The organism is Paenibacillus sp. W2I17, assembly GCF_030815985.1.
Taxonomy (GTDB): Bacteria; Bacillota; Bacilli; order Paenibacillales; family Paenibacillaceae; genus Paenibacillus.
On the sequence record NZ_JAUSXM010000001.1, the window covers coordinates 6916417 to 6974087 of the forward strand.

Here is a 57671-nt window from a genome sequence, read left to right on the forward strand (position 1 = left end):
GTGATAGCAGAGCCTACAAAATTGCGAACAAAGCTGTAATCCAGCTAACTGAGGACCATACACTGGTGAATGAATTGTTCAAAAATGGTCAGATTAGCAAAGAGGATGTGTCCCATCATCCACGTCGCAACGTACTAACTCGTGCGCTTGGAACAGATGCCGAGGTGAAGGTAGATCTGGATACCGTCAAGCTGGAGGAAGGCGAAGTTCTTCTCCTGTGCAGTGATGGTCTCAGTAACCTGGTCAGCAATGAGCAGATTATTCAGGTTGCCGGCAATCTGGAGCTGGCATTGGAAGATCGTGCAGACCGACTGCTTCAGTTGGCTTTACTTGCTGGGGGAGACGACAACATCACGGTTGCCTTGTTCGAGTTGCAGAGGGAAGGTTCCGTGGATACGGAAACGGGGTGTGAGTCATGATTGGGCACCAACTAGGCGGACGCTATGAAGTGATTGAGCGTGTCGGCGGTGGCGGCATGGCTCTTGTGTACAAAGCCCAGGATCTTCTGTTGAACCGGAATGTAGCGATCAAGGTTCTTAGACAACAGTTTGTGCATGACGAAGAGTTTATTCGCCGTTTCCGAAGGGAAGCACAGTCGGCAGCATCGCTGTCTCATCCGAATGTAGTTAGCATTTATGACGTGGGGCAGGAAGATGACGTTCATTATATTGTCATGGAGTACGTGGAAGGCAAAAACCTGAATGAAATTATCAAAGAACGTGCCCCTCTTCAGGTAGACGAATCGGTGCGAATCGCTTCCCAGATTGCAGATGCTCTTGATCATGCACATCATAATCAAATCATTCATCGGGATATCAAACCCCACAATATATTAATTGGCCGGAATGGCCGTGTGAAAGTAACGGATTTCGGGATTGCCCGTGCGGTTACATCTACAACGATTACGCAGACCGGTTCCGTAGTTGGTTCTGTACATTACTTCTCACCGGAGCATGCCAAAGGCATCGTTACTGGTGAAAAATCGGACTTATATTCTCTTGGGATCGTACTTTACCAAATGCTTACCGGGCAACTTCCGTTTCTGGGTGAAAGTCCAATCAGTGTGGCATTGAAGCATTTGCAGGAAGAGTTCGATGAACCACGCAAATTCAATCCATTGATTCCGCAAAGTGTGGAAAATGTCATCTTAAAATCCATGCGTAAGAATCCGCAGGAACGTTATCAGTCGGCCAAAGAAATGCAGACCGATCTGGAAACTTGCCTGATGCCGGAGAGACGTAATGAAACGAAGATTGATTTTCCGGATGAGGATGATATAGACCAGACTCGCGTTATGCCAGCGATCAAGCCTGAACCTCGCGGAGTTACATCGACGGGTGCAGTGCCTGTGATGGAGTCTGATGAAGAAACTGGCAAGGGTAAGGCAAAATCCAAGAGCTGGAAGAAGCCAGCTCTACTCATTTCATTAACCGTGCTTATTCTAATCGCCATGGTGGGCGTTGTATGGTATGTCAAGGGTATGCTGGTTGTACCTGAAGTAACGGTGCCTAACGTGATCACTCAGACAGAAGAAAAGGCTCGGGAAATGCTTGAGGAGAAAGGACTCGTCGTCAGTGATGAGGTCATCCGTCTGTACCAGGAAGGTATCGAACCCGGTATTGTCTTTGACCAGAGCAGAAAAGAAGGCGATGTTGTCAAAGAAGGATCCGAGGTCCAGATCAGTGTTGGTGCAGAAAAAGAACTGGTGAAGATGATTGATGTCAAACAAGAAACTTATGATGAGGCTGTCAAGAAGCTGACTGCTCTTGGCATTAAGGAAGATCAGATTCAGCGGAAAGATGACTTTTCCAATGATGTGGCTTCAGGTTCTGTTATTTCCCAGACACCGGGTGTCAATGAGGAATTCGATCCAGAGACAGTTCAGATTGAGTTAACCGTAAGTAAAGGCACTGAAACGGTCAAAATGCCTGATCTGAAAAATCTTACCCGCAGTGAAGCCGAAGAAAAACTTAAATCTGCTGGACTTGTGCTTGCGCAGGTGCAGGAAGAATCAAGTTATACGGTGGACCAGGGCAAAGTGACGCAGCAATGGCCTGTGGAAGCGGGCGCCGATGTGAGTCCTGGCGATAAGATTACAATCTTTATCAGTACAGGGTATCCGCCCGAAGCGCTGGAGTATCCTTTTAATATCAATGTTTCACCCAAAGAAGAGGGCAAAAACAGTAAAATCCGTATCACATATGAAGACGCACGTGGCAAGAATCAGGAATGGGGAACTCGCACTGTAAATTCAACCCAGACCTTGACCATTCCACTTGTGCTCGCTCCAAATGAAAATGGGGCTGTGTCCGTATATCGTGATGGACAGTTCCTGGATACGTATCTTGTCTCCTACAGTGAAGCCAAAAACGGAACAGTGAATGTACCTTCCATTGACCCGGAACAAAGCACTGAGACGCCGCCAGAAAATGAGCCTGATCCAGGTGAAGGTAGCGTTGATGAGGGAAGTGTTGATCCCAATCAGGAAGGTGAACCTGAGTCCACACCGGCAGACGGTGAAGGTGAGAGCGTAGATGAGGACACTTCTGCCATGAATAATGGTAAGGGCGGCAAGGAAAAAGAGAAGAAAAAGGAAGACATTAACGCATCAAGCCGTCCATAAGGGCGGCTTATGCTGGCGTCTGGAGTAAATGTACCACCATTTAAAGGAGGGCGACGGAGCTATGCCAGAAGGTATCATCGTTAAAGCGCTAAGCGGTTACTATTATGTCATGCCAGTGGAAGACAACGGGGTTCCTTCGGTTGAAGGTTCCGCCGTTCAATGTCGAGCCAGAGGTATCTTCAGAAAGCGGGGAACATCACCGCTTGTAGGTGATCGCGTCAGCTACATGTTGACTGAGAACGGAGAAGGAACGGTTGATGAAATTCGGAAGCGTGAGACGGAACTTATCCGTCCTCCTGTAGCCAATGTAAGTTTGGCTGTTCTCGTGTTCTCTGTGAAGGAACCGGATATGAACCTGAACCTGTTGGACAAGTTCCTTGTTCACATCGAGCAGGCGGGGCTGGATGCACTCATTGTGTTGACCAAACTGGATTTGGCTGATCCAGCCAAAGACACTGTTGCTGAAGTGAAAGCATTGTATGAACAGGTTGGTTATGAAGTGATCTCCACAAGTTCACGTACCGGTGAAGGCAGTGAATTGCTCAGAGACCGTCTGGCTGGTAAGATCAGCGTATTCTCCGGACAATCCGGTGTAGGCAAGTCTTCGATGTTAAATGCATTGATGCCGGGCCTGACGCTGGAGACAAATGCGATCAGCATGCGTCTAGGACGAGGGAAACATACCACCAGGCACGTGGAGCTTATTCCGTTGGATAATGGTGGATTTGTTGCGGATACGCCAGGATTCAGCCAACTGGACTTTTTGGAGATTGGTGTGGAGGAACTCTCCACTTGTTTCCGGGAATTCGCCCAGTTTGCAGATCAGTGCAAATTCCGAGGTTGTACCCATACACATGAACCGGGCTGTCGTGTGCTTGCGGCCAAGGAGGAAGGTCTGATCTCCGAAAGCCGATATCAGCACTATGTGCTGTTCCTGAATGAAATGAAAGATAAGAAGCGGAGGTATTAACATGATTAAAATTGCCCCATCGATATTATCAGCTGATTTTGCCCGTCTTGGTGCGGAAGTTGCAGAAGCTCAAGCTGCAGGAGGAGACTGGATTCATGTTGACGTTATGGACGGTCATTTCGTCCCTAATATTACACTTGGACCTGCGATTGTGAAGGCGATCGCTCCACATACAAGCTTGCCGCTCGATGTGCATTTGATGATTGAGAATCCGGAGCGTTATGTTGAGGAATTTGCCAAAGCTGGTGCAGCAGTAATTACCGTTCATGCTGAGGCTTGTGTGCATTTGCACCGGGTTATTCATCTAATTAAGGAGCAAGGAGTGAAGGCAGGAGTTGCCCTTAATCCAGGAACGCCAGCGTCTGCCATTCTTGAAGTTCTGGATGATGTGGACATGGTTCTTGTAATGACGGTCAATCCGGGCTTTGGCGGACAGGCATTTATCTCGGGTACCATGAACAAAATCAAGCAGATTCGTACCTGGTTGAACGAAAAGGGACGCCATGATGTACATATCGAAGTAGATGGCGGGATAGCAGCCGATACAGCTCCACTTGTAGTGGAAGCTGGAGCAGATGTGCTCGTTGCCGGGAGTGCCGTATTTGGACGTGAGGATCGCGCTGCAGCGATTACTGAAATTCGCCGTAGCTACGGAGGCTGATCTATGACCCTCAAGGAGACACTGTGGACGATGGCTGCGAGTCTCGTGACGGGACTTGTGCTTGCTTTGTTTGCGGTTATTCAATCCCCGTTTAATGCCATTACGTCATTAATCGGGGTAGGCGTTGTTATTATGTATTTCCGCAAATTTGATCGTACCGGACATCGGGTTACTTTTGTCATATTCAGCATACTGTATTATGTACTGAGTGTTTTCATGATCGCCGTCTATCAATATATTCCTTCCCAAACGTAAATGAACTGATCTTCGGGCTTGTCATTGTGGAATAGGGATCGAAGGTTCCGCATAAATATGGTTACATGAGCAGGTTTCTCATGTAGCCTTTTTTGTCGTGTTTGAGGTAAAGAAGGCCTGAAGCATAGGATACGGCGGACGCATGAGCATGATGGGGAGGGTGAATTATGAAATTTTACACATTCAAACTGCCGAAGTTTTTGGGAGGGTTTGTAAAGGCGATACTTAATACGTTTCAAAAGAACTGATTCGATTGATAAGGTAACAGGGAATACCGCCGCTTTGGCTCAGGCTTATCTGGAATTCGTACCTGCGAAGCGCCATGCGGCGGCCATTCACATGTTAATGAGCGTATTCAAGAATCCCTTTTTTGAATACCAAAAAAGCACCTGCAAGGAACAAGGTGCTTTTTGCTTACCCGATTTATAGTAGCTTTGCGTGATTATACGCGAGTCACTTTACCGGCTTTCAGTGCACGGGTGCTTACGTATACACGTTTTGGTTTGCCGTCAACGAGAATGCGGACCTTCTGAACGTTTACGCCCCAAGTACGACGGTTACGGTTGTTAGCGTGGGATACGTGGTTACCGGTGCCCGGTTTCTTACCTGTCACATAACATTTGCGAGACATAGATTACACCTCCTATCCTAAAATAACCAGTTGCCTTCAGAAACGAAAAGTCATTCCATAAGGACTAAATTGTTCTTCCTGATCATAAAGATCAGGTTTCAGTAGCTAATGGCGTTGTTTAAGCCGGCATGAACCGGATCATTTCCATTACTTAACCTGCATAAAACAATACTTGAATATAATATCATAATTAAAAAAGCTTCGTCAACTGATCCAAAAACTTTATTTATTTCTCCTGTCTAATATAGTACAATGTTGAGTAGTCCATAATACAGTGGTGAACAGGCTGTTGCCGCGAGGAAGTCGGAGAATATACCGTACTTAGAGGTCGGTGGTCTGCTTTTTGGCAACGCTGTGAGCTGCGGCATTCCATCATTGGCACCAGTCTCCATGCGGCATTCATGCCGGCTCTTGATACGGTGCATATCCGTATGCCCCGAAGTTAGGGGTGCAGAGAGTGCAGGATATTGGTAGCCCGGCCGCCCAGACCGTTAATCCGGCTGACATGTTGTATTGTATGCCTGTGCCGGACAAGGTATGGACGAAGAATAACGCAGTCCGCGTTAGCGCATGAACAGACCAGACACATCTTGGTGCAAGGTGTTCGTGTATCAAGCTAGGAAGGGGAATTCTCACTTGAGTATACGTTCTTTAAATGGAACAGATTTCACCGCAATGGTACTTGCCGGAGCGGAACAACTTGGACAGCATGCAGAGCACGTCAATTCCCTGAATGTTTTCCCTGTGCCGGATGGTGACACGGGAACGAACATGAATTTGACAATGAGTGCAGGAGTTGCAGAGATTAAAAGAAAAAGTTCTGCCTCCATCGGCGAAGCTGCCGGTATTCTATCGAAAGGCCTGCTTATGGGCGCACGGGGGAATTCAGGAGTTATTCTGTCGCAATTGTTCCGTGGTTTTAGTCGTTCAGCTGCTCCCTATGAGGAACTGAATACGCTCCAATTTGCAGCAGCCCTGCAGAACGGTGTTGACGCAGCTTACAAAGCAGTCGTAAAGCCCGTTGAAGGGACCATTCTTACCGTAGCCAAGGAAGCGGCGAAACATGCCAACTACTACGCAAGACGGACGAATGATATTACTGAATTAATGAATGAAGTTTTGTTAAAAGCAAAAGAAGCACTGGCAATGACTCCGGAATTACTGCCTGTACTGAAACAGGTTGGTGTTGTGGATTCAGGTGGTCAGGGGCTTGTATATATCTACGAGGGCTTTATGGAAGTATTGCTGCAAAGTGACGGAGGGAGTCGTACTTCGCTGAACAAAGAAGTAACCTCATCCGTGGCAGCATCTGCTTTGAAACCGGCTGCACCAACAGAAGTGGATATCAAGAAGCCTGCACAGCAGCAGGTGATTGCACCGGAGATGCCATTGTCTGCTCAGGCGAGACTGGAAACGGAAGATATTGAATTCCTGTATGATATGGAATTCTTCATTAACCGTGAGCTTGGAGAGAACGCAGGAGTGGCATTTGATGACGAAGCATTCCGGAAAGCGTTGTCAGTTAATGGAGATTCGATCATTATCATTGCCGATGATGAAGTCATCAAAGTTCATGTCCATTCCAAGACACCAGGCGATGTATTAAACCTGGCGCTGCATTATGGTGAGATTACACAGATTCATATTCTCAATATGCGTGAACAGCATCGGGATCTCCTCACAGCAGGCATGGACATTGCTCCATCACCTGAATTGTTTGCAGAGATTCCACCTGAGGCAGCGCGCAGTATGGAAGAGGCTGTGCTTCCTGCAGATGAGATGGCACCGTATGGTTTTATTGCGGTATCCTCCGGTGACGGTATTGCAGAGATTTTCCAAAGTCTTGGCGTTGATGTGGTTCTGTCCGGTGGACAGACGATGAATCCGAGTACTGAGGATTTTGTAAAAGCCGTTCGTTCCATTGCTGCGGAGCAGGTATTTATACTCCCGAATAACTCGAATATTGTACTGGCTGCGGAGCAGGCTCGTGAATTGCTTGAAGATGAGCGCCGGATTACGGTTATTCCAAGCAAAACCATTCCACAGGGGATGGCTGCTGCTTTTGCTTTCCAGGAAGATGAGTCTGCGGAAACAAACCGTGACCAAATGTTGGAGGCCATTAGCCGGGTACAGTCCGGTCAAGTGACTCATGCGGTTCGTGATACGCAATACGATGAATTAGATATTAAGGCGGGGCACTATATCGGTATTCATAACTCCAAAATTGTAGCGACGGATGAAACCATGCTTCAAGCATGTGAAGGTCTGCTCAAACAGATGATGGAGAGTGGAGATGAAGTGGTGACAATCCTTGAAGGGGACGAAGCTGACCCTGAGGTTACTGCTGCCCTCGCTGCATGGCTTGAAGTACAGTATCCTGATGCTGAGGTAGAGGTACATCTTGGAGGACAGCCTGTGTATTATTATTTGTTCTCCGTAGAGTCCTAATAAAGGTTGTTCAAAAAGTCTCTAGTTGACTTTTTGAACACTTATAGCGCTCTAGCGAATAGGAGGAGAGTCATGAGCCACAAGGTTGCGATAGTAACAGACAGTACGGCAGATATTCCCGAAGAACTCATTCGCAAATACGGAATTCACATTGTTCCGCTGCGTGTTCTTTTCGGTGAAGAAACATATGCAGATGGTATTGATCTGACTTCTGAACAGTTCTACGAAAAATTGAAGAAGGTATCTGTGTTGCCTACAACTTCACAGCCATCTCCAACTGACTTCATGAATGTGTACCAAGCATTGCTTGATGAGAACCCGGAACGCCCGATTGTATCGATCCACCTGTCATCCGGCATGAGTGGTACCTACCAATCGGCCATGCTTGGCAAGTCTTTGCTGGAGCGTGAGGGTGACATCACCGTGCTGGATTCGAAGTCAGCATCGTATGGATACGGTCTAATGGTAGTACAGGCTGCTGAACTTGCCGAACAGGGCAAGTCAGCAGTCGAAATCACTGCTGCCATTGAAGGGATGCAACAATCTCGCAAATTGTTCTTTCTCGTGGATACCCTTGAGTATCTGCAAAAAGGCGGTCGGATTGGCAAAGCTTCAGCCATTTTGGGAACGTTGCTTAACATTAAGCCGATCCTGTCTATTGATGAAGAAGGCGTTATCTACGCAGTTGAGAAAGTCAGAGGTCATAAAAAAGCAATGGCACGCATTATTGAGCTGTTCCAGAAGGATCTTGCAGGCAAACGGGTTAACCTGGCGGTAGGTCATACCGCTGACCCGGGATCAGCGATCGCTTGTGCAGAGCAGCTGCGGGGTCATTTTACACTGAATGAAGTGATCTATACCAATATTGGAGCTGTAATAGGCAGTCATGTTGGACCTGGTGTCATTGCGATCTTTATGTGGCCTGTTCCGGAATGAGGGATTAGACATGAAATTGGAAGAAATATCAGTTAAGCAAATTAACGGCGTGAGTGCTCTCAAAGAGGGAGAGCTTCACGCCTTTGGCATCTCTACTGTTAAAGACCTGCTTGAGTACTATCCGTTTCGTTACGAGGATTATCGTCTGCGTTCCCTTAGTGAAGTGAAGGATGGGGACAAGATCACGGTCCAGGGACAGGTGATGGGTATCCCTGTATTACAACGATACGGTAAAAAGTCCCGTCTCACCTGTAAGATCATGACGAAAGAGTGGATGATTACAGCAACGTGGTTCAATCGCCATTTCCTCAAAGAGCAGCTTACGCCCAATCGGGAGATTGTGATCACAGGGAAATGGGAACAAAAACGTATGCAGATGACGGTCACTGACTCGGAGTTCCCCGATAAAGGGGATGGGCGTTCAGGTACACTGCAACCTGTATACTCGGTAACCGGCAAGTTGACGCAACAATGGATGAGGAAAACGATCAATCAGGGATTAATCCAATTCGGAGATATGATTCCTGAGATTCTGCCTCAGCCCTTGATGAAGAAATACAGCTTGATGCCTCGTAAACAGGCGATTGCTGGAATCCATCGTCCTCAGGACAACCGGGAAGGTCAGCAGGCCAGACAGCGGATGGTGTATGAAGAGCTGTTTCTGTTCCAGTTGAAGATGCAGGCGTATCGTGCGCTCAACCGGAATCGCATGGATGGTGTGGTGCATACCACGGACAATACGACAATTCGTGAGTTTGTTCGCAGTTTACCTTTTGAATTAACAGATGCTCAGAAAAAGGTGGAGCTTGAAATTCTGCATGATATGCGTTCGCCCTATGCAATGAATCGGTTATTGCAGGGTGATGTAGGATCGGGTAAAACGGTTATTGCGGCAATTGCACTATACACGACTGTTCGATCTGGGTTCCAAGGGGCTCTGATGGTGCCTACGGAGATTTTGGCGGAGCAGCATATGCGCTCACTGCAAAAGCTGTTTGAACCGTTTGGGGTAACTGTAGGGCTGTTAACGGGCAGTGTAAATGGGCGTAAACGTAAAGATCTGATCGCCTCGTTGCAAATGGGCATGATTGATATCGTGGTGGGTACACACGCCCTGATTCAGGAAGATGTTTTCTTCCGTGATCTGGGTCTTGTGGTGACGGACGAGCAGCATCGCTTCGGTGTGAATCAGCGCAGCGTTTTACGACGCAAAGGATATAATCCAGATGTGTTGACGATGACGGCTACGCCAATTCCACGGACACTTGCGATTACGGCTTTTGGGGATATTGAAGTATCCACGATCTCGGAGCGTCCGAAAGGACGGATTCCGATCTCTACGTATTGGGTCAAACACGATATGATGGAGCGAGTGCTTGGGTTTATATCCAGAGAAGTGGATCAGGGGCGTCAGGCTTATCTGATCTGTCCGCTCATTGAAGAGTCGGAGAAGCTGGATGTGCAGAATGCCATTGATCTGCATGTGCAGATGCAGCAGAACTTTCCAAAATATCGTGTAGGTCTGTTGCATGGCCGGATGACGGCTGCGGAGAAAGAAGAGATGATGCGCGACTTCTACAGCAATGATATTCAGTTGCTCGTCTCCACCACCGTTGTGGAGGTTGGGGTCGATGTGCCAAATGCCACGTTGATGGTCATTATGGACGCGGACCGCTTCGGTCTCTCCCAGCTGCATCAGCTTCGTGGTCGGGTCGGTCGTGGTGCGCATGCTTCCTATTGTGTACTCATTGCTGATCCTAAGACGGAGGTTGGACAAGAACGTATGAAGGTCATGACGGAAACCGAGGATGGATTCGAGGTATCTCGTCGGGATCTGGATCTCCGGGGTCCGGGTGATTTCTTTGGTACCAAACAGAGCGGATTGCCCGAGTTCCGTCTTGCCGATATGGTTGCCGATTTTGCTGTGCTGGAACAAGCCAGAGATGACGTGACCCACTTAATTGAGGATGCGACCTTCTGGACCTCTATGGACTATGCACCTCTGCGTGATTTCCTACAGCAACAGCAAGTATTCAAGGGTGATCTGATTGACTAAAGCTTGCCATAATAACGGTTTTTTCGTATTACCTTTGTAAAAAAAGACAAGTGTACAAGCCCTCCCGACATATGAATAAGAAGTGAGTTCATTCTTATGGGAGGTGCTATACGTTTTGGGTTATCAACAATATGGAATTAGTCCGCAGCTGGTGGAGCGGATCAAATTAAAGATGAAAAATCCCGCTGTCAAAGAGCGTATCAAAAAGTTGATTGATGGCGTAACCAAGTCTGATCTGCAAGATAAAGCCAAGGTCAGAAGGTTGGTCAAGTCTTCAGCTGTCATTATGAATGAGAATTTCTCTCCGGCGCAGGAGGAGCAGTTTGTTGCTTTTGTGCTCGCGCAGAAGATTGATCCGAACAATACGTTTCATTTGATTAAGCTGTGGGGGATGTTTAGGTAGGGATTTGATGTCATGTTGGGTGGGTTAAAGAGCTTTGTTTACACGGGGGCACTACGAGTGCAGTACCATCTTTCGATCGCTGTTATCCCCGGATTTTTTTGATTCCCTTTTCTAAAGGGTAAAATCCGGGGATAAAGGCGCACGCTTCGCTTCTTCAGATTGGTTCTGCCCTCTCCGTTGTTGTGTAAACGAAAGTACTTTAGAAAAGCCAAATTACACTCAAGTTGGTGTGGTAATGTAAAGAAGGGTGTTCCATTAAGTCATCTGACTAATGGAACACCCTTTTTTTGGTGGAGGTAGGGATGAAGAAGGTTTTAGTTGGGCTTTAAATTGTGTTTATGTATTTTCATCCGCTGCACTTTTACTTTTATCTTGGAAAGAGCTGATGAATATTAAAGTTATGAGTAGAACTACAATTATAGTGCTATTATAAGGATCTTCTTTTAAAATGTAGTCCTGTACAATTAAAGTCAGGATTGAAATAAACAAAATAATTTGCAGTACAACCTTTGTTGACCGATCAGGATTATTGGATCGTCTGGAGACAACATATAGGGTAAGCCATATTAGACTAAAAAGCAGAAGCAAACCTAGGAGTAGAATTGGCAAGCATGCATGAACACCTTTCTGTATTAATTTCATTGTATAATTGGAATAACATGACAACTAATTATAACATAGGTTTTTCTGGAATCGCAGATTTTCATAGAAGTTAAGGGAAGAACTATGGTGTGAATGGTGCAATATAGTTGATTTATTTTCACAGGATGGACTTTGCTTTCCTCCGGGGGGAGCGGTAAACTGTTGCATACGAGCATACGAGCATACGAGCATACGAGCATACGAGCATACGAGCATACGAGCATACGAGCATACGAGCATACGAGTGGATTAACGTCCTGGATTTTACTCTAAAAAGGTGTGGCTGTGTCGGTATGCATTTTATTTTTCAAACAGATGTGGAGGAAGTACGATTGGAAATGTTTACGATGCTGCTGGGTTTATTTGAACGGGCGGCGCTGTTGATTATATTTTTATTCTTTCTGTCGAGGGTGCCAAGGTTTAGGCAGATTCTGCAAAAGGGGAAATTAAGGTGGCAGGAGTCTATTGCGGTTACCTTGTTATTCTGTGCTTTTGCCATCTTCGGGACATATACGGGCATTAATGTTGAAGGTTCACTGGTAAACGTGCGGATCATCGCCGTGTTATCGGGTGGTATTTTGTTCGGAGCGCCTGTGGGTATTATTACGGGTATTGTCTCCGGGGTGCATCGGTATTTGATTGATATGGATGGAGTCACAGCTATACCGTGTCTAATCACGAGTATCCTGGCAGGTCTGGTCTCCGGATATATACATAAGTACACGCCCAAACCCAAGCGATGGATTATCGGTATTGGTGCCGGAATGATCTGTGAAGCGCTGACGATGTTATTAATCCTGTTATTTTCCTATCCCGATCCACTGGGTGCCGACATTGTTTCGAAGATTGCGCTGCCTATGATTCTGGGTGAAGTCAACATTGGGCTTATTGTGCTCTTGGTGCAGAGTGTTGAAGGGGAAAAGGAAATGATTGCAGCTCGTCAGGCGAAGCTGGCGCTTGAGATTGCAAACAAAACCTTGCCGTATTTCCGTTCGATTGATGAGGATTCTCTGCGCAAAATTTGCCGGATTATTCAGGAGGATATTCAGGCCGATGCGGTTGCAATTACAGATACCCGGAATGTACTGGCTTATGTAGGATTTGGCGAGGAACGATATCATATCGGTAATGAAATTATAAGTGAGATGACCAAGAAGACGATATCTAGCGGGGAGATTACGATCAGTAATGATGTCATTGATGAAAAAACACCCGATATCCACTCGCTGTTAATCATTCCGCTCAAAGAACGAGGAGACATTACAGGTGCGCTCAAAATCTATTATCGCAAAGCGTACAAAATTACGTATCCATTACAAACGATGGCTGTAGGTCTGTCGCAGATCATCTCAACCCAGATGGAGGTATCGCGGGTAGAGGAGATCAAGGCTGCTGCCAACAAAGCAGAGCTGCGTGCGTTACAGACAACTATTCATCCTCATTTTCTGTTTAATGCGTTAAATGCGATTGCATCATCCATCCGAACCAAACCGGATCGAGCGCGAGAGCTGATTGTGAACCTATCCGGGTACATGCGTTACAATCTGGAGCTGTCGGATGAGTTAATTGATATTCATAAGGAACTGGAGCAGGTCCGTAATTATGTAGAAATTGAGAAAGCCCGCTTCGGCAGCCGACTGAATGTGATCTATGAGATTGATGAGGTCGCGGTGCATATTCCGAGTCTTGTCATCCAGCCGCTCGTCGAAAATGCAATTATTCATGGCATTCTCAAGGTCAAAGGACCCGGGACTGTTCGAATTCGGGTACAGGATTATCCGGAGTTTGTGCGAATCAGTGTCAGTGATACAGGTGCAGGTATCAGTGCAGATATAATTGAACGTGTTTTACCATGACCGTATGCCTGGTAACCAGATCGGGCTATATAATGTACATCGCCGGGTTAAGCTTATCTATGGACAAGGTGTAACCATTACAAGGCTGGAACAAGGAACCGATATTTTATTTGATGTGCCCAAAGGAGATGTCGTAACAAGGTGATGATGGATCAATGAGAGCTCTTATTGTGGAAGACGAGATTCTGGCAAGTGAGGAATTGAATTATTTAATCCAGGAACATAGTCGGATTGAAGTGGTGGATCGCCTTGAAGATGGGCTGGATGTACTAAAGTTTTTGCAGGAACAAGAAGTAGATGTTATTTTTCTCGATATCAATATTCCCTCGCTGGACGGCATGATGCTGGCCCATCATATTGGGAAGTTTGCAACGAAACCCTACATTGTATTTACTACGGCGTATAAGGAACATGCAGCAGAAGCCTTTGAGTTGGAGGCGTTTGATTATATTCTGAAGCCGTATGACGAGAAGCGAATCGCTGCGATGCTCCATAAGCTGGAGATGGCTTTCAAGCGTGATCATACGCCGGTGGAGCAACATGTTGAGGATGGACCAGTTACTATGGTGGACGGATCTGCTGCACAGGGAGATCTGTTACGAGAACGAGATACGAATTCCCATACGGACAGAAGAATTAATCTGCTGCGGAATGACAATATTATTGTTACGGATACGGCAGACATCTACTATGCGGAAGCGCAAGAGAAGGTGACGAAGGTATATACCAAAAATGGTGAGTTCACCATGCCAGTGAGCATATCGGATTTTCACAGCCGACTGCCACAGGACACGTTCTTTCGCTGCCACCGTTCGTACGTCGTAAATCTGTCGCAGATCCGTGAAATTGTACCTTGGTTCAACAATACGTATCTGCTCCGCCTGCGCGATCTGGAGGCTGAAGTACCTGTAAGTCGCGGTAAGGTCAAAGAATTCAGGCAACTCATGCGCATCTAGAAGCATTTCATTCCGCATCTGATGCAACTCATGCTCAAAACGGTGTAGTGAATCCCCTTTCATGTATGATTAGCTTGTGAACGCATTCATGTATATGACATCGGCAAAGGGGAGATCACGATGAAAGCAGCAATTTCATCAGCACCTACATCAACATTTACACCTACAAAAATGAACCGCTGGCTTATTGTTTTGGGGACCATCATTGTACAAATGGGTCTTGGAACCATCTATACTTGGAGTTTATTTAATCAACCGTTGTCTGATCGTTTCGGATGGGACGTCAGCTCGGTCGCGATAACTTTTTCAATTACCAGTTTTGCTTTGGCTTTTGCTACATTGTTTGCAGGACGGTTGCAGGAACGTTGGGGTCTTCAGCGCCTGATCCGTGTAGCCGGGGTTGTACTTGGACTGGGTCTTATTCTGAGTTCCCAAGTTACTTCGCTAACACTGCTGTACATTTTGGCTGGATTTGTCGTTGGTTTTGCAGACGGTACGGCGTATATTACGTCGCTGTCTAATCTGATCAAATGGTTCCCGGAGCGTAAAGGTCTGATCTCGGGGATCTCGGTCGGAGCTTTTGGTACCGGTAGTTTATTGTTCAAATATGTGAATTCGGCATTGATTGGTGCCGTTGGTCCTGCTCAGGCATTTATGTACTGGGGCATTATCGTTCTGGTTCTGGTTGTTGCGGGATCATTCCTGATCCGCGAAGCGGTTGTTCGTGAACAGGCTCCGGCAAGCAAGGAAGGATCCAAACAAGTCGTGGCACGTCATGACTACACGGTGAAAGAGATGCTGCGTACAAAAGAAGCGTACATGCTGTTTGTTATTTTCTTCACGGCGTGTATGAGCGGTTTGTATCTGATCGGTATTGTCAAAGATATCGGTGTACAGCTCGCAGGTCTTGATGTAGCTACAGCTGCAAACGCAGTGGCCATGGTTGCAATCTTTAACACGGCAGGACGTATTATTCTCGGTGCGCTGTCGGATAAAGTAGGACGAATGAAAGTCATCGCTGGTGCGCTGCTGGTTACAGCCGTAGCTGTCATGACACTTAGTCTGGTTCCACTGACCTTCGGGATCTTCTTCGCCTGTGTGGCGGCCGTTGCATTCTGCTTTGGCGGTAACATTACGGTATTCCCGGCGATTGTGGCCGATTACTTCGGATTGAAAAATCAGAGCAAAAACTATGGTGTGATCTATCAGGGATTTGGATTTGGTGCTTTGGCTGGATCATTCATCAGCGCCCTGCTGGGCGGATTCCATCTAACCTTCATTGTGATTGCTGTACTCTGCGCTGTCTCGCTGTTGCTCGCACTGATCATTACCCCTCCAGGTGAAGGTCGTCGTGCACGTCAACGTGAAAAACAGATGAACCTTAACCCTTCATCACGGGCAAGCTAACAACAATCCCATCTTAAAAAGCAAATTAAAAATAAAGTAAACAAAGCGGTCTCCAGATGAGGCCGCTTTTTGGTATCTACAGTTGTCAGATTGCTAACTTGTTGACCTATCGGACCATCTGGCTGCCTGCAAGCGTGGTGCCTTGTGTGCATTCCATCATTCGCATCTGTTATACTCTAGGTGAATTCAACAAGACCAAGATAAGTTATGTACCCCAGAGGAGGCATATCATGAAGTTCATTAAATACACACAACCTGATTTTGATGATTATTATGCATTGGTTTCCAATATGGAAGTAATGAAACAGATTACAGAACGTGCAATACCTGAGCAAGAGGCGAGAACGCAATTTGAGTCCATGCTGGAGTTTAATGAGCGTTCCACTTGCGGACATTACCGAGTATATAGTGAAGATGGTGCCGGTGTGGCGTATGCCAAATTGATTCCGGATCAGGAGGACCCGACCAAGGCTGAGATAGGTTACATGATCCTGCCTGAACATTGGGGCAAAGGTCAAGGCACATCCATAGCGTCACGGTTGATTATTCAGGCACAAGCTGCGGGGATTGGATCACTCTATGCAGTTATCGATCCGGGTAACGCTGCTTCCCGCCGGATCTTGACCAGACAGAACTTTGTATCCACCTGGACAGGCGATTACGATGGTCTTCCCGGCGAGATTTTGGAGTTGAATCTTCAAATGAAGCGGTAAAGGAACTGTTCTGAGGGTAATCAGATAACATAGGGCATCTTGCATGAGAGGGCTAGAACTCATTATCATCATGTACATGGGTTCACCATGCACATTTCATGCAAGATGCTTTCTTATATAGAGATGTGGAGGAGATGACATATGAGCAATTCAACCATGGAACGTCTGAATGCATTGCTGCCGGAGTGGCTGGAGACCAGTCGTCTGCACACAGGGCAGGGTAAGGTGGCTTCTTATATCCCGGAGCTTGTCAAAGCCTCTCAGGATGAGCTTGGTATACATATCATGGACGCCGAAGGGAACTATGTGTCGGCAGGGGATTGCGGTGTCCCATTTACGATGCAAAGTATCTCCAAAGTATTTACCCTTATTCTGGCCTTAATGGACCATGGTGAAGAAGCAGTCTTCTTTAATGTAGGAAAAGAACCCACAGGCGACGATTACGATTCGATGATCAAGCTTGAACTAGTCGAACCCGGTATTCCGTTTAATCCATTAATCAATGCGGGTGCGATTACGGTGTCCTCGCTTGTTGGAGGAGACTGTAAGGAAGAGAAATCACGCCGCATTCTGGAGTTTTTCCGCAAACTGGCGAATAATGATCAGCTGGGCTATAACGAAGAGGTATTCCAGTCCGAATCGGAGAGTGGTCATATGAATCGTTCACTTGGCTACTTTTTGAAGCACAACGGGGTCATTAAGGATGACGTTGAGGACGTGCTTGCCGTGTATTTCCGTCATTGCTCCATTGAAGTGACGTGTGCAGATCTGTCTCGAATGTCACTCGTTCTGGCCTATAATGGAACAGATCCAATTACGGGAGAAGAACTCATCCCTCGTCGCTATGTTCAGATTGCCAAAACCTTCATGACCACCTGTGGTATGTATAATGCATCAGGCGAATTTGCCATCGAGGTTGGATTGCCCGCCAAAAGTGGAGTATCCGGTGGAATTCTGACCCTTGTACCGGGACAATTCGGCATTGGTCTTGTGGGCCCGGCTCTGAATCGCAAAGGCAATAGCATTGCCGGCGTGCATCTGCTCGAGCGTCTGTCCAAGGAATTCGACTGGAGCTTTTTCTAAAAAGTTTTCGAAAAAAGTCATACCCTTATATGTAGCCGATGAATCACGTATCTGATATTTTGCTTCTTTAGAACGAAGTGAATGGTCTGGATATGTCTCGTCGGCTACTTTGGGTATTCACCTGGAAGTGTAGGAAGACAGTCCTGCATGGCAACGGGTATGCTGCATCTATCATGGAATATCCACAACATCGGGGTGGGTATATCTCCCTTCAGTCATCGGATAGGGCCACATCTGTAATGAGGTTCATCTGAATATCCCGGGACCCATCTTCCATCAGTAGTCTGAGGGTCCGGGCAGGACGGTCCAGCCGAAGCACCTGCCCCGTGTAACGGATATCGTCATGTTCGTGAAACAACGTAATGGTAACGATATCTCCAAGCATCATCGAGTTGCTGAGCAAACGGGACATTTCTTCCGCGGCCTGGGCATCCAGGGATGGGCGGGTACGAGGAGCAAGTTGTTCCTGATGAAGAATGTAGGCTTCCCGGTGTTCGGGGAGCATCATGCGTGAGGACTCGAAGATACCGTTTTGCTGCAATTTTTTACTCATTTATAATGACCTCCAATTTTATGAGAACGTTCATGGGCTTGCGCGGACGAGCAGAGGGAGGATGCCCGCATGATGGCGGTTTCTCCGTACCTGCGCTTGATATCATCCGTGGCACGTTCCAATTCTCTTTTACGTTCACGATCATCGAACCAGGACAGCTGCACTTCAGAATCGGGTACAAGTCCGGTCAATGACACGCTGATGCGGCGGATGGGTAATCCGTCCCAATGGCGCAGGAACAGAGCTGCTGCCGCATCGTATACTTCATCCGTAATGTTGGTGGGTTCATTCACCTTCATCTGGCGGGAGAAACCGGTTGGCCGATCATAATCCTGTCCGCGACAACCAACCGAGACTACATGGCCCATGAGCGATTTGTCCCGGGAACGTCGACTGACGAGTTCCGCCAGTTCAAGCAGTACCACTTTGATATCTTCCCAGGAGTCATAGTCCCGGGGCAGCGTCATCTGATGTCCAATTCCCTGCTGCTGATGAGAATACGTCCCAGGTTTGACCGGGGAATCATCAATACCGCGGGCGATACGCCACAGTACCTCGCCATTCACACCCCAACGTTCTCTCAGTCGGGACAGTGGGGTCTGGGCCAGATCACCGATCGTATGCACGCCCATCTTGTAGAGATGCTGCGCCATGCGGGAACCTACCATGAACATGTCTCGCACAGGCTTCTCCCAGATGGTTGAAGGCAGATCTTTGCGAGGCAGCGTGCAGATGCCACTAGGGACTTTTTTGGCATATAGATCACAGGCCATCTTGCTAACGACCTTGGTATCACTGATGCCGATTCGAATGTACACACCCGTCTCATCCATCACCCTCGATTGAATGCTGCGCGCAATCGTCTCGGGGCTGCCGAACAGATCCAGGCTTCCGGTGACATCGAGGAACTGTTCATCAATACTATAGGGTTCCACCAGATCGGTGTAAGACTGAAGGATACGCGTAATATGAAGGGACACCCGAATGTATTCGGCCATCCGGGGGCGAACAACCACAACATCCGGACATTTGGCGAGCGCTTCGCCCAGTCGTTCTGCTGTCGTAATTCCATAGGACTTGGCGAGTGGACAGGCCGCAAGAATAATACCCGAACGGCGCGCCGGATCTCCCGCAACAACGAGGGGGCGGTCCTTGTATTCGGGATGTGCAGACTTCTCCACACTGGCATAGAATGACTGGCAGTCTGCCAGCATGATGACACGTCTGTCTTGGCGGGGCATAAGACTTCTCTCCTTATCCGTGATGCTAAGCTCTTCTGTTAAGCATCCATTATCTTCATTTGAACATCGATAATTAACAGTTTATTTACAGTATGGAACAAGTGTTCTTGTTTTATAAGCATATCTGACAATTCGAAATGCGGCAACCGGAATTATTTTGCAAATTGGACACAATTATGGATTAGCTATATTAGAGGCAGAAATTAGGAAATAAGATGTGCTTTTTTACATTTAATGTGAGAGATCTGTGACCTCTGGGTGATGACCAGGCGTTCATTTAGGTTTTTGTAAAAGGTTTATAAATGGGTACAGTCCTATAGAGGGGGACTGACGTCCTTTTTTGGTTTTCTGCATTTTTCAGAAAACCTTGATGTGACGCGGAATATCGCTGATGCGTTATCGGACTATAGTATCAATTTTGTAATCTTTATGGTTAATACTGTAAAAAGGTCCGCAACTTTAACATATGACTCGCGTTTAATGGGGTATGTGTTCAAACGGAAAACGATGCCTGTACCCGCGTTGCACATAACAATAAAGGTTCCAGAAGTGCAAGATCAGCAGGCATCTAATCCATGCAATTCGAGCAAATATTAGTGTTTGGGAATCAGAGGTATCCCAGAGGCTTCCGAGTGGTAGTTGATGGACCTTTTTACGAATCATGGGCAGAATGTTCCATTTCATGTTTGCTTCCATCAGCCTAGTTACAAATGCAGAGTCTTAGCGCTATAGTGAGAACTACACCGCTGACATCTCTACCAAGCGGACATCCGAAGCGGAATGATTCCTATGCTTCATGTTGGACCATTCGGTGTTGAAGCAGGATGCATAATAGAGAGGTGAGCAATCTAAAGACATGAGCAGACAAAGACGAAGACGCTGGTTATTAACGGTGTTGACAGGAGCAGTGGTGGTGACTGGCGGGATATTTGCCGGGTGGCACTATATGCAACCCAAGCTCGTTACGTACACAGCGGAGAACGGCACGGAGATGAAATTCAAGACCGATGGAGACCGGTTCATGGAATACGGGCCAGATGGAACGTGGAGGGAGATGTTCGTCAAAGGTGTCAACCTGGGCGCAACTTCACCGGGGCATTACCCGGGAGAATTCCCGCTGACCAAAGAGGATTACTTGCGGTGGTTCCAGCAGATCGAGGATCTGGGAGCCAATGTAATCCGGGTATACACGGTTCACGAACCGATTTTCTACTCTGCATTAGTCGAATATAACCGCGGCCGGGAGCAACCGTTATATTTTATACAGGGCATATGGTCACCTGAAGAAGAGTTAATTGAGAAACAGGATGCCTATGCGGCGCATATTGAGCAGACGTTCAAGCAGGAGATTGAAAAGGCCGTATCTGCTGTCTATGGCGATGCGGACATTCCTGCCAAGCAGGGAGAGTCTAGCGGCAAATACAAAACGAATGCAGGAAAATACCTGATGGCCTGGCATGTAGGGACGGAATGGGACCCGGCGATGGTAGACAACACAAACGCAAAACATGCGGACGTGCCGCAGTACAAGGGAGTTCATTTCTCGGCGAGTCCAGAAGCGTCACCGTTCGAGAACTGGCTCGCAGAGCTGCTGGATCATACGGCGGTCCTGGAGAAGAAGTATGGATGGGAACATCCGATGACCTTCACCAACTGGGTAACCACCGATGTGCTGGATCATCCCGGCGAGCCGCTGTATGAAGAGGATCTCGTCAGTGTGGATGCCCGACATATTCAGCCGGAGGCGTGGCAGGGAGGTTATTTTGCAGCCTACCATGTGTACCCGTATTACCCGGATCTGTTCCATATCGATAAAACACTCCAAACCATCAAGGATGAGAACGGTGAATACAACACGTACAAAAGTTATCTGCGCAAGCTGAAAGCCGAGTTTTCCGATATGCCTGTAATGATTACAGAGTATGGCGTACCTTCTTCTCTTGGTATTTCCCATCTGGGTATGGGAGGACGGAATCAGGGTGGACATAGCGAGGTGGAGCAGGGAGATATTGACGCGTCATTGACGCAGGATATCTATGATGAAGGGTACTCGGGAGCAATTGTGTTCATGTGGCAGGATGAGTGGTTCAAAAAAACATGGAACACGATGCCACTGGAAATCCCGGCTGATCGCCGTGCATATTGGCTGAACGTACTGACAAACGAGAAGATGTTTGGCCTGCTTGCCATGGACCCCGGTAAACAGGAACAGTTGACCATCGACGGATCACTGGATGACTGGGATGATCTGAAGGATGAAGAGGTCACGACCTGGCAGGGCCAAGTGGACGGCATTCAGGAAATGAAGATGACCCATGATGAAGCCTATCTGTATATTGGGCTGACCTTGGATCAACCGTTTGACCCGGCTAAGACAGTGCTGCGAATTGGGACCGATACACTTGCTGGAGGCAGTCAGCCTGACAAGTTACTACCGGGCCGGACGCTCAGTGATGGTCTTGAGACGGTGATTACACTGGGGCAGGATGAAGAATCTCAGGTGGAGATCGCCAAGGATTATGACTTTAATCAGCGTCTGTATGGCAAGGATGGATACGACATGCTACCAGATCAGCAGTCAGACTCCGCAGATCCGTTCCATCCATGGAATCTGGCAGTCAGCCTGAGAATGACACCGCCGGATACCCGATCTGCTCATCCATTCATGAATGAAAAGGTCGGAACATTGAAGCGGGGAACGACGGCTCCCGGTCAGCCCGATACGGATTCATTAACGGCATGGCAGTATAACGGCAATCAGGTGGAGATGCGAATTCCCTGGATGCTGCTCGGATTCGGTGATCCGAGTTCGCTGCAAGCGATCGACTATGGACCGCTCAAGAATGGACGTGAGTTCTCTACAGTTGCTGTGGAAGGCGTTGCACTCATTCCGTGGTTAACGGACCGCGCCACGAAGAAAGTATCTTGGCCTGGGGGTGAACAGACGACCCTGGATCTGAAGACATTGCCGGTATATAGCTGGCAGCCTTGGGAGCAGGTGCAGTATAGTGAACGCCTGAAGCTAAGCTACGAAAAAATGAAGAAGAGTTATGGAAAAATTCCTAGTTTTCAGATCGAATAAATGAGTATAAAGGAGGACCTTTTCACATGTTTCCAAGTTTGGCTTTGGCCTATCTGTTTTTGTACATCTGTATCGCACTTGTTGTTGTAGGCGTCATCGTATTGTTTGCCATGAAAATGTCCCACAATGGCAAACGACGCAAGACGGCGTTTTATGAATTGAAGCAGCGTGACTACTTCACCTATCTGCAAACAGCCTTGACCGAGAATAGTCCACTCAAATTGCCACCAGGCAAGCTGGCTCCGCTGGAACGCAGAGTCATTCAGGACAGGCTGATTGAATGGATCGACCAGTTCAAGGGTGAGTATCGCGACAAATTAATCGCACTCTGCCGCGAAGCAGGATTCGTAGAGCATGATCTGAAGGAACTGGGCCGTCTGCGTTACGGTCGCCAGATCGATGCAGCGTATCGCTTGGGCGGCATGCGTTGTCCCGAAGCCGTTCCGGGTTTGATGGAATTGCTGAAGGATGAGAAACCGGGCCCGATGGCCATTATGATTGGTCGTTCCATCTCCAGATGTACGACTCGGCAAGGTGAACTGAAAGACATGCTGGCGTTGCTGTTAACCAAAGGTAAGTCCATTCACCATCTGGCAGCAGATATTCTGCTCGAAACGAGTCTGGATACGAGCAGAATTCTAATCGAATTGCTGGAAGACCGGAATCCTGATTTTGTCAAAGTCGGACTGGTTGCCATGTGGGGGCAGGCTGTACCTGAAGTGATGCCTGCACTCGACAGACTGGTAGGCGCAGAACATCAGGATGTACGTGCTGAAGCAGTGAAGCTGTATCTTAGCGCAAGTCCGGCGCTCCGGGATGAGACAATTCTGAAGCTGATCCAGGATCCCGATCCGGAAGTTCGCGCCGAAGTGGTACAAGCGCTTGGTTCCAAGCATGCATCTGGCAGTATTCCATTGCTGCGCAAAGCGCTGCGGGATGAGGACTGGAGAGTTCGCTATAACAGTGCGGAGAGTCTGAGCAAGCTCGGTGAACCGGGATTCGAAGCGCTGTGTCAGGCTGCGGTGCAAGGTACAGTTGCTGAGCGCGAGATTGCGATGCAGCAGATTGAGAGTACCATGCAGCATACGAGAACCGATGACAGAGCTGTAGAGCAGATGATTGCACATAACAAAAAAAGACTGCTGTACGATCGCTATTTTGGCCCTGTCCGAGAGAACAGAACCAGCAAGAAGCGCACAGGTGTCGCTACGGTAGGAGGGGATTACACTGCTTAGGGATCTACTATTAATCTACGGCATGGTCGCAATCTACTATGTTGTTTTTGTAAATACGCTCTACTTTTCCATTTTGGCCTTATCGTTCCGTAACATCTGGACGATCTTCCGGCGGTCGCATTATTCCAAATACAATACATTGTCAGGCTCGGAACTGGTGCCTTCCGTTTCTCTGCTGGTACCGGCATACAACGAGGAACTGACGATTATTGAAAATGTGAACTGCCTGATGACGCTGAATTATCCAACGTATGAAGTCATTGTTGTGAATGATGGCTCCAGTGATGCCACGCTGAATATCCTGTTGGAGGAATATCGGCTGAAGCCAGTACCCAATACGAAGATTCGGGGCAAGATCGCCTGTCAGAAAATTCGTGGGATCTATCATAACCCGGAGTTCCCGGATCTGTATGTCATTGACAAGGAAAACGGCGGTAAGGCCGATTCCCTCAATGCCGGGATCAACCTGTCCCATTATCCGTTGATCTCTTCCATCGATGCCGATTCGTTGCTGGAGAAGGATGCCCTGATCCGCATGGCACGCATGTATATGGAGAATCCGGAAGAGACGGTAGCTATCGGTGGAGATGTAAGAATCGCCAATGGCTGCAAAATTGAAAACGGGGCAGTGCAAGATGTATCGCTGCCACGCAAAATCTGGCCCATGTTCCAGTCGATTGAATATCTCAAAGCCTTCCTGGGCGGACGGATTGGCTGGAGTCACATGAACGGTCTGATCATTGTCTCCGGTGCCTTCGGCATGTTCCGTAAGGACGCTGTAATCGCCGTTGGTGGATACCGGGATGGTTATCCTGGGGAAGACATGAACATCATCATCAAGCTTCACCGTTACATGCTGGAGAACAAATTGAAGTATCGCATTGCCTTCTGCCCTGAGGCGGTGTGCTGGACGCAGGCACCGGATTCCTACCGGATCTTGTCCAGTCAGCGCAAGCGCTGGGGCCGCGGGAATCTGAAGAACATGATCGAGAATCGCGGCATGTTGTTCAATCCGAAATATAAGGTTATGGGTATGGTGACCATGCCATATAACGTCCTTTTTGAAGCGCTGAACCCGTATTTCCGGATTACCGGACTTCTGGCTCTCGCTGGATATGTCCTTCTGGATATGACGCAATGGCCGATTCTGGTTCTGTTCGGACTGCTGAACTTCGTGAGTGGTTACCTGCTGAGTGTGGGCGCACTTGTCCTGGAGGAGATTGCATTCAAACGTTACAACAAACTCTCCGATCTGGTCAAAATGCTGGTCTACTCCGCGCTGAAATTCGTGGGTTACCATCAGCTCGGCGTACTGTGGAGATTGCAGGGACATGTGCAGTTCATGCAAAACAACAACTCATGGGGTACCATGACACGTCAAAGCTGGTCCGAGGATGAGAAGAAAACAAGCGAAGCCGCTTAAGTAAAGAATAATCAAAGCAATTATATGTCCAACTAGACATTTACACGATAACGGAGAGGGCAGAAAAAGCCTGAAGAAGCGAAGCGTGCACCTTTATCCCCGGATTTCCCCTTGTATAAAGGAATCAAAAAATCTGGGGATAACAGTGATCGAAAGGTTGTTCTGTCATCGGAGTGTCAGTGTAAATAACATTTTTGGGACTTATATAGATAATCGAGGAGAAGGGTGGAAAAGAACATGCCAAATACGGCGACATTGCAGCGTGAGGCTGCCGTTAATGTGTACCGAAGTGTAGAACAGGGATTGAAGGAAACGGGTGCCGAAACATGCGGCTTAATGTTCATCCATTGTGCAGGAAACTCTCAACCTGAGCAGCAGGTCAGGACACATCTGGAGCAAACGAGCGGGACAGCATTCCAGGTGTGGAAGGATGGTGCCACTCAGGCGATTGCCGTCCTGCTGCCAGGGTTGTCACTGGATGAAGTTCATTATGAAGGACTTCGGATCAAGCATGAACTGCAAGAGACCGTGCCCGGTGCCGATCCACAGATTACACTGGCCAGTTTTCCGGAAGGGGAGCGCCCTTCGAAGGCAACTATTCAGCATATGGCTGAGTCCTCGAAGCTCGTAGATTCGTCGGAGATTCATATCTACACGCTGGACAATACGGCGGACGAGCCGGAACGAATTTTGATTGTGGACAACGATCCTACGGTACGCGAATTCCTGCAATTGCGGTTGAAGATGCAGGGCTACGAAACCTATGAAGCCGTCGATGGACTGGCTGCACTGGAATTGATCGAGAAAGTCACACCAGACCTGGTGCTCACCGAGCTGAATCTGTATGGCATCGACGGTCTGCCGTTCATCCATCATATTCAGAACCTGGAGATGGAGCATCCGCCCAAAATTGTCGTGTTGACCGAGCAACGTGTCGAGCAGACGATCAGCCAATGCTTCCGCAGCGGCGTGGATGATTACATGACCAAACCGTTCTCACCTGTAGAGCTGGATGCCCGAATCAGACGCTGCCTGCATTAAAAGACGGCTTAAATAAGCTGATTGTGTGAAGTACCAAGTAAGAGCTTTTTTACACTATGAATCAGATAGATTAGAGCAACATTTAGAGCACAGACACTCATCTATTTATATGGATTTTAAGCACCACCAAATACACTGCCCGGAGGGAATATCATGGAGAATCAACAATTCCACACATTACTGAATGCGATTGAAAATAAAGAAGCTGTACTCGGCGTCGTCGGGCTCGGTTACGTAGGACTTCCACTTGCCGTGGAAATGGTCAATCAAGGTTTCACGGTAATCGGAATTGATCTGGATGCGTCGAAAGTAGAAAGTATCTATCAAGGAGATTCCTATATTCACGATATTTCGTCCGATGAGTTGAAAAAAGTAATGCAAAGCGGCCGTTTCCAGCCAACGACAGATTACAGTATGCTGCGCGTGATCGACGCACTCAGTATCTGTGTACCGACACCGCTTAGTGAGAATCAGGACCCGGATACGTCTTACATCGAGACCGTTGTGGATCAGATCAAACTGCACATGAAACCAGGCATGCTGATTACGCTGGAGAGCACCACTTATCCAGGTACCACCGAAGAACTGATCCAGCAGCAGCTGGACAAGATCGGACAAGAAGCAGGTAAAGACTATTTCCTCTGCTTCTCGCCTGAGCGTGTGGACCCGTCGAACGGACGTTTCACAACATTTAATACGCCGAAAGTAATCGGGGGCACGACTGAAGCCTGCCTGAAACTCGGAACAGCATTATATAGCAAGTATGTAGAAACCGTAGTACCGGTATCTTCGCCGAAAGTGGCTGAGATGTCCAAACTGCTGGAGAACACATTCCGCAGCGTGAACATTGCCTTTGTAAATGAAATGGCGATGATGTGTGACCGCATGGGCATTGATATCTGGGAAGTTATTGACGCGGCAGCGACGAAACCATTTGGTTTCATGCCATTCTATCCAGGCCCAGGCATCGGTGGACACTGCATTCCGCTTGATCCGATGTACCTGTCATGGAAGGCCAAAGGCTTCCGTTTCTATAGCAAATTCATTGAGCTCGCGCAATCCACCAATGACAACATGCCATATTATGTATTGAACAAAACGTCAACGATTCTGAACGAATACGCTAAATCCGTACGTAAATCCAATATTCTGCTCCTCGGCATGTCGTACAAGCCTAATATTGCCGACCTGCGTGAATCACCAGGACTGGAAGTATATGAACTGTTCAAGGAAAGTGGAGCTAACGTTAGCTACTACGATCCACATGCGGATTCCTTCCAGGACAAGCATGGGGAGACCGTACACAGCGAAGCGTTCAATCTGGAGCAGTTCAAGAAGTACGATTGCATCGTGCTGATCACCAACCACAGCGATTTGCCTTACTTTGATATTGCCGAGATGGGTGTACCGATTCTGGATACACGTAATGCGTTCCGTTCATACACACATCCGCATATCTACAAGATTGGTCACTCGGTACAGCATCCTGTGCTTGAGCCAAGTGAAGCGTTGCTCGTCTGAGGAAATATATGAGGCAACGGGGCAAACTGGTGGGTATGGCGAAATGGGCCATTCTGGCTGTGGTGTTGTGCCTGCTGCTTCTTTCCTGGATGTTCAAATGGTTCTCGGCAGAGGAACACAAAGCGACCTGGCTGTGGGACGCGTCCATTATTGCAGAGCAGACACCTGAGATTATTGCTTTCTCCAAAGAACAGGGCGTCGATACCATCTTCCTTCAAATCCAGGATGAGTTGCCTGACGCAACATACCGCAAATTCATTGCGGCTGCCCGACAGGCTGAGATTGAAGTGCATGGACTTAACGGTCATGCAGACTGGGCCTATGAGGAGAAGCGGGATGAAGGACTTGCTTTTATCGAGCGAGTACGAGCATACAATGCAGCTTCGGCCAAGAATGAACGTTTCGAAGGCATTCAACTGGATGTGGAGCCGTATCAGCTGAAGCGCTGGGAGAACGAGGAGAGCAGCGTCATTGCAGAGTGGCAGAACAACATGAAGGCCTGGACAAAAGCCGGCGAGGATGCCGGACTGTACATGAGCGCTGCCATTCCGTTCTGGCTTGATGCCCGTCAGTCGGCTGAAGGTGAGGGTACATTCAGTCGCTGGGTCATTTCCCACTTCGATGCGGTAGCTATTATGGCTTACCGGGATAGCGGACAGCAGATGTATGATCTGTCCAAGGAAGAACTGGACGAAGCGGATGATCTCGGCAAGAAAGTCTGGATCGGAGCGGAACTCGCGGATACACACGAGGGGGATCACCTGACCTTTTTCCGTAAACCGGTTAGCAATATGAATGAAGAAATGGCGAAGGTGTTCGATCTGGGTACCTCTCATTCTTCTTTTGCAGGTGTGGCTGTGCATCATTATGAAGCATGGTATGCCAAGAAGAATGGTATTCCGCTTGCGCGCAAGGATGAAAAGAAGGAATAGCGTTAGGTCAACGTAAAAAAGTTCCTAGTTTCAGGTAGTACGTGTAGTCAAGACTATAGTATAGAAAGAAGGCAAGTCCCGGGTAGATGGGGCTTGCCTTTTTTGGTGACGGATTTCGTAATGGTTTTGCAGCATTAGGATGTGCAGGATATGAAGCACAGGAGTCCATTGCAATTTGGTAGAGGCGACATCTTGCACAACCGTACACAAGGCGTGGTGCATGAGGCATGGATTATAGGCTGGGGAGCGAAAGGTCGCTCCCTCACTCTTTCGTGCTCTCCGCTGTGCGATAACGATTGGGCGGCAAACCGACTTGCTTTTTGAACGCTTTGGAGAAGGAGAACAAGTCCGGGTAACCTACGGAATGAGCCACTTCAGTTAAGCTTAGCGGCGTCTGCACCAGCAGGCGTTTGGCCTGATTCATTTTCAATTGTTGGATATATTGCACGGGGGACAGACCATAGGCTTTGCGGAACTGTTTGGCAAAATGGGTTCGATCCACACCCGCATGAGCGGACACACCTTCCACGGAGATGCCGCCTGCAAAATGAATGTCCATGTATTCCTTGCCTTTCTGGAGCCAAGGTGTGGCTGAATCCGGTTGCAATCCTTTGGTTGCAGGGGACCGGGCAATTCGGTCGAAGAGGTTTAGAAATCGGGTGAGTCGTCCCAGATCACTCGCTCCGTCCTGCGGTTTGCGAACATCCTCCATGAACGAGCGCATGGCACTTGCAGTCTCCGGCGTCAGTACACCTGAACGATACGGTGAGTCGGGTGTAAGTCCAATTCGGGAAAGCAGTTCGGCTGCATGTGCACCATCAAAAGCAATAAATATTTTCTGCAACGTGTTCTCTGGATCAGTCCAGTACTCATGGGGAACATGTGGAAACAGACAGAATGCATCCCTGGCTCGAAGGGCATGACGCTGTCCGTTTTGTATGAATGTACCTTCCCCCTCCAGCACAAATAGCAAATAATAATAAGGTGTAGTGCGCGGGCCAATATGATAGTTGGTCTTGGCTATATTACGGCCGATGCGAATCGGCCAGGCGCCACCAGCTTTCTCGAATTCAGATGGAGTGAAGAAAATAAGTTCCAAAAACTCATGGTGGTCCTCCTTCATGCTCTCGGTCATCAGGAACACCTCTTTATTATATAAGTATCGTTTGTACATTCTAAAATTTTCGCTTATAACCTATTATACAGGTGGGTTTTATATATATTCAAGATCACGAAGACCTAAATCTGAGAAAAGACCACAAAATGACAAAATAAAATTGCCGCGAAATGACATTGCTCACAGACAAATCAATTGTTATGATGTCGATACCTATTAAACCAAGTTAATTAATCGGTATTTGGAGCTTTCATACGAATAAAATGATCAGAAATTAGGCGCACTTTAAAAATAAGTTTCAAGAGATGCCAACGTAGTGGAGGGGACGAAATCGATTCTGAAGAAGCGAAGCGGTCGCCTTTATCCTAGAATTTTTACCTTTAAAAAAGGAGAATCAAAAAAATTCAAGGATAACAGTGATCGGAAGAACGATTCGTACCCGGAACGTCAAGGAGGCGTAACAGTAACTTTTTTTAACATGAGACTTTATTTATTCATAGAAGGGATTGACTTTTGTGAGCGAACAGGAAGATATGAAGTTTGGATGGTTTTTGCCTACAGCAGGGGATGGCAAGTATGTGGGGGTTGCCCCGGAGCGGGAGCCGAGTCTGGATTATCTGATCGATGTGGCACAGACGGCGGAGAAGGCAGGATTCGAATTTGTACTGATTCCGACTGGGGGAGCCTGTCTGGACGCATGGGTGGTCGGCTCAGCTGTGATGAGTCACACGAAGGCATTGCGTCCCCTTGTCGCCATTCGCCCGGGATTGGTTACACCCGTACTCGCTGCACGCATGGGAGCCGCACTGGATCAGCTATCGGGTGGTCGCGCCATGATCAATGTGGTGACAGGCAGTTCTGTTCGCGATCTGGAGGAACTCGGCGATCCGCTGGCACATGCGCATGATGAACGATATGTGCGGGCGAGCGAATATATGGAAGTCATGAAGCGTTCATGGACCCAATCGACGGGACTGAATCTGACGGAGTTTGCTGGAAGTGGTTCAAAATCTGGCGCAGATGCACCCAGCGATCCCAATCCTGAATTCAACGGCCAGTATTACAATTTCAAAGGACCGGTAGGCATGCCGGAGACGGTGCAAAATCCGCATCCACCATTTTATCTGGGAGGAAGTTCTCCAATTGCCAAGAAGGTCGCTGTTGAACATGCGGATACGTTCCTGATGTGGGGCGAGCCTCATGACTGGATTCAGGAGCAGATCGAAGAGATTGAGGTCATTCGTCAGCAGGTGAAAGAGGAAACGGGACAAGATCGTCAACTCCGTTACGGCATGCGTGCTCAGGTACTCATTCGGGATACCGAAGAAGAAGCATGGGCAGCAGCTTGGGAGATTATTAGCAAAGTACCACCAGAAGCAATCGAGAAAGCCAAAGCCGCTTTTGCCGAGACGGATGCAACCAACCAACGCAGACAAAACGAGCTACGGGAACTGTCCGAGAAGCAGCAGTTTGTCGTAGGTCCCAACCTGTGGACAGGCTTGTCCGTTGTGCGTTCCGGCGGTGCGATCCTCATTGTGGGTACAGCCGAACAAGTCGCAGAACGTTTGATGGAATATGGAGATCTTGGCGTGACAACCTTCATTCTGTCCGGTTACCCGCATCTGGAAGAAGCCGAGATCTTCGGCCGGACCGTGATGCCCATCATTCGCGAGAAATGGAAAACAAGACAGAAGCAGCATTCCGTTACTACCAATTAAGTAAGTTAACTTTTTTTACACTTTAACGGAGAGGGCAGAACCGATCTGAAGAAGCGAAGCGTTCGCCTTTATCCCCGGATTTTAACCATTGAGAAAAATGATTCAAAAAATCCGGGGATAACAGCGATCGGAAGATGGTACTGCACTCGGAGTGCCCCGTGTAAAAACATTCGTGCTACTTACATCAATCATCTTTCAGGAGGTCACCTTTTCATGAAAAAAAATAAAAAATTGATCCTGCCGCTTGTCAGTATGCTGGTCATGTCCATCCTGCTGTCAGCTTGCGGCGGCGGGGATAACGCGTCATCTGGAGAGAACGGCTCCTCGGGTTCAGGTAAAGTTACGATCAGCTTCATGCACTGGCGTGGAGAAGATGTGGAAGCACTGAATAAGAGCATTGACGCATTTGAAACAGCAAACCCGAACATCAAAGTGGAGATGCAGACGCTGCCCTCCGATCAATATCAGTCCACCGTACAATCCAAAATCAGTGACGGTTCGGTAGGGGATGTATTTGCTTCCTTCCCGGGTGCACAGTTCGAAGCTTTCACCAAAGCCGGCTTGTTCACGGATCTGACCGGATCATCGTTTCTGTCGGCCTACAATTCCAAGCTGATTGAATCAGGACAGCACGATGGCAAACAATATGCAATTCCGTATCAACTCGTATATAACGATCCAATCTATAACGTAAAACTGTTTGAACAATACGGCTTGACGCCACCAACCGATTGGGAAGGCTTCCTGGCACTTTGCCAGAAGCTGAAAGACAATGGCATCATTCCGATTGCCTTTGCCGGAGCGGACATTGGTCCAGGACAATTCATGAATACGATGGTGATGAACAATGCACCGAGTGACGACATTTTTACCAAAGTAGAAGCGGGCGAAGCCAAACTGACAGATGAGTTTTGGGTGAAAACATTGACTCAATTCAAGGAACTGAACGATAAAGGTTACTTCCAGCAGGATGCACTGGGTACGAAAGACCCTGCGGCTGGAGCGCTGTTTATTCAAGAGAAAGCAGCGATGCTGGCAAGTGGATCATATCAATTGGCTCAGAACAAGCAGCAGAATCCGAACCTGGAGCAAAAACTGCTTGCACCGATTACAGTAAGTGCAGATCAAGCGAAGTATGAAGGAGTGCATACCACTACGTTCATGCTTGCGGTGAACAGCAAGTCGAAACATCCGGAAGAAGCGAAGAAGTTCCTCGAATTCCTGAGTAATCCCGATGTAGCGAGTGACTACGCCAACCAGACAGGACAGAATGTAACGGTGAGTGATGTGAAGTACGATACGCCTGAGCTTCAGGTAGCCGGAGAATGGGCTAGCAAAAAGACTGTGTTCCAGCCACGGTTCACCATCCTGAACGGAGATAATCAAAAAGCCGTAACCAACTCCATCCAGGCTGTACTGAGCGGCACTTCTCCGGAAGAAGCAGCACAGCAGGCACAAGCGATCATTGATCAGCATATCGGGAAATAAAGGATGAAAAACCGTCTTCAGCTATCCCTGTTTCTGATCCCCGGATTGCTGCTGTACGTTGGATTGTTCGTATTTCCTACATTGACGGGGCTGTTCTATTCCTTTACGGACTGGGATGGGGTATCCCCGTCGTATGCATTTGTAGGGCTGGATAATTACAAGGACAGTCTCAGCAGCATCGTATTCCGCAAAGCCTTTGGCAACAACGTGGAGTTCATGTTAACGGTTGTTATTGCACAAACCTTTATTTCACTTGTCCTGGCCCTGCTCCTGGTACGCAATACCAAGACACGCATTGTGCTTCGGGCGTTGTATTTCCTGCCTGCGATTCTCTCCTCCGTATCGGTAGGACTGATCTGGGCCTTCATGTATGATCCATCTATCGGACTAATCAACTATGGACTGAATGAAGCGGGGATGAGCAGCATCGCTCGTAACTGGATTGGTGATCCCAAGATCGCCATCTATTCCATCGCTGCGGTACAGGTCTGGGCCCATGCTGGCCAGATGATGATTGTATTTATCGCGGGTCTGCAAGGCATTCCGGCAGAACTGTATGAAGCGGCTCGCATGGACGGCGGCAGCAAATGGCAGGTATTCCGTACCGTGACCTGGCCACTGCTGGCACCTTCGGCGACGATTGTTGTGGCCTATACGACGATTCAGTCGTTCAAGGCATTTGACCTCATTTTCACCATGACGGACGGAGGCCCGAACTATGCAACTGAAATTTTGACAACATATATCTATCATACCGCCTTTGGCAGCTATTCATTTGGTCTGGCTTCTGCCGGTTCCATGATCTTCCTGGTGTTGCTCGCGCTCTTGACTCTGTTGCAGTTCAAGGCGCTACGAGCTGACCGGGTAAGCTATTGAGGTTAATGCTGGAGCATTCATCCTGCAACCGAGGCAGAGGGGAGTTCACATGTTTTTAAAATGGTTCAATCGCCTGATCCTATTGGTGTACGCGCTGCTGATTCTTGTGCCGCTGTACTTTGTATTTGTATCCTCGTTCAAAACAAGCAGCAACTTCTTCACCAGTCCATTCAGCTGGCCGGACCCGTTTACGTGGGATAACATCACTGGCATGTTCCGCAATCAGCCGATGTGGCAATATTTCGGAAACAGTCTGGTCGTGACGCTTGGTACGGTTGCAATTGAGTTATTGCTGAGTAGCATGATTGCTTACGCCATTGTCCGCTGGGGCGGGAGTGTAGGCAAAATCGTGTTTGCTCTGTTCGTAGCAGGGTTGATCGTTCCTTCCCAAGTGAGTATGCTGCCGATCTATTCTCTCACGCGTACACTCGGGTGGTCGGACAGTTTCACGGGATTGATTGTGGTATCTGCCGCGATGCTGATGCCTGTATCTGTATTTATGCTGACAGGTTTCATGCGCATGCTCAATTCGGAGATTCTGGAAGCGGGCAGTATGGATGGAGCCAGCGAATGGAGACTCTATACCCGGATTGCACTGCCACTGGCTGCACCTTCGCTGGCGGCAACGGCTACGTTCCTGCTCGTCATGGTATGGAATGACTTGCTTATTCCGATGCTGATGCTCAGCAGTAAGTCCAAGCTCACTTTACCTCTCGCGCTTATGCAGTTCCGCGGGGAATATGTGACGAACTATCCGATGATGCTTACGGGTGTGCTGGTAACGGCCATTCCGATGATTGCATTGTTCCTTCTGCTCCAGCGTTACTTTGTTGCAGGTCTGACAGCGGGTTCACTCAAGGGGTAAGGTATCGCAGAAATCGGAAGGAAAAGCTTATTTTGCATTGATTTCTGGAGCATTCTGCATAATAATGATTTAGTGTCAGAATGACTACATAGAGATCAAGGGAGCTATAAGTGATGAGCAAACTGGAAGTATTGCGGAATCCCAAGCAGCGCAAGCTGCTGTTCAGTGCCGGCATGAGCTGGCTGTTTGATGCGATGGAAGTTGGCATGATCTCCTTTATCGTGGCTGCACTCGCCAAGGAATGGAGTCTCAGTCCCGGACAAGTTGGCGTGCTTACGAGTATTAACTCCATTGGTATGGCACTAGGTGCTTTGCTTGCAGGTGCACTTGCGGACCGTTTTGGACGGAAGGCCATACTGATGTGGACCTTGTTAATCTTTACGATTGCAAGCGGTCTGTCTGCATTGGCGACTGGATTTGCCGTATTGTGTGCACTGCGTCTGGTTGCAGGCATTGGACTCGGCGGAGAGCTGCCCGTGGCATCCACACTGGTATCGGAGTCGATGCCTACAGCAGAACGTGGACGTGCCGTTGTATTATTGGAAAGTTTCTGGGCAGGAGGCTGGATTGTATCGGCGCTCATTGCCAACTTTGTCATTCCGGAGTACGGATGGAGAATTGCTTTTGCCATTGGTGCACTTCCGGCGTTCTATGCATTATATCTGCGTCGTGCCATTCAGGACCCGCCGCGGTACAAGAATCATACCAAGCTTCATAAAATCACGTTCCGCGAGAAAGTGGCTACCGTCTGGTCAGCACCACATCGCCGTACAACGTTGATGCTCTGGATTTTGTGGTTTACCGTCATTTTCTCTTATTATGGAATGTTCCTGTGGCTGCCTTCGGTCGTGATGGCAAAAGGATTCACGTTGGTTAAAAGTTTCCAATACGTGCTGATCATGACGATCGCACAGTTGCCAGGTTACTTCACCGCGGCGTACTTCATTGAACGTTACGGTCGCAAGTTCGTACTTGTAGTGTATCTTACTTTGACTGCATTTAGTGCGATTGCGTTTGGATTGGCTACAACGGAAGCCACAATCCTGACCGCAGGAATCTGTCTATCCTTCTTCAATCTGGGAGCTTGGGGTGGTCTGTACGCCTACAGCCCGGAATTGTATCCGACTTCCGTTCGTTCGACAGGTGTTGGACTTGCCACATCGGTTGGCCGAATCGGTGGTGTACTTGCCCCATTAATGGTCGGTATGCTGGTTCAACGTGAAGTTGCGATCAGCCTGATTTTCACGATTTTCTTCGTGACAATCCTCATTGGCGCAGCGGCTGTACTGTTCTGGGGCCGGGAAACAAAGGGTCAGGAACTGGCCGAGTAATTGTCAATAAATACAACGCAACTTTTGTACGGGTCTGCCTGCCTACGGAAATAACGGGTTGGACAAGCGGTATATGGTTGATACAAGAAGGGGCATGACCATGGTGTGACCATGGGCTCATGCCTCTTTTTGTTATGTTCAGCATCGGTTTTTCACTGCGTCATCAGTCCGATAGACTTCATTTTTTCTATATCCTATAATGACACTCGGGATGTCCAACCGTGAGGATTCAGTAGAAAGATGTGGGATCTGGATTCAGAAAAGTGGAGGTTAATGGAATGATGAAGAACAATATTGGAATGGATCAACCGAATGAAATGAATGAAAAGAATATGATAATCGAATTAGATAGCGTGAGTGAGATGAAAGAGATGAAGGTGGTAAGCCATATGAACAGTAATGAACGGACTACAGTTGATAGCACAAATGAGGGGCTGGATCTATTAACGTTTGCTGACAACATGGAGCCTATCACTGTCAGTCGGAAAGTCACTCATGGGAAGGGGAACACGGCTGGCAAAAGAGCAGGGCGGGTCAGCTTGCTTCTCGGTGCCTGCGCATTGACTCTGGGATTGACCGTGGCAGCTCCTTCTGCGGGAGCACAGAAGTTGGAACAGGGCGTTCGTAGCGAGCATGTGCTGCAATTGCAGGAGCAATTAAGCGATCTGGGCTACTTCGATGCTGGAATGACTGGATATTACGGTACCATCACCAAAGGTGCTGTCCGCAAGTTCCAGCAGGCGCAGGGACTGAGTGCAGACGGCGTTGCAGGTCCAGCGACGCTGAACAGGCTGAACAAAAAGGCCAAAGCAGAGGGCGAAACGCTGCGCCAGTTGGCGAAGCTGATCCATGGTGAAGCGCGCGGAGAATCTTTTGAAGGGCAAGTCGCTGTAGGAGCGGTTGTGTTGAATCGGGTACATTCGAGTGAATTCCCGTCGTCTATTTCGAAGGTTATTTTCCAGAAAGGGCAATTCACGGCTATAGACGATGGCCAGTTTAATACCAAGCCAACCCAGACCTCTTACAGGGCTGCTCGCAAGGCTTTGAATGGCGCTGATCCGACGAACGGAGCGCTCTATTATTACAATCCGAAGATTGCCACGTCGGTGTGGAGTAAGAGCAGGCCGACGCTGCTGACCATTGGGCAGCATGATTTTACGAGATGAGATAGTTTGAGTTTATAGATAGAACAAATGTATTTTCTTAATACAACAAGCAACCCCGGCTGTATGCTGCTCATCTGCAGGTACATGGCCGGGGTTTAATAATTATTATATCGTGGAAAAATGGTATCTTAAAATTGAAGAAAATATAAGTTTAATATTACTTCTGGACCGTGAAAGGGATATTCAATGAAGTAGGCTCTACAATGGTTTCTCCAGTATCATAGTCATAGATTCTATTGAAAACCAATTCAATGGATTCCAGCTTGTCGGGGTCATCTGTGTATACTAAACCATAGCCCATATTATCCATGACCACGCCGTCATATTGATGATAAACATAGGGTTTTCTCATGAAATTACGATCCGCTGAGATGGGTTTGCCAGTGTTCGGATGGATGGAATTCAAACCGTAAAATCCGATATTTTGATCCGTTGTATTTTCCACACTGTAGATGATTTTGATATAAGTTATATTAGGACCGATATCTTCTTGATTCAGAATAGAAATGTTTTTACGAGTATCATCTGGAATATCACTAGCCTCTAATAATTGAGCATCCATCATATGAATAGTTAAAGGGCCGAATTCAATACTTTGCTTCAGAGGGACAGTTTTTAACAATTTTAATTGTCCGCCGTAATCAAATGTACCTGTATCTCCGGATTTGGATAGAAGCGGTGGTAGTGCGCTTTCCAAAAGCTTGTCCTGAAGAATTTTAGCGGCCTGCTCAAATTGATTATAGTCTGGTTCAAGTCCTTTGTATGTTAGTTCAGAACGGAAAGGCTTTAAACCGGATTCCAAGACAAGTTCAGAATAAGCAGGGTGAGGCTGTAACGGATTGACTTCCAGTTGTGTAGATGTGGCATCATTGGAGCTGTCTGAACCGCCCAAAAGTGCGAGAGCGAGCAGTAGTTGAACAATAAACATAAGAAGCGGCACCCTTTCTCTTAGACCCTATTAATTTAAATGCATTTTATTTATAATCATAACAAAACAGATCATGGTGACTCATGAGAATATCGACCCAACTTCAGGTAATAGCATATTGACAAGTTTTGATCTGATATAGTAGCAAGGGCCTATTCCTAATAAGCGGGTTCAATCAGTTTGGTGAATTTCGGATCATTAGAATATAAATTAAAGTTAGGGTGAGTAAAATGAAGTTGCTAAAGACCTCATTAGTTATAATGGTAGTAGTGGTCATTGCTTCTTTTTCATGGTATGGCTCTTATAAGAGTGACATGAAGAAGCTGGAGGATGAATTGAGAACATATTTAACCGTCGAAAAAGGAATAGATGAGAATACGATTATAAGCATCACCGCTCGTCGAAGCAAAATGCCGATGTATCCTGTTGTCGTCAAATTCAAGGACAATCCCCAGGAATATATCTACAACTATACAGATGAATGGATTCAGCTGACGCCTGATCCGAATGAATAAAGCAATCATACTTACTAAGACAAAGAGGATAATATGCTTCACCATTGGATTCGCCTGTCCAATCCTGTACAATGGATAACGACAAAAACAACGGTAGATTAAGGATGGATCAGCACGATGAGAATTATCATATCACCAGCTAAAAAGATGAAGATCGATACCGATCTTATGGCTATCGCGCAGATGCCGCAGTTTATAAACGAATCAGAACAGCTATTGAGTCTGCTTCAAGAGTTATCCTATGAGGAACTCAAAGCGATGTGGAAGTGTAACGATGTAATCGCCGAACAGAACGTGGAGCGGATTCAGAATATGAATATTAAAGCAAATCTGACACCAGCAATCTATGCCTATGAGGGCATTCAGTATCAGTATATGGCTCCGGGTGTTTTTCAAGATGAGGAACTGGCGTATCTTCAGCAGCATTTACGTATTTTATCCGGTTTTTATGGCATGTTACGGCCTTTGGATGGGGTTAACCCTTATCGGTTGGAGATGCAGGGCAAGTTGCAAGGTCCAGGTTTCAAAACGCTCTATCAATTCTGGGGTAGCAAACTCGCAGATCAGCTTCAATCTGAAAGCAACTACATCCTAAATCTGGCTTCCAAAGAGTATAGCAAAAACATCACGCCTTTTCTGAGCGAGGAAACTCGCTTTATCACTTGTGTTTTTGGACAAATGGTTGATGGGAAGCTTGTTGAAAAGGCAACCCGGGCCAAAATGGCTAGAGGTGAGATGGTACGTTATATGGCAGAGCGTAAAATTACAGATGTGAAGGACGTAAGAAACTTTGATCGGTTAGAGTTTGTTTTTTCAGAAGAGAAATCGGATGAGAGTACGTATGTGTTTATATATACAGAGGAAAAGTAGTTTGTATTATGTGAGCAGATTATAATGATAAGTGCTTTTTACTAAAAAGTCGCCATCCGGCGGCTTTTGTTGTATGCAGCAACCTTTTGGAGGATGCTCTTACGAGCATCACTTACTACCGAAAATTGATTATTTAATCAGATTGATTCCAAATGTCATCGAAGTATAAAAGAAACAGTCCTTATCATTGAGGACTAAATTACTATTACCGCTTTATCATTTTTCTGCTCCTATGGTTTGCGCTTGGAACCATGATGCCGACCAGCGGTTACGCACTTTCGGATCCATCAACTTCCATAATAATGAACGAGAGTAGCCGTAGCGGTCTCAATACTTCTACGGGGGAGAGCGTAAAATATATTGTGTAAATAGAAAAAGGAAGACCCTTTCACAGCTTTCCCAAACCGATCTGGAGAAGCCTGTATCCGACGCACTTGATCGAATCGTTTAACAAGCAAATCAAGAAATACACGAACCGGAAAGAGCAATGTAATACTACTCTTACCAAAATAAATAAAAAATGCTCATGGCCAAATTCAATTAGAATGAAAGTTATCAAAACATTTCACACCAGAAGAATTCACCATGAGCTAAACAAACCTAGTATAATCGAACGTAGCAGCTAGAAAAATGCTCTATAAGCAGAGCAATATCAGTGTGGAACTCCTCAGATATGCCATTATTCACAGCGTGTTGTCCTTACATTTTTAAAGCAAATGTCCGCCAGACACTTCAATGTCCTGAGCTGTAACCCAGCCGAAATCATCGGACAATACATTCACAATGACCTTCGCAATATCTTCGGGTTGGCCTATTCTGCCAAATAAAGATTGCTCAGCCAGCGGCTTGACGAATTCAGGATGCTTATCGAATACTCCATCCCCAAAATTGCTATGCGTAGGGCCGGGAGAAACCGCGTTGACCCGAATTTTTTCGAGGTGCAAGTTCTTTGGCGATATAGCGAGTCCAAGTTGAGAATGCTGCTTTTAACGAGCCGTAGGCGGAGTATCCTGGAAATGATTGATTCTTGGATGAACTCGTGGTATTTACGATGGCTCCAGCATCACTCATGAATTGGACGAGGTGTTGTGTTAGAAAAACCGGTCCTTTAAAGTTCGTATTAATAATTTTGTCGAAGTACTCTTCGCTCATCTCAGTGAACATCATTGGCCCGCCAATACCGCCATTATTAACTAAGTAATCAAAAGTCGTGCTGTCCCAAATTTCTTTGAGGCTCTTTTTTACTTCTAGAACGAAACCTTCGAATGTTGATATTTGAGTCAGATCCAACTTCAGTGCTACAGCCCGAACTCCGTTGTTCTTCTCAATTTCCTTAACGACAGCTTCCGCCCGGTCCTTATAGGAATTGTACGTGAGAATGACGCTAATTCCGCGCTTACCAAGCTCAAGAGCCGTCGCTTTTCCAATGCCATTACTTCCACCTGTTACAATCGCAATTTTCATAAAATCCTCCTTGTTTTGTGTTTGATCTGTCTTCAATTTTAGTCGCATCTATTGAAATAATATAGATCTAATAATGCCTATTGGTTGCCTAAAAACACCATGTATGATTTCGATAAACCGAGAATATCCCTTCTCTTTATTATAAGATGATCCTAAAAATGCCGATGTGTGTCTGAGTTGTATTGAGGGATAATGTGATAAAATAAGTGCATGAATAAAATTGTAGATGAAATTATTGATCTAATGAAAAGTGCAGGAACTCGACCAATTGAAACCGGAGTGCCGGGGCTATGGATGATTAAGGGAGACATTCCCGCACATCAACTCGCAGCGCTCTACGAGCCGATGATTGGATTTACGGTTCAAGGAACAAAGATTCTATCCATCGGGGGGCGTAGCACTACACTAGAAGGGCCCTCGTATTACGTCGTACCGGTACATGTTCCCGCAACGGCGAGTGTACATCCAGACCGTGATGGCCGTCCTTACATGTCCCTTGGTCTTGAGTTGAATCAGAATGTTCTTCAGAGTTTATTAAGAGATCTTCCTGAAAATCTAATACCAACTGCTTCTGAGCATTTCGCAGCTTGTGAAATAGACATTGAGTTTATGGAGGCATGGCTACGCTTATTGCGATTAACGAATAAACCAAGAGATATTCCAGCTCTTGCACCAGCCTATGAACGCGAAATCCTTTATCGTGTTCTGATGGGATCACAAGGATGGTACCTGAGACAACTTGGTTTGTCGGAAAGTAATTTCTCTAAGATTTCTCAAATTGTAAAATGGTTACGCGATAATTTTATGAGGCCAATAGACATCGGTGAGATGGCATCAAAATCTGGTATGGCTATAAACACCTTTCACCGTCAGTTTAAACGTGCAACGGGTTTAAGTCCTATTCAATTTCAAAAGCAATTAAGGCTGTTGGAGGCTAGAAACCTCATTGCATATGAGGGCTATGCAGTAACCAGTGCAGCATATCAAGTTGGCTACCAGAGTCCTTCACAGTTTAATCGAGAGTACTCCCGCTTCTTCGGTTCATCTCCGGCTCGGGATACTAAGAAACTAAGACTAATCGAAAGCTCGAGGGATTAGTTAGCTGGAATCTTTTTGGTACAATCAAGGTATGTGGAGCGCGAGTATGGGGAAGTGTCCAGTCGATACCTAGAAGTCTATAATTATTAGTGCTCGGCGAAGTATTTCTCCTTTGCATAAGACGACAGCGACTATAAAAACAAGGTGTTGAGAGATTCGATTAAAGTATCGGTTGTATTGGATTTGAAGTAGGTAGATAAGCTGATGAAATAAAAAATAATCCTTGTCACTATTCTGTAGCAGGAGGCTGTATAGAAGGAAAAGCCTCTTTTAACTTGATGGTAGTGGGGAAGCATATGGTGTACGAGAAAAGACGCAGGGATGTATATCCCTGCGCTTGATCAAGAATCAAATCCGTGTCCATCAATCCAGATAGGATAAGGGATTGAAGCCACTACTTGTTTCCTCTGCTTTGTTCCACGCATCCTGGACTTCTTGAGATGCATTCTTCAAGGCGCCTGAACAAATGTACTAACATAATTGTTAGAAGAAGAGTGAGCTGCCATATCCAATTCAGGTGCGATTGAATTCGTATTTGGAGTTGATGGGTTTTTGGGCTTACTTCCCGTATTCCTCATGATAGAACCAGGATAGCCAATTCCTCCAATATTCATATTACATCCTTCCTGTTAACGAACATTAATCCAAGCGGTCCACTGTGTTGGAATATTAATGGAATAGACCGTACCTACAAATTGTCCGCCTGTACTAGGCGCTTCATAAACCCAAGAATGGGCAAAAGCATCTACGACACGATCACCGTCCAGATCAATAGCTTCAGACCAGTTGTTTGTCATTGTATTGCCGGCGAGTGTGCCGTAGTGACTGCTGTCATAACCGATCTGGAAAGTAATACACTGAATCCAAGCCCCGCCATGATCATTGGTCGTGGAGAGCGGGTTGTTGTTGAAGCCGTAAATTTCTTGACCACCATTAGGAGATACGACACCATATACATTAATGTGAGATACTTTCGGAGCAGGCGCAAACAGAACTGGACCACCCGCATTATCAGCCTTCTGCAATTCAAATTCAGCCTTAGCCGTTTTCACAGCTTCACGGAATTCTTTGGAATTAATAATTTCTTCCTTTGTCAACGGTTTGGCTTGAGTCACGTCACCGTCTGCATAGGCAGCTACATTAAATGAAAGCACTAGAACAAGAATAAGAGCTAAACTAATCAACTTTCTCATAGCAATAAATTCCACCTTTCTTGTTATGGGTATTCTTTTACAAAAACATGCGGTTACGACAAATAGACCTGCTTGCAGCTTAAAGCCTCTTGCCCTCCTCTCTTTTAAAGATGGTTCTTCCCCTTTTTTCTTTACTGAAAAAGAAATTAAGGAGGTAGAACTCTACAGGCTAGAAAACTCTATGAAGTAGGAATGTATATGTAAAATGAATGCCTGCCAATGATTAGGTGTTGCAGACAAAAAGTAAAACTCGTTTGTACGTATTAATATCTTAGCTAGTAGTAGTTCCTAATATCGGTTGAAAATGAGATCTTAAAATAAATATTAAAATTTGTAATATATTCCATTTATATAAACATATAGTACTCCTGAGCATCGGTACAAGTCAAGTTTATTCATTAATGCCATGAATAGTTAAAGTCTTTTGCTCGTCGCAGTAAAAATGCCACAGTATCCTGTAGTCGTCAAATTGAAGGACAACCCTCAGGAACATGTATACACATGCAGAGAAATGTAATGGGGCTGAAGGACGGATAAATCATTCTGAGCGTAGATTCATGCAGTGAAATCAGGAGGTTAGGCGGATGTATTGTACTAGTACTTCTGCTAACATAGGTTAAATCATATATTAGATGAGCGTGAAAACGGATGAGTACAATTAAGGTGACTCCTGAGCAACTACATCATGTATCCAATCAGGTGGATCAGGCCAGACAACAGTTGGAGCATATCGCAGTGAACTGACGAGACAGATCATGTTCTTTCAGATGATGTGGATGGGGGCGACGCAGGAGCGATTCTACTATGAGTTTGAACAGTCGCGCCCTATATTGGATAAAGCACTGGAGAGTATGGTGGGCATCTCCAAGGAACTCAAGGAGATCGTTACGCGATTTGAGAATGTCGATGCTGAAAAGGTGAGTCTTGGAAGTGCTGTTGGCGCTGCGGGTGCGGGAACGAGCAACGGTTATGTTGATTTAGGAAAATTAAAGAAAGTACAGTCAACTAAATTGAAATAGTGGGAGGAAATATTTTGATTGCTCAAATGAATGAGGAGATTTTTTTAACAAATTTATCTAAAGCAGTTCATGAGATAAAACAGGCTAGAAACATTTCGAGCGATATAGTTAAATTTGTCATAGAGCCTGTCGAGGAACGTGGGAAAATGTTAGATGGTGGTGATGAAATGATGAAACGTCTTGTGTTATCTAAAGAGAATATTGGTGGTAAAAAACTATTGTTAGAAGATGTTGTTGGGGTTTTAGGAGGGCTTTTTCCAAAAGCCCCCATATGGATTAATGTATCTTTTGTGGAAATTGAAGGAGATACCGCTATATTCAAATTGGAAACTAGTTTACGTTTTAGAAAACCAACCTTATTAAGGAATGCTGAAACAGGTCATGCACCTTTTAACGTGATTGTATAAGGTATGTAAAGATTGTTGTGTAATCTCTTTACAGAAACTCAATGGGGCTACCCAGTACGGAATGAGTCCATCATTCAACGAATAACAGCAGGTTGATCATGGTCAGATACCACCATTATTGACCTGTTCTTTTGTTATTTTCGTTTTCTTCCGGTTTATCAAAAGAATCGCAACTATTTAAGTATCTACAACGATAGGGAGGGGGCGGCATATGAAAAGGATAACGGTATCCATCGACCACATAGTCATTGACTGTACAGACGTATATTGGAGCTTCTTCAATGAGTTCCTTAAACGAATCTATCACTATTGCGGGGTAATCTTCGCCATCTGGAATTGGAATTATACGATTACGTAATGTTTAAACAAATTCTTTAGTACGTACAACACCTCTAAAACGTAAGTCCTATCTACTCTTTTATTTTGTTAAGCAAATAGCCATAATATTAATATCATCATATGCTACCATTTCTTCGAGATACGAACATGATTAAATATAGGTATACCGTTGTTGTTTAATCAAATTAAGGATGCAGGTTATAACGGGATAAAAAATATGATTGGAACTAGAGAAGAAACGCTCTTTTTGGACTTTAAAGCAAAAACAGACCCTCGCACTGTTGGCTTAAAGAAGGAGGATAAAAGAGTAATGCTAAAGCGTTATCTGGATTTTCTAATTCCAGTGGTGGGGTTATCGTATGGGGAATAGACGCAAGAAAAGATGGAAATACGGGACCGGACATAGCTCGCGAAGAAAAGCCAATAGTTTATTTAAAAAGATTTTTGACTAATCTAAATAGTTTGATAAGCGACGCTTGGTCCCAGTAAATACAGGAGTAATAAACGCAGAAATTTACCTCAATGATAATCCAGAGTGTGATGAAGGGTTTATTGTGACTTATGTACCTGTAAGCGATCTTCCACCGCATCGTGCAATGTGTACAGAAAATGTTTATTACACGAGAGCTGGTGATAATTTTGTTACGATGGAACATTATATGCTGGAAGATGCTTTTGGAAGAAGACAAAAGCCTAAATTAAAGATTTATTATGAGCTTCGGGAAGGTGCAAGCAAAGGTAACGAACGATCTTTATATGTACTGATAGGCATAGAGAACGTTGGGAAATACTTAGCTGCTCGTCCAGCTATTAGAATAAAGCCGGGAAAAGATTTAGGAATTACATTTAGCAGCACCAAATTTATAGAATGTTACAATCTGGAACCAATTACACAATCCACTGAAAGAAATTTAAATTCTGACTATTTCTTCGCAGGAGGCATCAATGATACTGTTCATCCATATACATGCCTAGACGTCACTTCTATGACCCCTACTGTTGATTGGGTGAGAAGAGATGAGTTAATTAGAAAGGCAGCTACTGATTCAATTTTGTCCTTCGAATATGAAGTATATGCTGAGGGTTGCACGCCAGAGAATGGTGAAGTAAAGATAACTGCTGAAGATATTATGGATCTTTTAAGAATTTTGAAACGAAAAGCGGCAGACTAAGATGTGAATCCAGGTCTTAGTTTGCCGCTTATTAAAAATAATGCTGGAATGTTTCAGTTGGATTAAATGAGGACTCTACGTTTCGTAATATTGGCTCTGGTATTTTACTATATATTAGAAACTATATAATTCTCCAAAACCTTTAAATGTTGTTATGATACTCTTACTATTTTCAATAGTAAATTTGATGTAGCAATTAGTCGCTTTTAGCGTTTTTCCAAAAATCTCAACTTTAAAACCAGTTCCTTTTTTTTCTCCATATACATCAGCGTATCCCCAAAGATTATCTCCAAAAAACTTGCTCTCAAAGATTTCGTACTTTATAAGAGGCTCAATTTTATCTTTATGATCATTATACTGCTGTAGATTTAAAGTTGCTCTATAGTCAGTAGTGGACAAATTAAATTTACTGCATAGAGATGTGAATGTCCGCCCATCTACTCTCTCTGAGAAGCTCCAAGTACATTTAGTACTAGGTTGTGGAACAGCTAGTGATTGGTTGTCTTGAATTATTACGTTATCATCAGCCTGCTCAATTATTCTATAACCTTGTTGTTCATTAACTGGCTGAGTTGTAATAATTACTTTCCAACTTCCGTTTAAATATTTCATGTGTATAGGAAGACTTATCGTTTCTTTATCTGGAAACTCCAATTCCACAGTATAATTATATTCCTCGTCACTAACCTTTTGTTGATCAATTACTTTGAATGAAAGAGGAATATCTGAAGGGTTTTCGAGAGAAGACTTATATTCTTGTTTCTTCTCTTCTAGACTTGTATAACGTTGATCCTCTGTTAACTGACTAAGTTTGTCATAGTCACTGTTTACTGAAGCTTCAAAGTATTCATTCAATACAGAGTCTGGAGTTTGGTTTGAAGAGATATCCGCATATGCTGAATCATAGTACATTATCCCCAGAAACAGTACACATGCTAAACTGAAAATTTTCATAACTCGCAAGTGTAATTCTCCTCTCAGATTATCTACTAATTTGTTTTAACATTTCTCTGGTTTCAAAAAGGCAGGCCTCAACCTTTTTATTAGTGATTATTCCGCACTTATCCATGGATCCATAATATTCAATTGCGCTATCAAATAAATGGTGGAGAAATTTACTCTCCTCTACATGAAAACGCTGAATGACCTTTTCTTCGTTCATATAGTCATAGTCAATTCTCAGAATAATTTCCATTGTCCCCATAGTATCTTTCTTAAAACAAATAAGTATAGGCTCCGATCCATACAGTGATTCCCCATATATGCAATTACTCTTTAGATACTTGTGCATGACAGATAGGTAGCTTCCCCATAAGTCTAGACCCCAGTTTTCAAATCCTATCAATTGCTCCTGACCTCTCTGAATAACAACAGCCATATTAATATCATTACTTTTCAAAGGGCCTACAGTATCAAGGGAGTATTGTTTTGTAAACTGTTCAAGAGTAATAAACAATTTTGTAAACTGTTCTGTTCCATTAGCGGCATAAACTTGTGGAAGAGATTGTTTTGGTGAAATAAGATATGTACGAATGGATGTCATATACCCTCCTGCAATTAAGTTTGTCTCGAGTTAAATTATTCTGATTCAGCGATATTCCAGCCATATGGGTAAAGAGTAACCACTTCATAGTCGCTGTTTACAACCAGTCTATATTTTTTACCATCATAGTATCCATCAACTGCAACAGGCCCGCTGGTATTGGCTCGGATTGCTTTTTTATTAGATTCACTATAATTTGCTACAGTTGCAATAATAGTTACAATATCTCTCATGCTGGTAGTCTCATAGAAAAAGGAATTTTGCTGGACTGCTTTGTAACCCAATCCAGTCCAATATTTAGGATGATGTTTAGACATTATATGTTCCATTCCGCCATCTTGAGTTCCAAATTTCAATTCAATATAATCACTTGTTCCAATCAGCCATATTTCCTTAATTAGCGAATATCTTGTAACCAAAAATGGAAGCTCGGCCTCAAACTCATTTTCTATCGCTTTCTCAACATAAGCTTCTGTAACTTTGGCATATGTTTTCGAAGTACCATAGAGTAATTTAGCTGCTTGCATAATAATTCTAAAGATATTTGCTGGACGGATTTCGTTTTGAGGTTGAACATTATTTGACTCGCGGGAATTTTCAAGTATTTCCAACGTATCATTCTTTATTTCTTCTGTCACTATTCTTTCTTTTTTGAGGTTTTGATCCTCAGCACCGCTAGCAAATGCTTGTGGAACAGAAACTGTGAACAATGTAACACAAAGCAGTACTGACAAGATTTTTTTTCTAAACAAGTTATTCTCCTCCTATATGTCTTTTATTTGGGTTGTTTACTAAATATCCCTTTGAATATATTACCATCTATAACAAAAATGTAAATATGTTAATAAATAAATATATATACAGTAAATTACATATTAATCTATTTACATATTGTATGACTTCAATTTTTGTGCTTCAGTAAAATGGTCTTGTTCTTCCTCTATAGTTACATAGACGTATACATTTAAAGCAAAGAGCGCAGCGTTTTTGCTGCGGGCGGTACGGACGCCAATCTTTTAAAAGCGTCACACGAATCACCAAAAGCGTCATTTTATACTCCATTAACGTATTTTGATTAACCATTATTGTACATATAACACCCAAAGTCGATCCTTCACTGGATCGGCTTTTTTCATTGGAGGAATTGAAGTGATCAGTAGAAGACGGAAGAAGATACACATTCGCCCTAACAAGCAGCCAGAGAAGTGCAAAGGTTGTGTATGGGGTAGATGGGATGGAGTGAAACAGTTTTGTAGTAGACGACCTTGTGTTAGAAAGGGAAATCTTCCCCGATGTCGAATTATAAGAGACTGGGGGGAGTGCTTTGAAAATTAGTGATGTTATAGATTATTCATTAGAATCTATAGCCGGCAGGATCAAGAATGCACCAAGTCAAAAAATCGCTGAACTTGCAAGTAACAATGTCCTAAGAAGTACGTTTGCGATCACAAGTACATTTGCCATTTTAACTGAGGAGTTAAAGAAAGAATTAATATACTTAATTCAGGAAATTTCTCAGACCGAAGTTAGAAAAAAAGATATATCTGCTCTTCGGGTCAAACTCAATGAGTTTATTCTGTCTGAATTTAAGGAGCATGAGAGACATTTGACAAGTTTGAACATCTTCACTAAATTCGCAAGTCCGGAGATCATCAAATTTATTAATAAAGAAATTGATGACACTAAGTCATCAGTGGAACTGAAGCTGTTGATTCTCGAACGGAAGCTCAGTGAACGACAGTGGCAAATTTATTGGGATTTAACTAAAATAGCACTTTCCGCAATAATAGGCGGTGTTATAGGAGCATATATCAAAAGTGCAATCGGATCCTAGGCGAAGGGAGGTGCAAGAGTCATGGTAAAAGTTAATGCAAATCTTCAAGAAGCAGATGGAAGTTTTGATGAGTACAGCAGTAGAACGTATGATTTGAATGAAGCTCAAGTAACAACTTTGCTAAACTCAGATATTGTTACATATCCACGTAGTCATGGGAGTAACAGCAGGAGTTCAGTTAAGACACGAATTGTACAAAAGAATTTTTCATTGTTCGACCCAGAAAAACCAGTTTGGGAAATAGTCTTCCAGGTGATTGAATAGGCATCCTTTGGGGTGCTTTTTCTTTATCTCAACCAAATACAAATAGTTCGCAACCAAAATTTCCTAATGTTCTTGTGAAGAATGGTTTGGTCAATATAAAAATATTAGTACGCTAACATTAATCTTAAAGATTTTGATCTTGTGGTTGATGTTTCTTATGGATGAACGCCTATAGCAAATTTGAAAGCTGAATGCATTACTAGGGACTATTTTGGCTTTGCTTCCAGCATGAAAGAACTGAGCCGCGGATTTGTAAAACTCAAGCCGAATCACTTTGATGGATATGGTCTCCTTACATCTGTCCGGTTCAAAAGAAAATCTGTGCTGGTCTGATGATAATCAGCAAGCTTAATCAATATAGCGGTTGGAATGTCCAACTCGCCACGTTCATAGTTACTATAGACACGTTGACTACAGCCAAGATAGGTGGCCATTTGTGTTTGGGATAAGTCTTTGTCTTCACGCAAATTGCGTATACGAGCGTACATTATCATCACCTCACCAATATCATACTTTAGCGTGTTATCCGCTATTGATTTTTAGCGGAAAATCCGCTAAAGTATAGTGAGAATAGTTGGTAAAAAGACTAGGTGGGGATAACATGTCAAACCTGATCGAAGATTTGTTTCACGGGAACCTGCGGTTGGACGAGTCGATTCATCCTGAGCAAGCTGAGTATCAGGAGATCAATCGCCAGATATCGGACCTGATGCAGGACTACAAAACACAGCTTACCGAGAACGAATATGATGCTTTGGAGCAACTGATAGACTTGATCGGACAGTCCACGTCGATGTATGTGGAAGCGGCATTTGAGCAAGGTTTTCGCACAGGCGGCAGACTGATGATTGAGGTTTTAGCCAAACCGTGAGTATCTATCTACCTTATAAGCCAGCAGACAATACACAGCAATTCAAAAATCCCCTTCTCCATTACCACCGATCAGGCTGGAATGGAGAAGGGGATTTTGCTTTTAAATTATTCCTTAATCTCAATAACTTTCACTTACCGTGCACCAATATTCGTACCCGCTGGCGTACCCGAGCCAATCAAATCACTGCCGTTCGCAAGCTTGAGGAAATTGCCCAGGACAGGTGTTCCGTCCGCGCTACGCGTTACCGAAGGCACGAGGGAGACAAAATCGGCTGCGCTGGCGAGCAGGCCTTTGGCGTTCTCGCTTTTTTTGTTCTTCCACCAGACGTTGGTGCTGCTGACGTCGGTTCCGCTTGTTTTGTCACTGGCGCCGCCTTGGAAGGACAGGTTGTTGGTGAAGATATGGGTGCCTACATCAAAGGCAAAGTTGCTTTGCCCATTGTTCCAGGAGGTGTTGTTTTTCATCTGGATCGAACCGGGATTGCTGTTGTAAGTGAAACCGTGCTTTTTGTTATTAAACGCAATGCTGTTCTCAACGATATGATTCACCGCGATTTTCTCGCCGCCAAGCTTGAAGCCGTTACCGTCGCTATCGGAGGTGGATGTACCATCCGAAGTTTGACCGTTGTGATGTGCAATGCTGTTACGAATGGTTACTGCGCCAATGGCACCTGTGTCCGTTTTACTATAGAGATCCCAGCCATCGTCGACGTTATAGGCCGCAATGCAACCGTCGAAGACGTTGCCCGGGCCAACGGTCAGTTTGGCTGCAAAACCGTCAGCATCCTCGCCATTATCCGGGTCATAGTTATCATGGGAATACGAACGAATCACTTCATTATATGCAGGCCATTCACTCTTGGCGGCTGTGGAAGCATAACGTCCCATTTGAATACCCGTATCACGGTTGTGATGGGCCTCGATCTGCTCCAAGCGGTTGTAGCTGCCCCCGATGAAGATGCCGTTATCGCCTGCACCCTTCACCTCAAGCCCTTTGACGAACCAGTAGTCTCCGAACATTTGCAGTCCACGATTGGTGGAAGCGAAGGCTTGGGCCGAGAAATCAAAGACCGGTTTCTCCGATCCATACGCCACCAGGTTTTTACGTTGTCCCGATGTGCCGCTGTTGCCACGTTCAATGGTAATGGTCTGGGAGAAGCTGTAGTTACCGCCGCGTAGATAGATGGTCTTGCCTGGGGCGATCTGGGTTAATGCGTTAGCCAGTGACGTTGGACTGTTGATCGTACCCGGATTGCTGGCTGAGCCGTTAGGGGAAACATAGAGATCACCCGCAGCAAGCGTCATACTTGAGGTGGTGGCTGCTTCTGATGGGTTATTTTGGAAGCTACTCTCGATCAGTTCCGCCGCCCCAACCGACCCACCACCAATCAATAATAGAGGGAACGCGGCACTCAGACAGATCTGGGCCATTTTTGATTTGAGGGAGCTTTCCTTCTGAGAACGTGCAGATCGTGCAGATACATGAGTAGATGTGGATGGAAATAATTTCATTACGTAGACCTCCTTGGTTAATTGGGAATAGAATGAGTGAGCTGTTGCTGTATGCCGGACAGGTGAATGAATGGGGTGAATCATTGTGGTTGGATGGAACCCATCTGTACAGCACAGCTTCATGGTAAATGTTGTAAACGCTATCATCAATAATCATTTACTCAGATGAGTGTACAGGTTGGTGTAACAGGCTTCTCCGGTTCGAACGCCATGCATTGCACAGGTAGTACATAATCCTGCCATCGGTTCATCGCCCTCATTTAACAGTCCATCCTCCCAAATGAATGTAAAAAGGCTCTCTTTTGTCCATAGATGACACCCAAACACACCCTTAATCCACCAAAATCAACCTCGCCATCCTGCGATGACGGTGGGGAAAAGGAGATTTGTGACTGCAAAAACACGCCCTTCATTCATCGTGTCAAAAAAATGTTGTCATTCACGTCATGACGTGAGATAATTAACTTTTGCCCAGCGGCCTTTTTGGAACGGAAAATTGAAATTGGACCGCTTTGTCTAAGAATGGAGGCTGACCTAGGATTGTCTACACAACGTTATCCTTTTGCATATGATCCGGCTGAACCTTTTGTATCCCGTCTCGGGGAGTGGGTTGCCGATGTTTTTTACGATATTTTGCCAGAGTTCGGCTTCGAGGTACGGGATGAACAGATTTTTATGGCGTACCAGCTCGAACGGGCCTATGGAGATAAAAAGACCATTATGGCGGAGGCTGGTGTCGGAACAGGCAAGACGTTAGTCTATCTGCTCTACGCGGTCTGTTATGCACGTTATACGGGCAAACCGGCAGTGATTGCCTGTGCCGATGAGTCCTTGATTGAACAGCTTGTGAAGCCCGGCGGAGATATTGCCAAGCTGGCTGCACATCTGGACTTGGAAGTGGACGCACGTCTGGGCAAATCACCGGACCAATACGTTTGCTTGAACAAATTAAGTGCGATGCGATTTGCGGATGAAGATGCGCCTGTCATTGAAGAAGTACATGAGAGTCTGCCGGATTTTGTGAATACGCCGGGTACACTTCAGGCCTTCCATCCGTATGGTGACCGCAAACAGTATCCACATTTGAATGATCGTCAGTGGAATAAAATCAACTGGGACCCGTTCCAGGATTGTTTTGTTTGTCCTAAAAGACAACGCTGCGGCCTGACGCTGTCACGTGACCATTACCGTCGATCCAAAGACATCATCATCTGTTCCCATGATTACTACATGGAGCATGTGTGGACCTATGATGCGCGCAAACGCGAGGGACAATTACCGCTGCTGCCTGATCACAGCTCGGTAGTATTTGATGAAGGACATTTGCTGGAAGAAGCAGCCCTGAACGCACTGAGCTACAAACTGAAACACCGTATCTTCGAGGAACTCGTCACTCGCTTGTTAGAAGGAGAGATTCGTGAATCCCTCGCGGAGCGTGTGGATGAAGCAATTGAGAGCAGTGAGCGACTGTTTGCGCTGCTGGATACGTATACGGTGGCGATTCCGGGATCGGAACGGAAAGAAGTTCGGGTAGAAGCACCGCTTCTGCGTGAGATTGAACGTCTGACGAGTGTGCTGGATGCAATCGGCGAAGAACTGGTATTTGAGAGCGGATTGTTCTCTCTGGATGGTTATCAGATGCGTGTCGTGGAAGAACATCTGGACATGATTCAGTCTGCACTTGCTTTGTTCCGTAAGGAAGATGGTTACATCTGTTGGGCGGAAGAGAGCGAGGATGAGACGACCTTATCGATCATGCCGCGCACCGTGAAGGAAATGCTGAACGAGCGTGTGTTCAACACAGGTATTCCAATCGTGTTCTCCTCCGCAACGTTATCTGTGGACAGTTCATTCCGTTATGTGGCGGACAGCCTGGGCATTGATGATTTTGTATCATTCTCGGTGGCTTCCCCGTATGATTATGCGGACAAAATGAAGATGAAAATTACCGATGAAGCTATACCGGGTCACCCGGAGAACGAAAATCGCTTGCGTGATGCGGTGTCGTTACTTCAGGAGAGTGGAGGGCGTGCGCTGATTCTGTTCCGTACGATGGAAGAACTACGTGCGTTCAAGCAGGACATCGTTCATGTACCTGAAGCAGAAGGTTTGCGCTTTATGTATGAGGGCGACCGGGAGATCAGTGATCTGATCGCTGCGTTCCAGCAGGATGAGGAAAGTGTACTGTGCTCCGTTAATCTGTGGGAAGGACTGGACGTCCCAGGTCCGTCATTATCCAATGTCATGATCTGGTCGCTTCCGTATCCACCACAGGACCCTGTCTTCAATGCAAAACGCAGTGCGTCAGCAGCACCATACGAAGAGATTGATCTTCCGTATATGCTCTTGCGTGTGAAGCAAGGTCTCGGACGTCTGATTCGGACAAGCACGGATTCCGGTTCCGCGGTCATTCTCGATGAATCGCTGTATACCAAAAAGGAAGCCAAAGACCGCATTGCGGCCCTGCTTCCCGAAGGTGTGGAATGGACAACCCTGACACACTAACCAGATTACGTTAAATGTTCTTGCTTTATTTTTGATGATAAGGTTTCTTACCAAAATAAGTTCTTGTTCTCTGCGGATACACCATCCGTAAGTGAGCAAGAGCTTATTTTTTTATTTTGAGGGTTCCTTCAATGTACTTCTCTTCCCTTTTGTTCGAGGGATTTCCCTCGCTCCCAATCGCTCCAAAATTCTAACGAACCTACCGCACCTTATTAGGGTGATAATGAAGAGATGTAAATTCTAACGAATCTCAGTAATGTTATCCCGCCGAAAATAGCTTTTAAGCCTGTAAATCGACCGAATTTGGAGAAATAACGTCGCTGTGATTCGTTACACGTCAGACCTGCGCAAATAGGAGCGAATAGCGTGTGTCAGGTTCATTAGAACCAATGACCAATGAGCGCTAATAAGGGAGGACCTCTGTCATGCTCATGACTTATGGGACATGGAAGCCCCTTTTTGATGTGTACAGATTTTTACTGTGTTAAAAAATACCCATGCTCAGATACCGTTCCCCGGTATCCGGTGCAATGCAGAGCACGCGGTGCCCCGGCCCCAGTTCCTTCGCGATGCGAAGGGAGGCCCACACCGAAGCGCCAGAGGAAGGGCCGAGCAACAGCCCTTCCCGGGCAGCAAGCTGCCGCATCGTATCCAGTGCGTCCTCATCGGACACCTGGATGATGGCATCCCACACGTCGGTATTCAGGATGTCCGGAATGAACCCCGGACTTGTACCGACGAGCTTGTGTGGTCCGGGCTCGCCACCGGACAACACCGGAGACCCTTTGGGCTCCACCGCATAGATGCGGATATCGGGTAACTGCTTGCGCAGTTCTTCCCCGGTGCCGGTAATGGTTCCGCCGGTTCCCGCCGTAGCGATGAAGGCGTCCAGCCTGCCATCCATCTGCTGCATAATCTCAGGAGCCGTCGTGATCCGGTGAATGTCCGGGTTCGCCTGATTTTCGAACTGCTGCGGAATGAAACTTCCCGGAATGTCTGCCTGAAGTTCTTTTGCTTTGCGAATCGCACCAGGCATCCGCTCCGCAGCAGGGGTGAGCACCACATCTGCGCCGTAGGCTTTCAGAATGTTGATGCGCTCCTTGGACATATTGTCCGGCATGATCAGAATGGCTTTATATCCTTTGGCGGCGGCATTCATCGCAAGACCAATCCCGGTATTGCCACTGGTTGGTTCGATAATGGTAGCACCAGGGAGCAAGTGTCCCGCAAGTTCAGCCTGAACGATCAGGTTGTAGGCGGCACGGTCTTTGACGCTGCCACTTGGGTTGAAGTATTCCAGTTTCACGTATACATCAGCGGAGTCGCTGCCTGTGAGTCGGTTCAGTTTAACGGCAGGTGTCTGGCCGATCAGTTCTGTTACATCTGCGGCAATGCCTGTATGTGCGGGTGTTTGTTTAATCGAATGTGTATTCAAATCCATGAAGTACAGCTCCTTGATTGATAAGACGTTGAGAGTATATCCGGTTGAAATCAATTCATGCCTTATTGGAATGGTTGGATATCTCTATTCCATCTTAATGAACGTAACCTTCCGTGGTCAACTTGTTTTGCTGGGGATAGGTTCAATATTGTCAGAGTTGTATCAAGTCTGCGCCAAGTCCATCTGCAGATGCCGACTGAGTTCTTTTTTGACCTCATTGCGTGCGAATGTCCACAGCATATAGAACCGTTGCCAATACCCTCTGCACATATACAGAGTTTCGATTCCCTCGGCTTCCCGTTTCTCTTCCAGTACTTTGACACCGCGGGTTCTCATCTGTTTACGAAGGGTCAACATCTCCTTGAGCACATTGTTCTGAATGCGGGTCAGCGACAGAATGTAGACTTCGGGCATCTTCAGCAGCAGCGTATCCAGTGTGCGAATATCTCGTTCAAGTACATCCAGCAAAAGCGTGCGCACAACCAGACCTTTAATCAGACGATGGTCTTCATCCGCAGGGGATGGTGCGGAAGTAGAGGATGTCATATGTTCACTTCCTTAACCTTTAATTGGAATTTTATATTTACAGAACATGTGTTCCTATATTATAATCAATATATGTAATGGAGATACACAATACAACCGAGAAATATTGGAAGCACACATTACCGCATTTTCCTAAAGGTACAGATAGTGATGAGGCTAGGGATTTAAGGACAAGCCTGCTCCAAAATAAGGTATAATTTATGGGTTTTGCAGGAAACCTAAGGCCATAAACCAAATAAGCCTTATGCAATGCAGTCTGCTACAGAAGTGATTACAAGCAATGAATTACTGCAATGAATTGCAATAATGATTCAAGGATGTCTTGCCTTAACACGATGGCACCAGGTCAACGAGTAGAAGCAGTTTTATTTTAGCGAAAATGAGCAACAAAAAAGCCCCTGCCTTGGGCGGCGGGGCCTATGGAATACTGCCGATTCAGCGGCAGGTTTGATGATGTGTTCAGAAATTAAGCAAGATATTGAGGTTTTTCGTAGAACGCCTCTTTTTCAAGGATGACCTTATAAGGTCTTTCCTTGCCCTTCAGGGAGGGCCCAATGGTAGTTAGCGGTACGGCCGGCTTGTGGAAACGATCTTCTTCCTTGGGTTCCGGAACCGGTCGTGATGATTCGGGCGCAGAACTGAGGCGTACCTTTTTTTCGTTGCCCCAGCGCTTGCTTATTTTTTTCGTGTCCGGTTTCATTCCGGTTCGCCTCCTAACAAATCGTTGATGGCGTTGAACAGTTGACGATTCTGTAGGTCAATCTGCTGAAATACCGCCTCATCCGCTTCAATATGTCCAATAATGTGAACGGTGATTACATACCTCTTGGCTACAGGATAGCATAGCAGATACTCTTTCTCAAGGTAATCATCATACAGGTTAATCTTGATTTTATTCTCCCGGTAAGAATCAATCACC

The 57671-nt window shown here is 46.0% G+C and carries 56 protein-coding genes and 1 pseudogene (2 of these 57 only partly in view); 39 read left to right on the forward strand and 18 right to left on the reverse strand.

Annotated features, from left to right (window positions below):
• The 6 genes from QF041_RS30785 to spoVM all read left to right on the forward strand — a co-directional run.
• Window positions 1–419, forward strand: partial view of a Stp1/IreP family PP2C-type Ser/Thr phosphatase gene (locus QF041_RS30785; protein WP_036614606.1) — the 3' portion only. It extends 358 nt beyond the left edge of the window; the window shows 419 of its 777 coding nt (coding positions 359–777); its start codon lies beyond the left edge, outside the window; its stop codon occupies window positions 417–419.
• Entirely contained in the window at window positions 416–2623 is a 2208-nt protein-coding gene (gene pknB / locus QF041_RS30790; protein ID WP_307416807.1) for a Stk1 family PASTA domain-containing Ser/Thr kinase, read from the forward strand. The genes QF041_RS30785 and pknB overlap by 4 nt, the downstream gene beginning before the upstream one ends.
• 61 nt (window positions 2624–2684) lie before the next feature.
• On the forward strand, window positions 2685–3593 hold the full coding sequence (rsgA, locus tag QF041_RS30795) for a ribosome small subunit-dependent GTPase A (protein WP_076328024.1): 909 nt from the start codon (window positions 2685–2687) through the stop codon (window positions 3591–3593).
• Window position 3594: 1 nt separating this feature from the next.
• Window positions 3595–4254 carry a ribulose-phosphate 3-epimerase gene (rpe, locus tag QF041_RS30800; RefSeq protein ID WP_017687456.1) on the forward strand — a complete coding sequence of 220 codons (660 nt, stop codon included), beginning with the start codon at window positions 3595–3597 and terminating at the stop codon, window positions 4252–4254.
• A gap of 3 nt (window positions 4255–4257) precedes the next feature.
• Window positions 4258–4509: a hypothetical protein gene (locus QF041_RS30805; protein WP_076211372.1), complete on the forward strand. Its 252-nt coding sequence runs from the start codon at window positions 4258–4260 to the stop codon at window positions 4507–4509.
• Between the two features lie 167 nt (window positions 4510–4676).
• A complete protein-coding gene (gene spoVM, locus QF041_RS30810; protein ID WP_019424875.1) occupies window positions 4677–4757 on the forward strand; it encodes a stage V sporulation protein SpoVM in 81 nt (26 codons plus the stop codon).
• A 194-nt stretch (window positions 4758–4951) separates the two neighbouring features.
• On the opposite strand, the gene rpmB is transcribed toward spoVM, so the two are convergent.
• Complete coding sequence (gene rpmB / locus QF041_RS30815; RefSeq protein WP_017687459.1) at window positions 4952–5140, reverse strand: 50S ribosomal protein L28; 189 nt, start codon at window positions 5138–5140, stop codon at window positions 4952–4954.
• 239 nt (window positions 5141–5379) lie between these two features.
• On the reverse strand, window positions 5380–5565 hold the full coding sequence (locus QF041_RS30820) for a hypothetical protein (protein ID WP_307416808.1): 186 nt from the start codon (window positions 5563–5565) through the stop codon (window positions 5380–5382).
• A gap of 211 nt (window positions 5566–5776) precedes the next feature.
• Here QF041_RS30820 and QF041_RS30825 point away from each other — a divergent pair, with 211 nt between their 5' ends.
• The 9 genes and pseudogenes from QF041_RS30825 to glsA all read left to right on the forward strand — a co-directional run bounded on the left by QF041_RS30825 (window position 5777) and on the right by glsA (window position 17640).
• Window positions 5777–7588 carry a DAK2 domain-containing protein gene (locus QF041_RS30825; protein ID WP_221825302.1) on the forward strand — a complete coding sequence of 604 codons (1812 nt, stop codon included), beginning with the start codon at window positions 5777–5779 and terminating at the stop codon, window positions 7586–7588.
• Window positions 7589–7660: 72 nt separating this feature from the next.
• On the forward strand, window positions 7661–8524 hold the full coding sequence (locus QF041_RS30830) for a DegV family protein (protein ID WP_091028666.1): 864 nt from the start codon (window positions 7661–7663) through the stop codon (window positions 8522–8524).
• A 10-nt stretch (window positions 8525–8534) separates the two neighbouring features.
• Window positions 8535–10580, forward strand: coding sequence for an ATP-dependent DNA helicase RecG (gene recG, locus QF041_RS30835; RefSeq protein ID WP_307416809.1), 2046 nt, complete (start codon window positions 8535–8537; stop codon window positions 10578–10580).
• A gap of 115 nt (window positions 10581–10695) precedes the next feature.
• On the forward strand, window positions 10696–10983 hold the full coding sequence (locus QF041_RS30840) for a stage VI sporulation protein F (protein WP_036614589.1): 288 nt from the start codon (window positions 10696–10698) through the stop codon (window positions 10981–10983).
• A gap of 989 nt (window positions 10984–11972) precedes the next feature.
• Window positions 11973–13626: pseudogene (locus QF041_RS30845) on the forward strand (LytS/YhcK type 5TM receptor domain-containing protein).
• Window positions 13627–13636: 10 nt separating this feature from the next.
• On the forward strand, window positions 13637–14437 hold the full coding sequence (locus QF041_RS30850; protein WP_307416810.1) for a LytR/AlgR family response regulator transcription factor: 801 nt from the start codon (window positions 13637–13639) through the stop codon (window positions 14435–14437).
• A gap of 120 nt (window positions 14438–14557) precedes the next feature.
• Window positions 14558–15844, forward strand: coding sequence for an L-lactate MFS transporter (locus tag QF041_RS30855; protein ID WP_307416812.1), 1287 nt, complete (start codon window positions 14558–14560; stop codon window positions 15842–15844).
• A 230-nt stretch (window positions 15845–16074) separates the two neighbouring features.
• Window positions 16075–16557, forward strand: a complete 483-nt coding sequence (locus tag QF041_RS30860; RefSeq protein WP_047843670.1) for a GNAT family N-acetyltransferase — start codon at window positions 16075–16077, stop codon at window positions 16555–16557.
• A gap of 141 nt (window positions 16558–16698) precedes the next feature.
• Window positions 16699–17640, forward strand: coding sequence for a glutaminase A (gene glsA, locus QF041_RS30865; RefSeq protein ID WP_036614565.1), 942 nt, complete (start codon window positions 16699–16701; stop codon window positions 17638–17640).
• A 211-nt stretch (window positions 17641–17851) separates the two neighbouring features.
• Here glsA and QF041_RS30870 read toward each other — a convergent pair whose 3' ends face one another.
• Together QF041_RS30870 and QF041_RS30875 are read right to left on the reverse strand one after the other, a co-directional pair.
• A complete protein-coding gene (locus tag QF041_RS30870) occupies window positions 17852–18193 on the reverse strand; it encodes a YolD-like family protein (RefSeq protein ID WP_307416813.1) in 342 nt (113 codons plus the stop codon).
• Window positions 18190–19434, reverse strand: a complete 1245-nt coding sequence (locus QF041_RS30875; RefSeq protein WP_307416814.1) for a DNA polymerase IV — start codon at window positions 19432–19434, stop codon at window positions 18190–18192. The genes QF041_RS30870 and QF041_RS30875 overlap by 4 nt, the downstream gene beginning before the upstream one ends.
• An 856-nt stretch (window positions 19435–20290) precedes the next feature.
• On the opposite strand from QF041_RS30875, the gene QF041_RS30880 reads away from it, so the two are divergent.
• From QF041_RS30880 to QF041_RS30905, 6 genes are all read left to right on the forward strand, one after another.
• The gene (locus tag QF041_RS30880; protein WP_307416815.1) at window positions 20291–22516 is read left to right on the forward strand and encodes a hypothetical protein; all 2226 of its coding nucleotides are present in this window, start codon (window positions 20291–20293) and stop codon (window positions 22514–22516) included.
• 26 nt (window positions 22517–22542) lie between these two features.
• Window positions 22543–23751 carry a HEAT repeat domain-containing protein gene (locus tag QF041_RS30885; protein ID WP_091018251.1) on the forward strand — a complete coding sequence of 403 codons (1209 nt, stop codon included), beginning with the start codon at window positions 22543–22545 and terminating at the stop codon, window positions 23749–23751.
• A 22-nt stretch (window positions 23752–23773) separates the two neighbouring features.
• On the forward strand, window positions 23774–25174 hold the full coding sequence (locus QF041_RS30890; protein WP_174806433.1) for a glycosyltransferase family 2 protein: 1401 nt from the start codon (window positions 23774–23776) through the stop codon (window positions 25172–25174).
• 237 nt (window positions 25175–25411) lie between these two features.
• Window positions 25412–26215, forward strand: coding sequence for a response regulator transcription factor (locus QF041_RS30895; RefSeq protein ID WP_307416816.1), 804 nt, complete (start codon window positions 25412–25414; stop codon window positions 26213–26215).
• A 153-nt stretch (window positions 26216–26368) separates the two neighbouring features.
• Window positions 26369–27736, forward strand: a complete 1368-nt coding sequence (locus QF041_RS30900) for a nucleotide sugar dehydrogenase (RefSeq protein WP_076318928.1) — start codon at window positions 26369–26371, stop codon at window positions 27734–27736.
• Window positions 27737–27744: 8 nt separating this feature from the next.
• Entirely contained in the window at window positions 27745–28668 is a 924-nt protein-coding gene (locus QF041_RS30905) for a hypothetical protein (RefSeq protein ID WP_307416818.1), read from the forward strand.
• A gap of 262 nt (window positions 28669–28930) precedes the next feature.
• Here QF041_RS30905 and QF041_RS30910 read toward each other — a convergent pair whose 3' ends face one another.
• Complete coding sequence (locus QF041_RS30910) at window positions 28931–29803, reverse strand: helix-turn-helix transcriptional regulator (protein ID WP_307416819.1); 873 nt, start codon at window positions 29801–29803, stop codon at window positions 28931–28933.
• Between the two features lie 515 nt (window positions 29804–30318).
• On the opposite strand from QF041_RS30910, the gene QF041_RS30915 reads away from it, so the two are divergent.
• From QF041_RS30915 to QF041_RS30940, 6 genes are all read left to right on the forward strand, one after another.
• Window positions 30319–31503, forward strand: coding sequence for an LLM class flavin-dependent oxidoreductase (locus QF041_RS30915; protein WP_307417091.1), 1185 nt, complete (start codon window positions 30319–30321; stop codon window positions 31501–31503).
• A gap of 213 nt (window positions 31504–31716) precedes the next feature.
• Window positions 31717–32991, forward strand: a complete 1275-nt coding sequence (locus tag QF041_RS30920) for an ABC transporter substrate-binding protein (RefSeq protein WP_307416820.1) — start codon at window positions 31717–31719, stop codon at window positions 32989–32991.
• A 3-nt stretch (window positions 32992–32994) separates the two neighbouring features.
• Window positions 32995–33867, forward strand: a complete 873-nt coding sequence (locus QF041_RS30925; RefSeq protein WP_017687487.1) for a carbohydrate ABC transporter permease — start codon at window positions 32995–32997, stop codon at window positions 33865–33867.
• Between the two features lie 49 nt (window positions 33868–33916).
• Window positions 33917–34732 carry a carbohydrate ABC transporter permease gene (locus tag QF041_RS30930; RefSeq protein ID WP_307416821.1) on the forward strand — a complete coding sequence of 272 codons (816 nt, stop codon included), beginning with the start codon at window positions 33917–33919 and terminating at the stop codon, window positions 34730–34732.
• 113 nt (window positions 34733–34845) lie between these two features.
• Window positions 34846–36063: an MFS transporter gene (locus QF041_RS30935; protein WP_036614537.1), complete on the forward strand. Its 1218-nt coding sequence runs from the start codon at window positions 34846–34848 to the stop codon at window positions 36061–36063.
• A 278-nt stretch (window positions 36064–36341) separates the two neighbouring features.
• On the forward strand, window positions 36342–37229 hold the full coding sequence (locus QF041_RS30940; protein ID WP_307416822.1) for a cell wall hydrolase: 888 nt from the start codon (window positions 36342–36344) through the stop codon (window positions 37227–37229).
• Window positions 37230–37386: 157 nt separating this feature from the next.
• Here the strand turns inward: QF041_RS30940 and QF041_RS30945 are convergent, their stop codons facing one another.
• Window positions 37387–38157, reverse strand: coding sequence for a hypothetical protein (locus tag QF041_RS30945; protein WP_307416823.1), 771 nt, complete (start codon window positions 38155–38157; stop codon window positions 37387–37389).
• A gap of 230 nt (window positions 38158–38387) precedes the next feature.
• On the opposite strand from QF041_RS30945, the gene QF041_RS30950 reads away from it, so the two are divergent.
• Both QF041_RS30950 and yaaA read left to right on the forward strand, forming a co-directional pair.
• A complete protein-coding gene (locus tag QF041_RS30950) occupies window positions 38388–38672 on the forward strand; it encodes a DUF3139 domain-containing protein (protein ID WP_307416824.1) in 285 nt (94 codons plus the stop codon).
• Window positions 38673–38789: 117 nt separating this feature from the next.
• Entirely contained in the window at window positions 38790–39542 is a 753-nt protein-coding gene (yaaA, locus tag QF041_RS30955; RefSeq protein ID WP_307416825.1) for a peroxide stress protein YaaA, read from the forward strand.
• A 707-nt stretch (window positions 39543–40249) separates the two neighbouring features.
• On the opposite strand, the gene QF041_RS30960 is transcribed toward yaaA, so the two are convergent.
• A complete protein-coding gene (locus QF041_RS30960; protein ID WP_307416826.1) occupies window positions 40250–40486 on the reverse strand; it encodes an SDR family oxidoreductase in 237 nt (78 codons plus the stop codon).
• Complete coding sequence (locus QF041_RS30965) at window positions 40434–41006, reverse strand: SDR family NAD(P)-dependent oxidoreductase (RefSeq protein WP_307416827.1); 573 nt, start codon at window positions 41004–41006, stop codon at window positions 40434–40436. Before QF041_RS30965 ends, QF041_RS30960 begins: the two co-directional genes overlap by 53 nt.
• A 210-nt stretch (window positions 41007–41216) precedes the next feature.
• On the opposite strand from QF041_RS30965, the gene QF041_RS30970 reads away from it, so the two are divergent.
• Window positions 41217–42104 (forward strand): AraC family transcriptional regulator, encoded by an 888-nt coding sequence (locus QF041_RS30970; RefSeq protein WP_307416828.1) that lies wholly within the window; start codon window positions 41217–41219, stop codon window positions 42102–42104.
• A gap of 629 nt (window positions 42105–42733) precedes the next feature.
• Here QF041_RS30970 and QF041_RS30975 read toward each other — a convergent pair.
• On the reverse strand, window positions 42734–43297 hold the full coding sequence (locus QF041_RS30975; RefSeq protein ID WP_307416829.1) for a DUF4879 domain-containing protein: 564 nt from the start codon (window positions 43295–43297) through the stop codon (window positions 42734–42736).
• Between the two features lie 755 nt (window positions 43298–44052).
• On the opposite strand from QF041_RS30975, the gene QF041_RS30980 reads away from it, so the two are divergent.
• The 5 genes from QF041_RS30980 (at window position 44053) to QF041_RS31000 (ending at window position 46234) form a co-directional block, all read left to right on the forward strand.
• Window positions 44053–44316 carry a WXG100 family type VII secretion target gene (locus QF041_RS30980; RefSeq protein WP_307416830.1) on the forward strand — a complete coding sequence of 88 codons (264 nt, stop codon included), beginning with the start codon at window positions 44053–44055 and terminating at the stop codon, window positions 44314–44316.
• A gap of 26 nt (window positions 44317–44342) precedes the next feature.
• Window positions 44343–44723 (forward strand): hypothetical protein, encoded by a 381-nt coding sequence (locus QF041_RS30985; protein WP_237175715.1) that lies wholly within the window; start codon window positions 44343–44345, stop codon window positions 44721–44723.
• A gap of 211 nt (window positions 44724–44934) precedes the next feature.
• Window positions 44935–45081 (forward strand): hypothetical protein, encoded by a 147-nt coding sequence (locus QF041_RS30990; RefSeq protein ID WP_307416831.1) that lies wholly within the window; start codon window positions 44935–44937, stop codon window positions 45079–45081.
• Window positions 45082–45234: 153 nt separating this feature from the next.
• Window positions 45235–45432 (forward strand): hypothetical protein, encoded by a 198-nt coding sequence (locus tag QF041_RS30995; RefSeq protein ID WP_307416832.1) that lies wholly within the window; start codon window positions 45235–45237, stop codon window positions 45430–45432.
• A gap of 106 nt (window positions 45433–45538) precedes the next feature.
• Complete coding sequence (locus QF041_RS31000; RefSeq protein ID WP_307416833.1) at window positions 45539–46234, forward strand: hypothetical protein; 696 nt, start codon at window positions 45539–45541, stop codon at window positions 46232–46234.
• Window positions 46235–46348: 114 nt separating this feature from the next.
• Here the strand turns inward: QF041_RS31000 and QF041_RS31005 are convergent, their stop codons facing one another.
• The 3 genes from QF041_RS31005 to QF041_RS31015 are packed head-to-tail and all read right to left on the reverse strand — an operon-like array spanning window position 46349 to window position 48529.
• A complete protein-coding gene (locus tag QF041_RS31005; RefSeq protein WP_237174505.1) occupies window positions 46349–47197 on the reverse strand; it encodes a nuclear transport factor 2 family protein in 849 nt (282 codons plus the stop codon).
• 19 nt (window positions 47198–47216) lie between these two features.
• Window positions 47217–47777: a hypothetical protein gene (locus QF041_RS31010; RefSeq protein WP_237174506.1), complete on the reverse strand. Its 561-nt coding sequence runs from the start codon at window positions 47775–47777 to the stop codon at window positions 47217–47219.
• 35 nt (window positions 47778–47812) lie between these two features.
• Window positions 47813–48529, reverse strand: a complete 717-nt coding sequence (locus QF041_RS31015) for a hypothetical protein (protein ID WP_237174507.1) — start codon at window positions 48527–48529, stop codon at window positions 47813–47815.
• A gap of 572 nt (window positions 48530–49101) precedes the next feature.
• Between QF041_RS31015 and QF041_RS31020 the strand changes: the two genes are divergently transcribed.
• Entirely contained in the window at window positions 49102–49611 is a 510-nt protein-coding gene (locus QF041_RS31020; protein ID WP_237174508.1) for a hypothetical protein, read from the forward strand.
• Between the two features lie 21 nt (window positions 49612–49632).
• The gene (locus QF041_RS31025; protein ID WP_307416834.1) at window positions 49633–49875 is read left to right on the forward strand and encodes a hypothetical protein; all 243 of its coding nucleotides are present in this window, start codon (window positions 49633–49635) and stop codon (window positions 49873–49875) included.
• Between the two features lie 269 nt (window positions 49876–50144).
• Here the strand turns inward: QF041_RS31025 and QF041_RS31030 are convergent, their stop codons facing one another.
• Window positions 50145–50369 (reverse strand): helix-turn-helix domain-containing protein, encoded by a 225-nt coding sequence (locus tag QF041_RS31030; protein ID WP_307417093.1) that lies wholly within the window; start codon window positions 50367–50369, stop codon window positions 50145–50147.
• A gap of 107 nt (window positions 50370–50476) precedes the next feature.
• Between QF041_RS31030 and QF041_RS31035 the strand changes: the two genes are divergently transcribed.
• Window positions 50477–50746, forward strand: coding sequence for a DUF6809 family protein (locus QF041_RS31035; protein WP_024631058.1), 270 nt, complete (start codon window positions 50477–50479; stop codon window positions 50744–50746).
• 134 nt (window positions 50747–50880) lie between these two features.
• Here QF041_RS31035 and QF041_RS31040 read toward each other — a convergent pair whose 3' ends face one another.
• Window positions 50881–52260 carry a right-handed parallel beta-helix repeat-containing protein gene (locus QF041_RS31040; RefSeq protein ID WP_307416836.1) on the reverse strand — a complete coding sequence of 460 codons (1380 nt, stop codon included), beginning with the start codon at window positions 52258–52260 and terminating at the stop codon, window positions 50881–50883.
• A 522-nt stretch (window positions 52261–52782) separates the two neighbouring features.
• On the opposite strand from QF041_RS31040, the gene QF041_RS31045 reads away from it, so the two are divergent.
• Window positions 52783–54765 (forward strand): ATP-dependent DNA helicase, encoded by a 1983-nt coding sequence (locus tag QF041_RS31045; protein WP_307416837.1) that lies wholly within the window; start codon window positions 52783–52785, stop codon window positions 54763–54765.
• A gap of 484 nt (window positions 54766–55249) precedes the next feature.
• Here the strand turns inward: QF041_RS31045 and cysK are convergent, their stop codons facing one another.
• The 4 genes from cysK to QF041_RS31065 form a co-directional block, all read right to left on the reverse strand.
• Window positions 55250–56206, reverse strand: coding sequence for a cysteine synthase A (cysK, locus tag QF041_RS31050; protein ID WP_289389751.1), 957 nt, complete (start codon window positions 56204–56206; stop codon window positions 55250–55252).
• 162 nt (window positions 56207–56368) lie between these two features.
• A complete protein-coding gene (locus QF041_RS31055; RefSeq protein ID WP_249913445.1) occupies window positions 56369–56752 on the reverse strand; it encodes a YhjD family protein in 384 nt (127 codons plus the stop codon).
• Between the two features lie 466 nt (window positions 56753–57218).
• On the reverse strand, window positions 57219–57452 hold the full coding sequence (locus tag QF041_RS31060) for a hypothetical protein (RefSeq protein ID WP_307416839.1): 234 nt from the start codon (window positions 57450–57452) through the stop codon (window positions 57219–57221).
• A protein-coding gene (locus QF041_RS31065) for a nucleotide-binding protein (protein WP_051447360.1) crosses the window boundary here: on the reverse strand, window positions 57449–57671 show its end. The gene runs 815 nt beyond the window's last position; 223 of the gene's 1038 nt are visible here — the last part of the coding sequence; the start codon falls outside the window, past its right edge; its stop codon occupies window positions 57449–57451. The genes QF041_RS31060 and QF041_RS31065 overlap by 4 nt, the downstream gene beginning before the upstream one ends.

What these genes read in the sequence shown, in the direction of transcription:
- pknB (WP_307416807.1), top strand. Translation starts at nt 416, where the DNA reads ATGATTGGGCACCAACTAGGCGGACGCTATGAAGTGATTGAGCGTGTC.
- rsgA (WP_076328024.1), top strand. Translation starts at nt 2,685, where the DNA reads ATGCCAGAAGGTATCATCGTTAAAGCGCTAAGCGGTTACTATTATGTC.
- rpe (WP_017687456.1), top strand. Translation starts at nt 3,595, where the DNA reads ATGATTAAAATTGCCCCATCGATATTATCAGCTGATTTTGCCCGTCTT.
- QF041_RS30805 (WP_076211372.1), top strand. Translation starts at nt 4,258, where the DNA reads ATGACCCTCAAGGAGACACTGTGGACGATGGCTGCGAGTCTCGTGACG.
- spoVM (WP_019424875.1), top strand. Translation starts at nt 4,677, where the DNA reads ATGAAATTTTACACATTCAAACTGCCGAAGTTTTTGGGAGGGTTTGTA.
- rpmB (WP_017687459.1), bottom strand. Translation starts at nt 5,140, where the DNA reads ATGTCTCGCAAATGTTATGTGACAGGTAAGAAACCGGGCACCGGTAAC.
- QF041_RS30820 (WP_307416808.1), bottom strand. Translation starts at nt 5,565, where the DNA reads ATGCACCGTATCAAGAGCCGGCATGAATGCCGCATGGAGACTGGTGCC.
- QF041_RS30830 (WP_091028666.1), top strand. Translation starts at nt 7,661, where the DNA reads ATGAGCCACAAGGTTGCGATAGTAACAGACAGTACGGCAGATATTCCC.
- recG (WP_307416809.1), top strand. Translation starts at nt 8,535, where the DNA reads ATGAAATTGGAAGAAATATCAGTTAAGCAAATTAACGGCGTGAGTGCT.
- QF041_RS30850 (WP_307416810.1), top strand. Translation starts at nt 13,637, where the DNA reads ATGAGAGCTCTTATTGTGGAAGACGAGATTCTGGCAAGTGAGGAATTG.
- QF041_RS30855 (WP_307416812.1), top strand. Translation starts at nt 14,558, where the DNA reads ATGAAAGCAGCAATTTCATCAGCACCTACATCAACATTTACACCTACA.
- QF041_RS30860 (WP_047843670.1), top strand. Translation starts at nt 16,075, where the DNA reads ATGAAGTTCATTAAATACACACAACCTGATTTTGATGATTATTATGCA.
- glsA (WP_036614565.1), top strand. Translation starts at nt 16,699, where the DNA reads ATGAGCAATTCAACCATGGAACGTCTGAATGCATTGCTGCCGGAGTGG.
- QF041_RS30870 (WP_307416813.1), bottom strand. Translation starts at nt 18,193, where the DNA reads ATGAGTAAAAAATTGCAGCAAAACGGTATCTTCGAGTCCTCACGCATG.
- QF041_RS30875 (WP_307416814.1), bottom strand. Translation starts at nt 19,434, where the DNA reads ATGCCCCGCCAAGACAGACGTGTCATCATGCTGGCAGACTGCCAGTCA.
- QF041_RS30880 (WP_307416815.1), top strand. Translation starts at nt 20,291, where the DNA reads ATGAGCAGACAAAGACGAAGACGCTGGTTATTAACGGTGTTGACAGGA.
- QF041_RS30885 (WP_091018251.1), top strand. Translation starts at nt 22,543, where the DNA reads ATGTTTCCAAGTTTGGCTTTGGCCTATCTGTTTTTGTACATCTGTATC.
- QF041_RS30890 (WP_174806433.1), top strand. Translation starts at nt 23,774, where the DNA reads ATGGTCGCAATCTACTATGTTGTTTTTGTAAATACGCTCTACTTTTCC.
- QF041_RS30895 (WP_307416816.1), top strand. Translation starts at nt 25,412, where the DNA reads ATGCCAAATACGGCGACATTGCAGCGTGAGGCTGCCGTTAATGTGTAC.
- QF041_RS30900 (WP_076318928.1), top strand. Translation starts at nt 26,369, where the DNA reads ATGGAGAATCAACAATTCCACACATTACTGAATGCGATTGAAAATAAA.
- QF041_RS30905 (WP_307416818.1), top strand. Translation starts at nt 27,745, where the DNA reads ATGAGGCAACGGGGCAAACTGGTGGGTATGGCGAAATGGGCCATTCTG.
- QF041_RS30910 (WP_307416819.1), bottom strand. Translation starts at nt 29,803, where the DNA reads ATGACCGAGAGCATGAAGGAGGACCACCATGAGTTTTTGGAACTTATT.
- QF041_RS30915 (WP_307417091.1), top strand. Translation starts at nt 30,319, where the DNA reads ATGAAGTTTGGATGGTTTTTGCCTACAGCAGGGGATGGCAAGTATGTG.
- QF041_RS30920 (WP_307416820.1), top strand. Translation starts at nt 31,717, where the DNA reads ATGAAAAAAAATAAAAAATTGATCCTGCCGCTTGTCAGTATGCTGGTC.
- QF041_RS30925 (WP_017687487.1), top strand. Translation starts at nt 32,995, where the DNA reads ATGAAAAACCGTCTTCAGCTATCCCTGTTTCTGATCCCCGGATTGCTG.
- QF041_RS30930 (WP_307416821.1), top strand. Translation starts at nt 33,917, where the DNA reads ATGTTTTTAAAATGGTTCAATCGCCTGATCCTATTGGTGTACGCGCTG.
- QF041_RS30935 (WP_036614537.1), top strand. Translation starts at nt 34,846, where the DNA reads ATGAGCAAACTGGAAGTATTGCGGAATCCCAAGCAGCGCAAGCTGCTG.
- QF041_RS30940 (WP_307416822.1), top strand. Translation starts at nt 36,342, where the DNA reads ATGATGAAGAACAATATTGGAATGGATCAACCGAATGAAATGAATGAA.
- QF041_RS30945 (WP_307416823.1), bottom strand. Translation starts at nt 38,157, where the DNA reads ATGTTTATTGTTCAACTACTGCTCGCTCTCGCACTTTTGGGCGGTTCA.
- QF041_RS30950 (WP_307416824.1), top strand. Translation starts at nt 38,388, where the DNA reads ATGAAGTTGCTAAAGACCTCATTAGTTATAATGGTAGTAGTGGTCATT.
- yaaA (WP_307416825.1), top strand. Translation starts at nt 38,790, where the DNA reads ATGAGAATTATCATATCACCAGCTAAAAAGATGAAGATCGATACCGAT.
- QF041_RS30965 (WP_307416827.1), bottom strand. Translation starts at nt 41,006, where the DNA reads ATGAAAATTGCGATTGTAACAGGTGGAAGTAATGGCATTGGAAAAGCG.
- QF041_RS30970 (WP_307416828.1), top strand. Translation starts at nt 41,217, where the DNA reads ATGAATAAAATTGTAGATGAAATTATTGATCTAATGAAAAGTGCAGGA.
- QF041_RS30975 (WP_307416829.1), bottom strand. Translation starts at nt 43,297, where the DNA reads ATGAGAAAGTTGATTAGTTTAGCTCTTATTCTTGTTCTAGTGCTTTCA.
- QF041_RS30980 (WP_307416830.1), top strand. Translation starts at nt 44,053, where the DNA reads ATGTTCTTTCAGATGATGTGGATGGGGGCGACGCAGGAGCGATTCTAC.
- QF041_RS30985 (WP_237175715.1), top strand. Translation starts at nt 44,343, where the DNA reads ATGAATGAGGAGATTTTTTTAACAAATTTATCTAAAGCAGTTCATGAG.
- QF041_RS30990 (WP_307416831.1), top strand. Translation starts at nt 44,935, where the DNA reads ATGAAAAGGATAACGGTATCCATCGACCACATAGTCATTGACTGTACA.
- QF041_RS31010 (WP_237174506.1), bottom strand. Translation starts at nt 47,777, where the DNA reads ATGACATCCATTCGTACATATCTTATTTCACCAAAACAATCTCTTCCA.
- QF041_RS31025 (WP_307416834.1), top strand. Translation starts at nt 49,633, where the DNA reads ATGGTAAAAGTTAATGCAAATCTTCAAGAAGCAGATGGAAGTTTTGAT.
- QF041_RS31030 (WP_307417093.1), bottom strand. Translation starts at nt 50,369, where the DNA reads ATGATAATGTACGCTCGTATACGCAATTTGCGTGAAGACAAAGACTTA.
- QF041_RS31035 (WP_024631058.1), top strand. Translation starts at nt 50,477, where the DNA reads ATGTCAAACCTGATCGAAGATTTGTTTCACGGGAACCTGCGGTTGGAC.
- QF041_RS31040 (WP_307416836.1), bottom strand. Translation starts at nt 52,260, where the DNA reads ATGAAATTATTTCCATCCACATCTACTCATGTATCTGCACGATCTGCA.
- QF041_RS31045 (WP_307416837.1), top strand. Translation starts at nt 52,783, where the DNA reads ATGGAGGCTGACCTAGGATTGTCTACACAACGTTATCCTTTTGCATAT.
- cysK (WP_289389751.1), bottom strand. Translation starts at nt 56,206, where the DNA reads ATGGATTTGAATACACATTCGATTAAACAAACACCCGCACATACAGGC.
- QF041_RS31055 (WP_249913445.1), bottom strand. Translation starts at nt 56,752, where the DNA reads ATGACATCCTCTACTTCCGCACCATCCCCTGCGGATGAAGACCATCGT.
- QF041_RS31060 (WP_307416839.1), bottom strand. Translation starts at nt 57,452, where the DNA reads ATGAAACCGGACACGAAAAAAATAAGCAAGCGCTGGGGCAACGAAAAA.